A 55659-nucleotide genomic window follows, 5' to 3' on the forward strand; every position below is an offset into this window, starting at 1 on the left:
GCGGATGGTGGAGGCGGGAATGCTGGGCAAGAAATCCGGTCAGGGTTTCTATACCTACTGAAGCCGCGCAGGTCGGGCGCCGGCCTGTCCAGCCGAATGGGGTAATATTCCGGCGTTCAACATAGGAGAGGCGCCCGGCAAGCATGGCAGACTTGAGGCCGTTTTACGAAGAGTCGCAATCCATTTACGACGTTTCCGATGAATTCTTTGCCCTATTTCTAGACCCGACGATGGCGTACACTTGCGCCTACTTCGAGCGCGACGACATGACCCTCGAGGAAGCGTCCAATGCCAAGTTCGACCTGGCGTTGGGCAAGCTCAACCTCGAACCCGGCATGACGCTGCTCGACATCGGCTGTGGCTGGGGCGGCGCGCTGCAGCGGGCGATCGAGAAGTTCGACGTGAACGTGATCGGGATTACCCTGAGCCGCAACCAATTCGAGTACAGCAAGAAGCGGCTGGCGACGATTCCCACCGAACGCACCATCGAGGTGCGTCTGCAAGGGTGGGAAGAGTTCGACGACAAGGTCGACCGGATCGTCAGCATCGGCGCCTTCGAGGCGTTCAAATTGGAACGCTACGGCGCTTTCTTCGAACGGACCTACGACATTCTGCCCGACGACGGCCGGATGTTGCTGCACACGATTCTGGCCTACACGCAGAAGCAGCAGTTCGAGCGGGGAGTCTCGGTCACCATGACCGATCTGCGATTCATGCGCTTCATCGGAACGGATATCTTCCCGGGCGGTCAGTTGCCGGCGCAGGAGGATATTCCGAAATTCGCCGGCGACGCCGGATTCACGCTCGAACGGGTCCAATTGTTGCGTGAGCACTACGCTCGCACCTTGCAGATATGGGCAGAGAACCTCGAGGCGAACAAAGACCAGGCCATCGAGATCCAGTCGCAGGAAATCTACGACAAGTACATGTACTACCTCACCGGATGCGAGAATTTCTTCCGCAAGGGTATCTGCAACGTGGGCCAGTTCACCCTGGTCAAGTGACCGCGCCGGTGGCTCGTCGAGCGGGCGTCACCACAAATTGAGAGATCGTCCGGCGCTGCAGAACTGCCGCTATTCCGGCGAAATGGGCGCAGGCCCGCGATCTTTCTGCTATGTCACACATATGAAGCTATCGGGCACTTCACATGAAACTCCTAACTATCTCCCAATGCGCTACCTGGCCGCGGCAACCGTGCTCGCCGGCCTTGTCGGCCTTGCTGCCGGCACAGTAGGTACAGCTCGGGCCGATACAACGATGAGCGGCCATTACACCTGGACGACGACCTCCCCGCAGGGCAGTACGAGCAGCGGCGATTTCTACTTCACGCCCTGCGGCGACGGATGCGCCTCAGCAGCACTCACAGCGGGTGGGCCGTCCGTTGGGCAGGCCAAGTTGGTCAACGGGCAATGGGTGATGAACGGCACCTGGCCCCAACGCTGCAGCGACGGTAGTACCACCGGACTGCCCTACGTGGACACGTGGGATCCGGTCACCCTGGCAGGCACCGAAACGATAACCTTCACCAGCACGGCGTGCGGTGCAACGGTGGGGTCCCAACAGGTGAGCAAACTGCAGTACACGCAAGCCGGGTCCTGACGCACACCCTGCGGCAGGATGGGGGCGGCTACTTCACCAGCGTGAACTGGTCGACGTCGGTGTAGCCCTGGCGGAACAGCTTGGCGCATCCCGTCAAGTACTTCATGTACCGGTGGTAGACCTTCTCGGACTGGATCGCGATGGCCTTCTCCTGCTCGAGCTCCAGCGCCGCCGCCCAGGTCTCCAAGGTGCGCGCATAGTGCAGCTGCAACGACTGGATGCGCTGCACCTTGAAGCCGGCCGCCTCGCTGTACTCCTGGACCGTGGGAACCGTCGGCAGGTCACCACCGGGGAAGATCTCGGCCAGGATGAACTGGCTGAAATGCACGATTTCGCGAGTCAACGGCAAGCCCTTGGCCCTGGCTTCGCGCATCGTCGGGCGCACGATGGTGTGTAGCAGCATGACGCCGTCGGTGGGCAGCACCTCGTACGCCAGCTTGAAGAAGCGCTTGTAGCGGTGGCGGCCGAAGTGCTCGAACGCGCCGATCGAGACGATGCGGTCGACGGGCTCGTGGAACTTCTCCCAGCCCTCCAGCAGCACCCGTCTGCTCCGGGGACTGTCCAGCTCGTCGAACGTCTGCTGCACATGGGCGGCCTGATTGGCCGACAAGGTCAGGCCGACGACGTTCACGTCGTACTTCTCCACGGCGCGGCGCATCGTGGCGCCCCAACCGCATCCGACGTCGAGCAACGTCATCCCGGGCTCGAGCCCAAGCTTGCCCAGGGCCAGGTCGATCTTGGCGAGCTGCGCCTCTTCCAGCGTCATGTCATCGCGCTCGAAGTAGGCGCAGCTGTAAGTCTGAGTGGGGTCGAGGAAGAGCCGGAAGAACTCGTCGGACAGATCGTAATGCGCCTGCACGTTGCCGAAATGTGGCGTGAGCTGCACGGCCATCCGATTTTCTGCCTTTCACTCGGTGGGCGGTGCCGGACGATCCTGACGGCATCGCAGGCACCACTGCCGACGCACCCCATGCATGCTAGCCGTTGTGACTGGGCGCGGTCGCCGGTCGTTCCGCCGCCCAGCCGGTGATCCGGAGTGCTTACTGCGGATTCGCGTCCCCGTCGAGCTGATTCCAGGCCGGCACGATCGGCGAGGGATGCGGCTCGGCCCGGAATTTCTCCAGCGATCCGCCGGCCTCGACAATGCCGCACAACGCGCTCCAGCTCAGCATGGTCAGGTAGTCGATCAGCTCGTCGCTGCTCATCCGCGGGTCCGACATCCACGAGTGGGTGGCCAGCTGCACTCCGCCGACGATCAGGTACGCCCACGGTTCCACGCCGCCGGTGTCCATTCCGACTTCCCGCATCCGCCGCCGCAGCATCACCGCGATCATGCGGGCGATGATCCGTTCGGAGTCGGCGATCACCTTGCTCTTGCTGCCCGAGCTGTTGGCCATCACGAACCCGTACGGTTCGGGTTCGGCCGCCATCGTTTCGACGTAGACTCGGATGACTTCGCGGGTCAGGTCGTAGCCGTCCAGGTTCGACGACAATGCCGCCGCCATGTTGGGAATCAGGGTGGTCTGCGCGAAGCGCATCATCACGGCCGTCGTCAGGTCATTCTTGTCGACGAAGTAGCGGTAGAGCACCGTCTTGGACACCCCGATCTCGGCGGCGATCTCGTCCATGCTCAGAAAGCGGCTCTGTCGGCGGATCGCCTCGATGGTGCCGTCTACCAATTCATTGCGCCGGTCCACCTTGTGCTGGTGCCAGCGCCGTTTGCGACCGTCGGTCTTGGGGATGCGAGCCGGAATGAGCTGAGCCACTTTCGCCGATTTCCATTCGTCCAGACGCACCGATGATACGGCGTGGGACCGCCCGGCAAGCGGGATGTGCCGACGGGTGTGAGGGCTCCGACCAGTGTGGGTAACACTAACCGGTGGCGGCGATGGCGGATGATGATGTTGTGGTGACACAGGATCGAACGGTGCGATGACGCAGGATCGAACGGTGCGATGACGCACAGGGTTGACGGAGCGGGCGCGCACCCTGGGCGGGGTGCGGACGCGCAGCCGGTCGCGAGCCGCCCGACCGGCACGTCTTTTGCCGAATCGTTCGCCGGGGCCGACCCCGGGGCCGACGCCGAACGCCGCACCGCGCTGCGCCGGATGAAAGCGGTGGCGCTGGGTTTCCTGGTCGGCGCTACCGTCGTCTTTCTCGTCTGCCGCTGGGCCAACATGCACGGGACGGCTCCGGCGTGGGTCGGCTACGTGGGCGCGGCGGCCGAGGCGGGGATGGTGGGTGCCCTGGCGGACTGGTTCGCGGTGACGGCACTGTTCAAGCACCCGCTGGGCATTCCGATCCCGCACACCGCGATCATCAAGCGCAAGAAAGATCAGCTCGGGGAGGGGCTGGGCACCTTCGTGCGGGAGAATTTCCTGTCGCCGGAGGTGGTGGAGACCAAGCTGCGCGACGCGCAGGTGCCGAGCCGGCTGGGCAAGTGGCTCGCCGAACCCGCGCACGCCCAGCGGGTGGCCGCGGAGACGGCGACGGTGCTGCGGGTGCTGGTGGAGTTGCTGCGCGACGAGGACGTCCAGCAGGTGATCGACCGGATGATCGTGCGGCGCATCGCCGAACCGCAGTGGGGTCCGCCGGTGGGCCGGGTGTTGCAGACGCTGCTGGCCGAGAACCGACAGGAAGCGCTGATTCAGCTGCTGGCCGACCGGGCATTCCAGTGGTCGCTGAACGCCGGCGTGGTGATCCAGCGGGTGGTGGAGCGCGACTCGCCGACGTGGTCGCCGCGGTTCGTCGACCATCTCGTGGGCGATCGCATCCACCGTGAGCTGATGGATTTCACCGACAAGGTCCGGCGCAACCCCGACCACGAGCTGCGTCGGTCGGCGACCCGGTTCCTGTTCGAATTCGCCGACGACCTGCAGAACGACCCGGACACCATCGCGCGGGCCGACGCGGTCAAAGAGCAGCTGATGGCGCGCGAAGAGGTGGCCAACGCGGCCAAGACGGCGTGGGCGACGCTCAAACGTCTGGTGCTCGAGGGCGTCGACGACCCGTCCAGCGCGCTGCGCACCCGGGTTGCCGACGCGGTGATCCGGATCGGGGAATCGTTACGCGACGACGCCGATCTTCGCGACAAGGTGGACGGTTGGATGGTTCGTGCGGCCCAACACCTGGTCTCCCAATATGGGGTGGAGATCACAGCGATCATTACCGAGACGATCGAGCGCTGGGACGCCGCGGAAGCCAGCCGCCGCATCGAGCTCCATGTGGGCCGTGACCTGCAATTTATCCGGATCAACGGGACGGTCGTGGGGTCGCTGGCGGGGCTGGTGATCTACACGGTGGCGCAACTGCTGTTCTGAGGGAGGCGTCACAAGCGCTTGCAAAAGCAAGCACACGTTCGTACCCTGGTGGTCGTAAGCAAACACCCGACGCTGGGAGTAGCAACTGATGTCGCCGGAGGAAAAGCTGGGCGCCAAGGTGTCCACAAAAGCCTCTGACGTGGCCTCCGACATCGGCAGCTTCATCCGGTCGCAGCGCGAGCTGGCCCAGGTCTCGATGCGGCAGCTTGCCGAACGGTCCGGTGTCAGCAACCCATACCTGAGCCAGGTGGAGCGGGGACTGCGCAAGCCGTCCGCGGACGTGCTGGCGCAGATCGCGAAGGCGTTGCGGGTGTCCGCGCAGATCCTCTACGTGCGTGCGGGGATGCTCGAGCCCAGCGAGACCAGCCAGGTACGGGACGCCATCGTCACCGACACGGCCATCACCGAGCGTCAAAAGCAGGTTCTGCTGGACACCTACGCATCGTTCGTCCAGGAGAACGAAGCTGACCGTGAGGAGTGTCCCATCGAACCCGGCAGAGAAGCTTGATCCACCCCTAGCGCCGACGCCGGCCTTGTGTCCGCACCGGACACCACCCGGGTCCATCCGCCGGCCGCCGATCTACCCGGCCGCGGCGACGACATCTCAATAGTCCCCTACCGCAAGTCCCTTATCGCACCCCGCCCGCCGACCCGACCAACCAGGAGGTTCCCGCCAGCAGCGTGCCGAGCAGGCCACGTCAATCCGCGGGTCTTGACCGCCCCTCAGCCCTCCTGACCGAAGGAGCCGCCGCTTGCACCAACTTCGCAAATTGCAGGTAGTAATCCCGATATCGAAAACAATGAGAGGAAACATCAATGGCTGACAACACCAACATCGAGGAGCTCAAGGCCCCGCTGCTGGCCGCACTGGGCGCCGCCGACCTGGCCCTGGCCACCGTGAACGACCTGATCGCCAACCTGCGCGACCGTGCCGAGGAGACCCGCACCGACACCCGCAGCCGAGTCGAGGAGACGCGCAGCAGCCTGCGTGAGCGTGCCGAGGAGAGCCGTGCCCGGCTGAGCAAGCTGCAGGAGGACCTGCCCGAGCAGCTGACCGAGCTGCGCGAGCGCTTCACCTCCGAGGAGCTGCGCAAGGCGGCCGAGGGCTACCTCGAGGCCGCCACCACCCGCTACAACGAGCTGGTCGAGCGCGGCGAGGCCGCCTTGGAGCGGCTGCGCAGCCAGTCCGCGTTCGAGGACGCGTCGGCGCGTGCCGAGGGCTACGTGGACCAGGCCGTCGAGCTGACCCAGGAGGCGCTGGGCACCGTGGCGTCGCAGACCCGCGCCGTCGGCGAGCGCGCCGCCAAGCTGGTCGGCATCGAGCTGCCCAAGAAGGCCGAGGAGACCGCCGCGGCGGCGCAGAAGACCGTCGCCAAGAAGGCCGCTCCGGCCAAGAAGGCCGCCCCCGCCAAGAAGGCGCCGGCCGCCAAGAAGGCCCCGGCCAAGAAGGTCACCCAGAAGTAGTCGCGGCTCCCCGCCGCACCAAGTGACGATCGACTCCGGGCCGCCCCGGGACACTCCCGCGGGCGGCTCGGAGTCGACGTTTCTGCGCAGCCCCGCCTAGTCTTAGGGGCGTGCACGTAGTGAACGCCGTCATGGTCGTCTTGCAGATCGCCCTCACCCTGATGGCGGTGTACGCGTTCGTGCATGCCGCGATGCAACGAGCCGACGCCTACACCGCAGCCGAAAAGCTGACCAAGCCGGTCTGGTTGCTGATCCTCGGCGGCGCGGTGGCCCTGACATCGGTCCTGGCCTTCGTGTTCCAGATCATGGGACTGGCGGTGGCCGCGGTGGCGGCCGGCGTCTATCTGGTCGACGTGCGGCCCAAGCTGCTCGAAGTGCAGGGCAAGTCCCGCTAGCGGATGAAGCTTCTGCTGTGCGCGCCGGTAGCGGCGTTGGTTGCGCTGCTGGGCGCGGCGCCCGCGCCCGCCGACCCGGGGACGGCGGACACCGTCGGTGTGTCTCGTCAGCCGCCGTTCGTCGACCACACCGAATGGGTGTACTGGGGCCGGCTGCCCAGTCTGCGCGTGTATCCCACACCGGCGGCGCGCGCCGTATCCCGGGACACGGGAACCCAGGGTGCCGCTGAGGAGGCCTGGGCGGAGGTGCTGGCACGATCTCCCGACGCCCACACCCCCGGTATGTGGGAGCAGTTCCTCTGTCATTGGCGCTTCGCCGAGTGCGCCCGACCCGGCAAGACCAGCTGGAACCTGGAACCGTGGCGGCCCGTGGTGGACGATGCGCAGATGATCGCGGCCTCGTGCAACCCCGGCGGCCCGGAGGAGACGTTCTGATGCCCACGAACCTGACCCGCAGCCGGCTGGCCGCCCTGGTCGACCACACCCTGCTCAAACCCGAAGCCACCCGCGCCGAAGTGGCGGCACTGGTCGCCGAAGGCGCCGAACTCGGCGTCTACGCCGTCTGCGTCTCGCCGTCGATGGTGCCGGCCGCGGCAACCGTCGCCGAGGTGCGCATCGCCGCCGTGGCCGGATTCCCGTCCGGCAAACACCTACCCGAGATCAAGGCGCGAGAAGCGGCTGCCGCGCTGGCCGCCGGCGCCGCCGAGATCGACATGGTCATCGACGTCGGTGCGGCGCTGGCCGGCGACTTCGCAGCCGTGCAGGCCGACATCGCGGCGGTGCGCGAGGCGACCGGCGGCTCCGTGCTGAAGGTGATCGTGGAGTCGGCTGTGCTGCTGGGGCAGGGCGACGAGCACACGCTGACCGCGGTATGCCGTGCCGCCGAAGACGCCGGAGCCGACTTCGTCAAGACTTCGACCGGGTTCCACCCGGCCGGCGGGGCCAGCGTGCGCGCCGTGGAGCTGATGAGCGCCACGGTGGGCGGCCGGCTGGGGGTCAAGGCCAGCGGCGGCATCCGCACCGCGGCCGACGCGATCGCCATGATCGACGCCGGCGCCACCCGGCTGGGCCTGTCCGGCACCCGAGCCGTGCTGGACGGCCTCGACAGCTGAGTGCGTTCAGCTCACAGGTCGGCGAAGCAGGGATCGGTCTGACCGGCCGGGATGGTCGCGTTGCGGGAGGAGAAGTGGCCGACCACGCCGCTGTCGGTGACCTGCACGCTGTCCGCCTGAATGCCCAACGGCAGTTTCTTGTTCAGGCTCGTCGTGTAGTCGTCGAGCGACGATTGGATCAACTCCCGGGGCAGCTTGCCGAACAGCGTGTTGAACGTGACTATCTGCAGCTTGAGGGTGCCGTTGACCACCGACGGTTTGGCGACGATGTCGTTGACCATGCCCTTCAACTCCACGGTGTTGTCCTTGGGGTGGGTGGTCACGCTGGACGTCACGAAGTCACCCACGACCGGGATCGAGTTCTGCACCGTCTGTCTGATGCCGTCGGTGCTCCAGGTGACGGTGGCGTCGATCGCGCCGATGGTGCCTTTGGAGTCGGCGGTGTTGTCGAGCTTGATATCGGAGATGTTGAGCTGCAGCTTCATCCCTTTGGCGTCGCGCAGGTTGTTGCCGGCCGTCTCGATGCTGATGTTGGTGTAGTGATCGGTGATCACCTGCCAGGTCACCAGCGGCGTTACCCCGAACTTCGCGGTGGCCTGGTCCTGGGCGACGCACGCCGTGGCGGCCGCGATCTTGTTGGTCGCCTTGTTGCGGATGTAGAGCTCGACGCCGATCGCGGCGGACACCAGCAAGGCGAGCACGATGACCAGGATCAACACCACGTAGGACGCAGCGAACCCGAAGATGCGCCGCCGCTTGCGCGTCTCGTCCTGGTCCTTCGGCGTGGTCAGCGGCGTCGTCGCAGCGCCGGGCTGTTTGGGCGGCGCTTGGTCGGCGCCCCGCTGGGTGTAGGCGCCGGCCGCGGTCGGTGGCTGCGCGGGCTGCGTCGGCTGCCCGGGCGGCGGCTGACCGGCGCCCGGCTGCTGCGGGCGGCCCGATCCGGGCCGCAACTGCTCGGTGGGACTTTCACCGGGCGCCGGAGGCCGGCCGAGTGGGCTCTGGTTGCCGGGACCGGGACGCCCCCACCGGGGGTCATTCGGTGGGCCTTGCGGGGTGGTCACTCTCGAGATTCTGCCTTATCAATTCGGAGAAAGCTCGAGCGGTTACGCAGCACCGCGATGTTGTCCCGGGCCGCGGCCACCTTGTCGAGGTCGACGTCGGCGATCACCAGCTCGGGCTGTGCGCCCGCGGCCGCCACCACCTCGCCGAACGGGGAGGCCACCAGGCTCCCGCCGACACCGGTGGGGGCCCGGGAGTCGCTGATCTTGCCGCCCGGGTCGGCCTGGCCGGCGGCGGCGACGTAACAGCTGGAATCCACCGCCCGGGCGCGGGCCAGCAGCGTCCACTGCTCGAGTTTGCCCGGGCCCGAACCCCAGGACGCGCACACCGCGATCAGCTGGGCGCCGCGGTCGGCGAGCTCGGTGTACAGCGCAGGGAACCGGACGTCGTAGCACGTCGTCAACCCCACCCCGACGCCGTCGACGGTTACGACCACCGGTTCACGGCCCGGCGCGACGGTGCGCGACTCGGTGAAGCCGAACGCGTCGTAGAGGTGGATCTTGTCGTAGCGGGTGAGTGGCTGGTCGCCGGGGCCGGCCGCGATCAGCGTGTTCGTCACGCGCCCGTCGCCGGCCGGGGCGAACATGCCGGCGATGACGGTGACGCCGGCGTCGGCCGCGATCCGGCGGACACCGTCGGCCCAGGGCCCGTCGACCGGCTCGGCAATCGGACCGAGCGGAACCCCGAAGCGGCACATGGTCGCTTCGGGGAACACCACCAGCTTCGCCCCGGCAGCGGCGGCCCGCTCCGCGTACTCGCGCACCAGCTGCAGGTTTGCCGACGGATCGGTGCCACTGAGGATCTGCGCCAGGGCGATGCGCAGCGGGACGGAGCGCGGCTCAGGCATTTTTCGCCATCCACTGCGAGGTGTAGCGCTGTTCCACGTTGATCAGTTCGGGCAGCTGGGAACCGATGAGGTGCTCCAACTTCCCCCCGATCAGCGGGACACGCACCTGCACGGTCATGTTCGCGGTCAGCCGGGACCCGCCGGACTCGGTGTGCGGAGACAGGACCGCGGTTCCCCAGATGCTCACCGGTGCGTCCAGCAGCCAGCCGCGGATGGAGGCCGTCGCGACGCCGTCGTGAATCGGGCCCCAGCTTTCCTCCCGGCGGATGCACAGGTCGCCGCGATGCAACTGGGTCACCAGGGCCGGAAGGTTCTGCCGATACACGCGCTGCAGGGTGACCACCGCGACGGCGGCGTCGGCACCGGCCTCTGCGCCGACCCGTAATTCCTCGACTGCCGCGAGGTCGGTCGGCACCTCCGCCAGCCGGCCCACCCAATACTGCTCTTCGTGGAAAGCCCGGTGAATGTCCTCCACGCTGCCCTCGTAGACGGCCGACATGTCGAATGAACGCGGCATGACTGGCACGCTACCGTTACGGGCCAGGAATCGGAGCTTATGAAACAAGGACGGGTCGGTTCGTTGTTCGCCGGTGCGCGGGTCACCGAGGCGGTGCCGTTGGCTCCGTTGACCACCTTGCGGGTGGGACCGGTGGCGCGGCGCGTAATCACCTGTGGCAGTACCGATGAGGTGATCGCGGTGATGCGGCAGCTCGACACGCAAAGCCACGCTGATGCCGGTCCGGTGCTGGTTCTCGCCGGCGGCTCCAACGTGGTGATCGGTGGCGGTCTGCCGGATCTGACGGTGGTGCGGCTGGCCAACGACGGAGTCGTCGTCGACGGCAACCTGGTGCGCGCGCAAGCCGGCGCGGTGTGGGACGACGTGGTGCTGCGGTCCATCGAGCAGGGGCTGGGCGGGCTGGAATGCCTGTCCGGCATCCCGGGTTCGGCGGGGGCCACCCCGGTGCAGAACGTCGGCGCCTACGGCGTGGAGGTTTCCGACCGCATCACCCGGGTGCGGCTGCTGGATCGAAGCACCGGCGAGGTGCGCTGGGCGGCGGCCGAGGAGCTGCGGTTCGGGTATCGCAGCAGCGTGCTCAAGCGGGCCGACGGGCTGCAGCTGCCGGCCGTCGTGCTGGAGGTGGAGTTCGCGCTCGACCCGTCGGGGCGCAGCGCCCCGCTGCGCTACGGCGAACTGACCGCCGCGCTGGGGGCCGCCAGCGGCGAGCGGGGCGATCCGCGTGCCGTCCGCGCGGCCGTGCTGGACCTGCGAGCCCGCAAGGGCATGGTGCTCGACGCGGCCGATCACGACACCTGGAGCGTGGGGTCGTTCTTCACCAACCCGGTGGTGTCGCAGCCGCAGTACGAGCGGTTGGCCGCCGTCACCGACGGGCCGGTGCCGCACTATCCGGCACCGGACGGCGTCAAGCTGGCCGCCGGGTGGCTGGTGGAACGGGCCGGATTCGGCAAGGGATACCCCGGCGAAAATGCACCCTGCCGGCTCTCGACGAAACATGCGCTGGCATTGACCAACCGGGGCGCGGCGACCGCGGAGGACGTGATGCTACTGGCCCGCACCGTGCGAGACGGGGTTCGTGATGTGTTCGGTTTCACACTGAAACCCGAACCTGTCCTGGTCGGGTGCGTCCTGTAGCTGCCCGTTTGGTGCCCAAACGGCGCTGCCGCGTGTCTTTGCGGTGCGGGATAGGGTGTTTGGCCCGGTATCTTTGGTTGTCGTGACCCCTCCCAGCGCCCCTCGAAGTCCAGGGCCGATCAATCGGCGCGCGGCTTTGGCGGCACTCGGGCTCGGGGTGTTCGCGCCGAGCGTGCTCGCCGCGTGTGGCGGCAAAAACACCCCGCAGGCCGAGAAGAAGGCGCCGCCGGCGGCGAAGCTGACCTTTCAGCCCGCCGACGCCACCCAGGACGTGGTGCCGATCGCGCCGATCAGCGTCACCGTCGCCGACGGCTGGTTTCAGCGGGTCGCGCTGACGAACTCGGCGGGCAAGCCGGTGGCCGGCACGTTCAACCAGGACCGCACCGTCTTCATGACCACCGAGCCGCTGGGCTACGACTCCACCTACACCTGGACCGGGTCGGCGGTCGGGCACGACGGCAAGGCCATCCCGGTGGCGGGCAAGCTCACCACGGTGACGCCGAAGAAGAAGATCGACGGCGGGTTCCAGCTGGCCGACGGCCAGACCGTCGGCGTCGCAGCACCGATCATCATTCAGTTCGACGCGCCGATCAGCGACAAGGCCGCCGTCGAGCGGGCGTTGACGGTGCGGACCAATCCGCCGGTGGAAGGCAGCTGGGCCTGGCTGCCCGACGAAGCCAAGGGCGCCCGCGTGCACTACCGGCCGCGCGAGTACTACCCGGCCGGCACCACCGTCAGCGTCGACGCCAAGCTCTACGGCCTGCCGTTCGGCGACGGCGCGTACGGCGCGCAGGATTTCTCGCTGAACATCCAGATCGGGCGCCGGCAGGTGGTCAAGGCCGAGGTCTCCTCGCACCGCATCCAGGTCGTCACCGATGCCGGGGTCATCATGGACTTCCCGTGCAGCTACGGCGAGGCCGACAAAGCGCGCAACGTCACCCGCAACGGCATCCACGTGGTCACCGAGAAGTACTCCGACTTCTATATGTCCAATCCGGCGGCGGGCTACAGCAACGTGCACGAGCGGTGGGCGGTGCGGATCTCCAACAACGGCGAGTTCATCCACGCGAACCCGTCCAGCGCCGGCGCGCAGGGCAACAGCAACGTCACCAACGGCTGCATCAACCTGTCCACCTCCGACGCCGCCGAGTACTTCCAGACCGCGATCTACGGCGACCCGGTCGAGGTGACCGGCAGCACGATCCAGTTGTCCTACTCCGACGGCGACATCTGGGACTGGGCCGTGGACTGGGACACCTGGGTGGGCATGTCGGCGCTGCCGCCGCCTGCCGCGCACCCGCCGGGCACCCAGATCCCGGTCACCGCACCGGCCACGCCGCCCAACGCGCCGACGCTGTCGGGCACGCCCACCACCACCACGTCGCCGACGAGCACGTCTTCGACGTCCCCGTCGACTAGTTCTGGGCCTGGTGGTTGAACCTTCGGGTCGCTGAGGCCTGGTCGCGGGGCCGGATGATGATCTGGTCCAGGTTCACGTGCGACGGCCGCGAAGCCACGAATCCGATCACCTCGGCGACGTCGGCGGCCACCAGCGGGGTCATCCCGGCGTAGACGGCATCCGCGCGCTGCTGGTCGCCGTCGAACCGGACCAGCGAGAATTCCGTCTCGACCGCACCGGGCGCGATCTCGGTGAGCCGCACCGGCTTGCCCAGCAGCTCCCCGCGCAGCGTGCGGTGCAGCGCGCCCTGGGCGTGCTTGGCCGCCGTGTAGCCCGCGCCGCCGTCGTAAATCTCAAGGGCCGCAATGGAAGTCACCGTGACTATCAGGCCGTCGCCGGATTCGATCAGCTTGGGCAGCAGTGCGCGGGTGACTCGCAGCGTGCCCAGTACGTTGGTCTCCCACATCCACCGCCAATGCTGCAGGTCGGCTTGGGCAACCGGGGCCAGGCCTTTCGCGCCACCGGCGTTGTTGACCAGCACGTCCACCCGGTCCAGCCGCTCGGCCAGCGCCGCCACATCGTCGTCCGATGTGACGTCAGCCACAATCGGGGTGCCGCCGATCTCGGCGGCCAGCGCATTGAGGCGGTCCGCGCGGCGTGCCACGACAACTACGTGAAACCCTTGGGCGGCAAGCGTTTTCGCGGTAGCCGCGCCGATTCCGGAGCTCGCTCCGGTGACCACCGCGACTCGTCTCGGCGCTTCGGGGGAACTCACCAGGACAACTGTAATAAACGTGCTAAGTTTTCGGTGTGTACTGCAGCGCCTTGTTCGGCACCACGACCGCGTGTCTCCACGCGGGCGCGTGTTGTTGTCGCGCACTTTGCCGCGCCTGAACTGACGCAAGTCGGGGTGCGGCCAGGGACCCGGCCATCCGAACTCCGACAAGGACTATCCAGTGCACTCGACTACTTTCACCCACCATTCGCACAGCCGCAGCGGCCGCGTAGCCGGCCCGAACGCACCATTGCGCAGCTACCGTCAGGTGGTGCCGCCGGCACTGCACCTGTCCGACTCCGCGGCGGCGTCGGTGTTCCGGGCCGTGCGGTTGCGCGGACCGGTCGGCCGCGACGTCATCGCCAACGTCACCTCGCTGAGCATCGCCACGGTGAACCGGCAGGTCATCGCGCTGCTCGACGCCGGCCTGCTGCGTGAGCGCGCCGACCTGGCGGTGTCCGGGGCGATCGGACGTCCGCGGGTGCCGGTGGAGGTCAACCACGAGCCGTTCGTGACGTTGGGCATCCACATCGGCGCACGCACCACCAGCATCGTGGCCACCGACCTGTTCGGCCGCACGCTCGACACGGTGGAGACCCCGACACCGCTCAGCGCCCCGGGCACCGCGCTGACCTCGCTGGCCCACAGCGCCAGCCGCTACCTGCGGCGCTGGCACCGGCGCCGGGCGTTATGGGTCGGGGTCGCGATCGGCGGCACCGTCGACAACGCCAGCGGCTTGGTCGACCACCCCAGGCTGGGCTGGCGGCAGGCGCCCGTCGGACCCGTGCTGGCCGACGCCTTGGGACTGCCGATCTCGGTGGCCTCGCACGTGGACGCCATGGCCGGCGCCGAACTGCTGCTCGGCATGCGACGCTTCGCGCCGAGCTCGTCGACCAGCCTGTACGTGTATGCGCGCGAGACGGTGGGCTACGCGCTGGTGATCGGCGGCCGGGTGCACTGCCCGGCCAGCGGCCCGGGCACCATCGCACCGCTGCCGGTGCAGTCGGAGCTGCTCGGCGGGTCGGGCCAGCTCGAGTCCACCGTCAGTGACGAGGCCGTGCTGGCGGCCGCGCGCCGGCTCCGGATCCTGCCGGGCCTCGCCCCGGCGAACCGCACCGGCGCGTCGACCGCCGCGATGGCCGACCTGCTGCGCGTGGCACGCGCCGGCAACCAACAGGCCAGGGATCTGCTGGCCGAGCGGGCCAGGGTGCTCGGCGGTGCCGTCGCACTGCTGCGCGACATGCTCAACCCCGACGAGGTGGTGGTCGGTGGCCAGGCGTTCACCGAGTATCCCGAGGGCATGGAACACGTGGAGGCCGCGTTCGCGGAGCGCTCGGTGCTGGCACCGCGCGACATCCGGGTCACCGCGTTCGGCAATCGGGTGCAGGAGGCCGGCGCCGGTGTCGTCTCGCTGGACGGCCTCTACGCCGACCCGCTGGGAGCGATGCGCAGGTCAGGGGCCTTGGTGTCGCGACTGGACGACGCCGAGCCCGCGGTCGCGGCCAAGTAGGCACGGTCCGTCCCCCGGCGGCGTGCTGTAAAGATGAAGGGGTGCGGTTCCCGGTAGCTCGCGACGACGATTCCCTGGTGACCCGAGTCGGTCGTGGCGGCGAGGCTCCGCACCGGGTCGCCCTGCTGGCCGTACACACCTCGCCGCTGGCCCAGCCCGGCACCGGTGACGCCGGCGGGATGAACGTCTACGTGCTGCAGACAGCGCTGCACCTGGCCCGCCGCGGCATCGACGTGGAGATTTTCACCCGGGCCACCGCGTCCGCGGACCCGCCCGTGGTCCGGATCGAACCCGGGGTGCTGGTACGCAACGTGGTGGCGGGGCCGTTCGAGGGACTCGACAAATACGACCTGCCCACCCAGCTGTGCGCGTTCGCGGCCGGCGTACTACGCGCCGAGGCCGCCCACGAGCCCGGCCACTACGACATCGTGCACTCGCACTACTGGCTGTCCGGGCAGGTCGGGTGGCTGGCGCGGGACCGCTGGGCGGTGCCGCTGGTGCATACCGCGCACACCCTGGCCGCCGTCAAGAATGCCGCCCTGGCCGACGGGGACACCGCCGAACCGCCGCTGCGCACGGTCGGCGAACAGCAGGTGGTCGACGAGGCCGACCGGCTCATCGTGAACACCGAGGACGAAGCGCGGCAATTGATCTCGTTGCATCGGGCCGATCCGGCGCGGATCGACGTGGTGCACCCCGGCGTCGACCTGGACGTGTTCCGCCCGGGTGACCGGCGGGCCGCGCGGGCGGCGCTCGGGCTCGGCCAGGACGAGCCGGTGGTGGCGTTCGTCGGGCGCATCCAGCCGCTGAAAGCGCCCGATATCGTGTTGCGGGCGGCGGCGCGACTGCCGGGGGTGCGGATCGTGGTGGCCGGCGGGCCGTCGGGCAGCGGCCTGGCCTCACCGGACGGGCTGGCGCGCCTGGCCGGCGAACTCGGCATCGCCCAGCGGGTGACGTTCCTGCCGCCGCAGTCCCGACCCGAGCTGGCCAGGTTGTTTCATGCCGCCGATCTGGTTGCGGTACCCAGTTATTCGGAATCGTTCGGCTTGGTCGCGGTAGAGGCGCAGGCCTGCGGCACACCGGTGGTGGCGGCCGCGGTGGGCGGGTTGCCGGTCGCGGTGCGCGACGGCATCACCGGCACGCTGGTGTCCGGCCACGAAGTCGGTCAGTGGGCCGAGGCCATCGGCGAGCTGCTGCGCGTCGGCGCCGGCCCGCAGGGACGGGCGATGAGCCGTGCGGCGGCCGCGCATGCGGCCACGTTCTCGTGGGAGAACACCACCGACGCGTTGCTGGCCAGCTACCGGCGCGCGATCGGCGATTTCCGGGCCGCGCGTCAGCGGCGGTTACCCGACCTGGTCGCCAAGCGCAGGCCCCGGCGCTGGGCGGCACGTCGGGGGGGGTGGGCGCATGACGGTGCAACAGCTGATCGAGGACGCCCTGCGGGCCAGCGACCTGGAGTACGAGGAACACGAAGGGGCGCACGGCGGCCTGCCCGGCCTGATCGTGGCGTTGCCCGGCGAGCGCCGCCTGAAGACCAACACGATCTTGAGCATCGGCGAGCATTCGGTGCGCGTCGAGGCGTTCGTGTGTCGCCGGCCCGACGAGAACCACGAGGGCGTCTACCGGTTCCTGCTCAAGCGCAATCGCCGGCTGTACGGGGTCGCCTACACGCTGGATAACGTCGGCGACATCTATCTGGTGGGCCGGATGTCGTTGGCGTCGGTGAGCGCCGAGGAGATCGACCGAGTCCTCGGCCAGGTGCTCGAGGCGGTGGATGCCGACTTCAACACGTTGCTGGAGTTGGGTTTTCGGACGTCGATCCAGAAAGAGTGGGAGTGGCGGGTGTCGCGGGGGGAGTCGTTGAAGAACCTGGCGGCGTTCGAGCACCTGATCGACCAGGACGACTGACACCGGCCGCGATCGCGGTGCGGTTACGCTCGGCGCGGCTCAGGGGTGCCGTGAGAGACTGGCCCGCATGGGTGACACGGGCACGCTGGTGCTGCTCCGCCACGGCGAGAGCGAATGGAACGCACTGAACCTTTTCACCGGTTGGGTCGATGTCGGGCTGACGGAGAAGGGCCGCACCGAGGCGGTGCGCGCGGGCGAGTTGCTTGCCGAGCAGAACTTGTTGCCCGATGTGCTCTACACCTCGCTATTGCGGCGTGCCATCTCCACCGCGAACCTGGCTCTGGACGCCGCCGACCGGCTGTGGATCCCGGTGCACCGCAGCTGGCGGCTCAACGAGCGTCACTACGGCGCCCTGCAGGGGCTGGACAAGGCCAAGACCAAGGAACGCTACGGCGAAGAGCAGTTCATGGCGTGGCGGCGTAGCTATGACACCCCGCCGCCGGAGATCGAGCGGGGCAGTGAGTTCAGCCAGGACGCCGACCCCCGCTACGCGAACATCGGTGGTGGGCCGCTGACCGAATGCCTGTCCGACGTGGTGATTCGCTTCCTGCCGTACTTCACCGACGTGATCGTCCCGGACCTGCGGCTCGGGAAGACCGTGCTGATCGCCGCGCACGGCAATTCGCTGCGGGCGCTGGTCAAGTACCTGGACCAGATGTCCGACGAGGACGTCGTGGGACTGAACATCCCGACCGGTATCCCGCTGCGTTACGACCTGGATGACCAGTTGCGCCCGGTGGTGGCCGGTGGCACCTACCTGGACCCGGAGGCGGCGGCCGCCGGTGCCGCCGCGGTGGCCAGTCAGGGCGCGGCGAAAGCCTGATTTCAACCCGGGGCGGGCCCGTCGCTGAACAACGCGTTAACGCCAGCGGAACACCTTCGCCCAGGCTTGTGACTTGTCCGATTTCGGCCTCGTCCCGCTAGGGTGGCGTTCACCCGATTTGTAGGATTCCGCTTGTGACTGTGTTCTCGGCGCTGTTGCTGGCCGGGGTATTGTCCGCGCTGGCGCTGGTCGTAGGAGTTGCGGCCGGGATGCGGCTGTCGCGGCGAGTCGGGCAGCAGCGTCAACAAGCCACCACCGAGTGGACCGGCATCACCGTCGCGCAGATGCTGCAACGAATCGTGGCGCTGATGCCGATGGGCGCGGCGGTGGTCGATACCCACCGCGACGTCGTCTACCTCAACGATCGCGCCAAGGAGCTGGGCCTGGTGCGCGACCGGCAACTCGACGACGACGCCTGGAAGGCCGCCAGGCAGGCGCTCAGCGGTGAGGACGTCGAATTCGACCTGTCGCCCGGCAAGCGTTCGGGCTCGCGGTCCGGACTGTGTGTGCACGGGCACGCCCGGCTGTTGAGCGAGGAGGATCGCCGCTTCGCGGTGGTGTTCGTGCTCGATCAGTCCGACTACGCCCGGATGGAGGCGACCAGGCGGGATTTCGTGGCCAACGTCAGCCACGAACTCAAGACGCCGGTCGGTGCCATGGCATTGCTCGCCGAGGCGTTGCTGGCTTCCGCGGACGACACCGAGACGGTCCGCCGGTTCGCCGAGAAGGTGCTCATCGAGGCCAACCGATTGGGCGACATGGTGGCCGAACTGATCGAGTTGTCGCGCTTGCAGGGTGCCGAGCGGTTGTCCAACGTGACCGATGTCGACATCGATGCCGTTGTGGCAGAAGCGATTTCACGCCACAAGGTGGCGGCCGAGAACGCTCAGATCGAGATCCGCACCGACGCCGCCAGCGGACTGCAGGTGGTGGGGGACCAAACGCTGCTGGTGACCGCGCTGGCGAACCTGGTGTCCAACGCGATCGCTTACTCACCGCGGGGGTCGTCGGTGTCGATCAGCCGGCGCAGGCGAGGCGACAACGTCGAGATCGCCGTCACCGACCGGGGCATCGGGATCGCCCTGGAAGACCAGGAGCGGGTATTCGAGCGGTTCTTCCGCGGCGACAAGGCGCGGTCGCGCGCGACTGGTGGCAGTGGGCTGGGACTGGCCATCGTCAAGCACGTCGCCGCCAACCACGGCGGCAGCATCGGTGTGTGGAGCAAGCCCGGGACCGGGTCGACGTTCACGTTGTCCATCCCGGCGTCCGGTGGCGGCGCGGCGGCGGCCGCGCAGCAGGGCAAAGAGCAGGCTGAGCAGAATCTGAGCCGCGATTTCAGGCCTGGGCGGTCGCAACGAGAGGAAGAGCTGAGTCGATGACACGCGCTGATGCAGAGCGCAGCAGTGAGATTGCAGAGCGCAGCGATGAGGAGGAGTGGCGCAAATGACGCGCGCTGACGACGATGCAGAGCGCAGCGATGAGGAGGAGTGGCGCAAATGACTAGCGTACTGATCGTGGAAGACGAGGAGTCGCTGGCCGACCCGCTGGCCTTCCTGTTGCGTAAAGAGGGCTTCGAGGCCACCGTGGTGACCGACGGCCCCTCCGCGCTCGCCGAGTTCGACCGGGCCGGCGCCGACATCGTGCTGCTGGACCTGATGCTGCCCGGCATGTCGGGCACCGACGTGTGCAAGCAGTTGCGGGCCCGCTCCGGTGTGCCGGTGATCATGGTGACCGCCCGGGACAGCGAGATCGACAAGGTGGTCGGGCTGGAACTCGGCGCCGACGACTATGTGACCAAGCCTTATTCGGCGCGCGAGCTGATCGCCCGAATCCGTGCGGTGCTGCGTCGCGGCGGCGACGACGACTCCGAGATCAGCGACGGTGTGCTGGAGTCGGGGCCGGTGCGGATGGACGTCGAACGACACGTCGTCTCGGTCAACGGCGACACCATTACGTTGCCGCTCAAGGAGTTCGACTTGCTCGAGTACCTGATGCGCAACAGCGGCCGGGTGTTGACCCGCGGCCAGCTGATCGACCGGGTCTGGGGAGCGGACTACGTCGGCGACACCAAGACGCTCGACGTCCACGTCAAACGGCTGCGATCCAAGATCGAGGCCGATCCCGCCAACCCGGTGCACCTGGTGACGGTCCGCGGACTGGGTTACAAGCTCGAGGGCTGACCCGGCGACCGGTACCGGCCGTGCTCGGTGACGATAGCGGTGATCAGCTCGGCCGGGGTGACGTCGAAGGCCGGGTTGAACACGTCGGCGTCCGGCGGGGTGACCGTGGTGCCGCAAAGCGTCCTGAGTTCGTCGGGCGAGCGCTCCTCGATGACAATGTCGGCGCCGGAGGCCAACCCCGCGTCCACGGTGGACGACGGCGCTACCACGATCAGCGGCACGCCGTGATGACGCGCCGCGATGGCCAACCCGTAGGTGCCGATTTTGTTGGCCACGTCGCCGTTGGCCGCGATGCGGTCGGCGCCGACCAGGACGCAGTCGACCAGGCCGCGTGCCATGGCCGCCGCGGCCGCGCCGTCGGCCTGCACCCGGTAGGGCACGCCGGCCTGCGCCAGCTCCCACGCGGTGAGCCGGGCGCCTTGCAGCAGCGGACGGGTCTCGTCGACCAGCACCGACTCGATCAGCCCGCGTTCGTGCAGGTGCCAGACGACGCCGAGCGCACTGCCCCAGGCCACGGTGGCCAGATGACCGGCGTTGCAGTGGCTGAGCAGCCGCAGCGGGCGGCGGCCGCACTCCGCCAGCACGATCTGCGCGGCGTGTGACGATGCGGCGCGGTTCAGGCGTTCGTCCTCGTCGAGGATCTGCAGGGCTTCGGCCAGCACGGCGTCCGCGCCGCGGTCGAGTTTCTGCAGTGCCCGGGCGACTCCCCAGCTGAGGTTGACCGCGGTCGGTCGCGCTTTGGCGACCCGCTCGGCGGCGGCCACCGGGTCGCCGCCCTCGCGGACGGCGAGCACGACGCCCAGCGCTCCGGCCGCGCCGAGTGCGGGCGCGCCGCGCACGGCCAGCCGGCGGATCGCATCGATCAGCTCGTCGACGGTGCGCAGGCGTAGCACCCGATAGTCGGCGGGCAGCGCGGTCTGGTCGATGATCGTCACCGCCCCGCCGGCACTGCCGTCCCAGTCGATGGTCCTGCGCACCAGCCGACCCTAGTCGGCGGCTGCGGCCACCTGCTCGGCCACCGCCAGCGCCATCGCCATGATCGACAGTTGCGGGTTGACCTCCGGGCAGCTGGGCAGGATCGACGCGTCGGCCACCCACACGCCGTCGACGCCGCGCAACCGGCCGGCCTCATCGACCGGGCAGAGCTGATCGTCGGCGCCGGCCGCGGCGGTCCCGGTCGGGTGGAAAGCGGAAAGGTGAAGATTGCGAGGGTCGTTGCGGGACAACACATCCTGCAGCTCCGCCACCGACTTCACCGTTGTCGCACCGGGCATCGGGTTGAGTACCTCGACGGCACCCGCGGCGAACAGCAGTCGACCGATAGCATCCAACGCGACCCGCAGTTTGGCGACGTCGGCCGGCGCGATGTCGTAGCGCACCACCGTCTGGCCGCGGACCGAATGCACCGAGCCGGCGCCCCGGTCGGCCACCATCGCCCCGAACGTCGCGATCTGCGGTGCCCGCTGAAGCCAGTGCAGCAACTCGGCGCCGAAGCCGGGGTAGACGATGGACCCCATGCCCGGCGGGGTGGAGGTCGCCTCGATCAACACTCCGTGGGACTCGTGGAATTCGTGCACGGCCGCGCTCTGCAGCACGCCGCGCCAGGCGTAGACGTCGTCGTCGAAACGTCCGGCCAGCAGTGTCGCGGGATGCAGTGCGAGATTGCGGCCCAGCCGAGGATGCCCACCAATGCCGCTGCGCCGCAACAATATCGGTGTCTCGGTGGCGCCGGCTGCGACCACGACGGTGGCGGCCAGCACGTCGACGGCGGTGCCGTCCGGGCGTCGCGCCCGCACGCCGCGGGCGCGTCCGTTCGCAACAAGGACCCGTTCGGCGCGTGCCTGGGAGACGATCCGCGCCCCGGCCGCGCAGGCCTGCGGCAGCGCGTTGAGGTGCACGCCGAATTTCGCGTTGTGCGGGCAGCCGATCGCGCACTGGCAACAGCCTTCGCAGCCTGGGGCGTTGCGGGGGATGGGTGCGGCTTGCCAGCCCAGCGTGGCGGCGGCATCCAAGAGGAGATTCCCGTTGCGGCCCATGATATTTCGCGGCGTCGATGCCACCTGCAGGGTGTGTTCCACGTCGTCGAGGTGCCCGGTCAGGCGGTCGGGGTCGGCCAGCTCGAGGCCGAACTCGTCGCGCCAGCGCTGCTGCACGGCAACCGGCGGCCGGTAGCAGGTGCCGGAGTTCACGACGGTGGTGCCGCCCACCGCGCGTCCCATCGGCAACACCACCGGCGGTCGGCCCAACGCGATCGTGGACCCGGCGCCGCGGTAAAGGCCGGCGTAGCGGTCGATCGGGTGGGTGCTGCGGAATTCCTCGACGGTCCAGCGCCGGCCCTCTTCCAGGACGACGACGTCGAGTCCGGCGCGGGCCAGCGTGCGGGCCGCCATCGCGCCGCCGGCGCCGGAACCGACCACCACCGCGTCGGCGGTGACGACGGAGGCGCACTCGGTCGACGGTGTCACGTGCAGCGGCGCATCGGGGCGGGCAGCGACGTCATGCTGGGCCCGGGACAACAGCTCGGCGGCGTAGCTGTCGGCGCCGTTGGCCAGCAGCATGACCACCTTGAGGCCTTCCACTGCGGCACCGGCGTCCGGGTTGAGCGCGGCGATTCGGTGCAGCACCTGTGCCCGCCGTTGCGGGCTGAGCCGCGCCAGCGAGCGGCCGGTGGTCAGATAGCTCGCCGCCGACATCGACAGCAGCCCGGCCTGAATTGCCAGGCGTGAAGTGGCCGGCATCGCGGTGAGGTAGCGGTCGACCCGCTCGGCGAGCAGGGCCGCGGCCGGCCCGCCGTGCTCCTGCGGCAGCAGCGCCGTACCGAACGCGGCGACCGCGCGATCCGCCAGGCGATTCACCCGCGGCGCCCCAGCGCCCGTCCGAGCTTGAGGAACATCGGGTAGGTCGCGAAGATCGCCCCGGCCGCGGCGTGCGCTGGCCAGTCCAGCTCATTGGTGTCCAGGCTGAAAGCGCCGCTGTTCCACATGAAGTCGCGGCCGTTGCGGGCGCGGAACGGGCGCCACAGGAAGCCCAACCCGGGCACGTTGTTGTACAGGCCGAACGAACCGGCGAAGAACACGCCGAGGACGGCGGCCTCGGCGAGGTCGCGCCGCTGCGGGGGCAGCCGGCGCTCGAGCAGTATTCCGGAGGCGAACAGCAGCGGCGGGTCCAGGGCGAAGCTCATTACGGAGTCCTTTCGTTGACGGGAGGCGCCTGCGGTCCGCGCAGGCCCACTTCGGCGTGGCCGGTACCCAGTACCGACCAGTGGCGTTCGCCGAGATCGATGTGGACGTCGGCCTGCTCGGTGTTGGTGCACACGCAGGTGCCGCCGTCGGGGTCGGTGTATCGCAGGCTCACGCATCGCTGCGGCGGCTGGTCGACTCGGATCAACACGTCGCGACCGTCGATGCGGCCCTCCAGCTGCCAATGCCGCGGGCCGCCGGTGGTGCGCATCCGCAGTGCCGGGCCACGGCCCAAAAACCCTGCGGGCCAATCCTTTCCGTCGATCCGGAAGCGGACGAACGCCAGCGGCGGAAGCTTGCGCAGCCCGGGCTTGTGTGACTGGGCAGCGACCGCTTCGAGCGCGTTGCCGTCGCCGAGGTCGGCGTGTACCCAGCACCAGCGTTCGGCGTTGCCGTGGCCGTAGATGTGCGCGACGTTGCCGCGCCAGCCTTCGACGGGTCGGGTGGCACCGTCGATGGTGAGCCCGCCGGTGAAGTCGGCCGTCGGAGCCAGTACCACTTGAGCGCCGGGCAGCAGTTCGCGCTCCCACGCGAGGCGTGGAAACGTCCACAGCGGCGCCGCGGCGTCTTCCCAGGACAGGTCCCAGGCCAGCGATCTTGCCGCTCCGGTCAACCAGTGCGGACCTATCGACGCGCCTGCCGCGTCGAACCACGAGGTGCCGGGCGTGGGTGCCACGGGTTCGGGGCCGAACCGCTCGGTGCGCGGTGGCCCCTCGGCGGGAAACCAGGTGACCCAGCCGTGCGCATAGGGACTCCCGACGGTGGGGGCCACCGTCTCGCAGTGCACCCATAACCCCGCCCGCGTCACCGGATCCGACAGCGTGGCGTACCAGACCTCGAGGCGTCCTTTTGCGCCCCGCCAGCGGGGTTGCGCCGCCGAGGCCTGGTCGAGTGGCTCATCCACTGATTGCCTCCGTGAGCTGAAGGGCCGAAACACGCGGAACCGGATTTCGCCGGACGGCAGTCCGGTCGGCCTACTATATTGGTTGAGCCAATGAGCCAGTCAAGTCCGATACCCCCGCCCGATCGCCAGCGTGTCGACGAACAGATCGCTGCGTCGATCGCCGACGCCATCCTCGACGGCGTCTTCCCGCCCGGCTCCACCCTGCCGCCGGAACGCGAACTCGCTGATCAGCTGGGCGTCAACCGCACCTCGCTGCGGCAGGGGCTGGCCCGCCTGCAGCAGATGGGCCTGATCGACGTGCGGCACGGCAGCGGCAGCGTGGTGCGCGACCCCGAAGGTCTCACCCATCCGGCGGTGGTGGAGGCGCTGGTGCGCAAGCTGGGCCCGGAATTCCTGGTCGAGCTGCTGGAAATCCGCGGCGCCCTGGGGCCGCTGATCGGCAGGCTGGCGGCGCAACGCGGCACCCCCGGCGACGCGGACGCGCTGCGCGCCGCGCTGGCCGCGGTCCAGGAGTCCGACACCGCCGCGGCTCGGCAGAGCGCCGACCTGGCCTACTTCCACGTGCTGATCCACAGCACCCGCAACCGCGCCCTGGGATTGCTGTACCGGTGGGTGGAGCAGGCCTTCGGCGGCCGCGAACACGAACTCACCGGCGCCTACGCCGACCCCGAGCCGGTGGTGGCCGACCTGCGCGCGATCACCGAGGCCGTCGCAGCCCGCGACGAGGAGGCCGCCGCACACACCGTCGAGGCGTACCTCAACGCCAGCGCGCTGCGGATGGTGCTGGCCTACACCGGCACCTCCGGCCTGCCGGCTACTGCGCCGCCCGCGTCGCCGGATGCACCGCGATAAGCCCTAATTGGCTGCGGCGCTTACACATTGCGGCCAGCTCGGCGTACGCCTTCTCGCCGAGCAGCTCGGTCAGTTCGTCGGCCAGGCTCTGCCAGACCGGGGTGGCGCCGACGTGTGCGGCCGGGTCGCCGGTGCAATACCAGTGCAGGTCGGCGCCGCCGGAGCCCCAGCCGCGGCGGTCGTACTCGGTGACAACGGTCTTGAGGATCTCCGTGCCGTCGGGCCGCGTCACCCACTCCTGGCTGCGCCGGATGGGCAGCTGCCAGCACACGTCGGGCTTCATCGTCAGTGGCGGCACCCCCAGCTTGAGGGCTTTGCTGTGCAACGCGCAGCCCACGCCGCCGGCGAACCCGGGCCGGTTCAGGAAGATGCACGCGTTCTTGTGCTTGCGGGTGCGGTACTGCGGCTCGCCCTCGTACTCGTCCATCTCCAGGTAACCCTTGCGGCCCAGGCCTTTATCGCGGAACTGCCAGTCGTCGCCGGTCAGTTTCTGCACCGCGTCGTCGAGCCGGGCGCGGTCGTCGTCGTCGGACAGAAACGCGCCGTGCGAGCAGCATCCGTCGTCGGGCCGGTCGGCGACGGTGCCCTGGCAGGCCGGCGTGCCGAACACGCACGTCCAGCGCGACAGCAGCCAGGTGAGGTCGGCGGCGATCAGGTGCTCGGGGTTGTCGGGGTCGAAGAACTCCACCCATTCACGCGCGAAATCGAGTTCGACCTCTGTTCCGGGCAGCGAGTTGGCCACGGGTGCAACGTTAGTCCACAATTCGGCCCGCTAGCGGCCGCAACGCTCAGGTGGGCCGGGACGCCGGCCACCCCGGCCCAAGCGCGGGTCGCGAGACGAGCACTCCGCCAACCCGGCTAGTTTTGTTGCGTGCGATTGGGCGTGCTGGACGTGGGTAGCAACACCGTCCATCTGTTGGTGGTCGATGCACACCGTGGTGGGCATCCGACGCCGATGAGCTCGACCAAGGCCACCCTGCGCCTGGCCGAGGCGACCGACAGCTCGGGCAAGATCACCAAGCGCGGCGCCGACAAGCTGGTGTCCACCATCGACGAGTTCGCCAAGATCGCGGTCAGCTCCGGCTGTTCGGAGCTGATGGCATTCGCTACCTCCGCCGTCCGCGACGCCGAAAACTCCGACGACGTGCTGGCCCGGGTCCGCAAAGAGGCCGGCGTCGAGTTGCAGGTGTTGCGTGGCGTCGACGAGTCGCGGTTGACCTTCCTGGCGGTGCGCCGCTGGTTCGGCTGGAGCGCCGGACGCATCATCAACCTCGATATCGGCGGCGGGTCGCTGGAGCTCTCCAGCGGCGTGGACGAGGAGCCCGACGTCGCGTTGTCGCTGCCGCTGGGTGCCGGCCGGCTGACCCGCGAATGGTTGCCCGACGATCCACCCGGGCGCCGCCGGGTGGCGATGCTGCGGGACTGGCTGGACGCCGAACTGTCCGAAGCCAGTGCGGCCGTCCTCGACGCCGGTGCGCCCGACCTCGCGGTGGCCACGTCGAAGACGTTCCGTTCGCTGGCGCGACTCACCGGCGCGGCGCCCTCAGCGGCCGGCCCGCGGGTGAAACGCACGCTCACCGCGAACGGCCTCAGACAACTCATATCTTTCATCTCTAGGATGACGACCGCTGACCGGGCAGAACTGGAAGGAGTCAGCGCCGAGCGGGCGCCGCAGATCGTGGCGGGTGCTTTGGTGGCGGAGGCGAGCATGAGAGCGCTGTCGATAGAAACGGTGGACATCTGCCCGTGGGCGCTACGGGAGGGGCTCATCTTGCGCAAACTCGACAGTGAGGCCGACGGAACGGCCTTCATGGAAACTTCGACTGTGCGGACGTCGGTGCGGGATGCTGGAGGTCAGTTGGTTGATCGGCACGCGCGGTCGAGAGGCAGCAAAGCATGACTGACACGGAGGACACCAAGCAAATATCGGTGGCCGAGCTGCTGGCCCGGAACGGGTCCATCGGCTCACCGGCGGGTACCCGTCGGCGCCGCCGCCGACGCGGCGACGACTCGGTCAGCGTCGCCGAGCTGACCGGCGAGATCCCGGTCGTGCGTGACGATCGGCAGCCCCAAGAGCCCCCGGTGCCCCCCGCCGCGGCCGCCCGCGTCGCGGAGCCGGTTCCGGCGCCCGTCGAACACCGAGTCGCCGCGCCGACACCCCCCGCCGAGGCTGCCGCCGCCGCCCCGGCCAAGCCGGTGGAACCCGACGCCAAAGCCGCGTACTGGGCCGAACCCGAGCCGCGCTGGCCCAAATCGGAGCCCGCCGCACGCCGCACACCGGGCCCGCAACGCAGTGAATACCCCCGCCCACTGCGACACGCCGGCAACTCCGGCGACGGGCCGCAGTCCGGTGCCGAGCACATGAGCCCGGACCCGGTGGGGCACTACACCGACTCGTCGGTCGATGTGATGGACAGCGAGGTCCGCGATCCCGAAACCGTGGTCGAGGACTCCGCTTACGTGCGCTCGTACCTGCACGGATCGGACGACGAAGAGACCGAGGACGGGACCCTGTTCGGGGGACAGTCCATCGCCGACGAGGTGGCCCGCCGGCGTCGGGAACCCGCCCCGGCGGCCCCGGCGGCCCCGCAGGACGAGTACGAGGACGAAGACCGGGCCGGCGCTGCTGCCTCAGGCCGAATGGCGGCGGTGGGTCGCGGCCTGCTGGTCGTGCTGCAGTCGATCCTGGCCGTGGTGTTCGGAGCGGGGTTGTTCGTCGCATTCGAGGAGCTCTGGCGCTGGGACGCCATCGTGGCGCTGGTGCTCTCGGTGCTGGTCATCCTGGGCCTGGTGGTCGCTGTCCGGGTGGTGCGCAAAACCGAGGACATCGGTAGCACGTTGATCGCGGTCGCCGTGGGTGCGCTGATCACCCTGGGGCCGATGGCCCTGCTGCAGACGAGCTAGGCGCCGGCAGAGGAGACCGTGCGCCCAGCAATCAAAGTCGGCTTGTCGACGGCCTCGGTGTACCCGCTGCGGGCCGAGGCCGCATTCGAGTACGCCGCCCGGCTCGGCTACGACGGGGTCGAGCTGATGGTGTGGAGCGAGGCAGTCAGCCAGGACATCGACGCCGTGGCCAAGCTGTCCCGGCGGTACCGGGTGCCGGTGTTGTCCGTACACGCCCCCTGCCTGTTGATCTCGCAACGGGTCTGGGGCGCCAATCCGATCGCCAAACTGGACCGCAGCGTGCGCGCGGCCGAACAGCTGGGCGCGCAGACGGTGGTGGTGCACCCGCCGTTCCGGTGGCAGCGCCGATACGCCGAGGGGTTCCGCGAGCAGGTGATCGCCCTGGAAGAATCCAGCGACGTGATGGTGGCGGTGGAGAACATGTTCCCCTTCCGCGCCGACCGCTTCTTCGGGTCCGAGCAGACCCGGGAACGGATGCGGCGGCGCGGCGGCGGCCCCGGGCCGGCGATCTCGGCGTTCGCGCCGTCCTATGACCCGCTGGACGGCGAGCACGCGCACTACACGCTGGACCTCTCGCACACCTCGACCGCCGGCACCGATTCGCTGGAGATGGCCCGCCGGATGGGCTCGGGGCTGGTGCATCTGCATCTGTGCGACGGCAGCGGACTGCCCGCCGACGAACATCTGGTGCCCGGCCGCGGCACCCAGCCCACCGCCGAGGTGTGCCAGATGCTGGCCAGCAGCGGATTCGCCGGTCACGTGGTGCTGGAAGTGTCCACCTCCGGCGCCCGATCGGCCACCGAGCGCGAAGCAATGCTGGTCGAGTCGCTCCAGTTCGCCCGAACCCACCTGCTGCGCTGACCATGGCAGCCCTGTTCACCGCCGCGATGGCGTTACGGCAGATCGAGTCCGGTCCGGGCGGGCCGGTGTTTGAGGGCGAGCTGGACGAGAACTGGACCATCGGGCCCAAGGTGCACGGCGGGGTCATGGTCGCCTTGAGCGCCAATGCGGCGCGGACGGCGTTCGGCGGCCCGGGCCAGCAGCCCGTGGCGGTGTCGGTGAACTTCCTGTCCGCGCCCGATCCGGGGCCGATGCGCCTGGAGACCTCGATTCGCAAGCGCGGCCGCCGCATCACGGTGGCCGACGTCGAACTGATGCAGGGCGACCGCACCGCGGTGCACTCCGTGGTCACCCTGGGTGAGCCCGAGCATCACCTGCCCGGTGAAAGCCAGCCGCTGTTGTCGGCCAACCCGGTGCTGGAGTTGATGCCGCCGGAGCCCCCAGCGGACCTGGCGCCGATCGGGCCCGGGCACCGGCTGGCCGGCCTGGTGCATCTCGGGGCGGGCTGCGACATCCGGCCGATACTGTCCTCGATGGAGGCGGTTGCGGGTCGGCCGCCGGTGATTCAGATGTGGGCCCGGCCCCGAGACCTAGCTCCGGACGCATTGTTCGCGCTGATGTGCGGGGATCTGTCGGTCCCGGTGACCTTCGCGGTGGACCGCACCGGCTGGGCGCCCACCGTTCAGCTCACCGCGCTGTTGCGGTCGCTGCCCGCCGACGGATGGCTGCGCATCGTCGCCACCTGCGTCGAGATCGGGCACGACTGGTTCGACGAGGACCACATCGTCGTCGACCGGTTGGGCCGCCTGGTGGTGCAGACGCGCCAGTTGGCCATGGTGCCTGCCCGGTAGCGGAGCCGCGCTGTCTGGAATGCTTTCCGGCATGGCACGTATCGCGATCATCGGCGGCGGGAGCATCGGCGAGGCACTGCTGTCCGGCCTGTTGCGGGCCGGCCGGCAGGTCAAGGACCTGGTGGTGGCCGAGCGGATGCCGGATCGGGCCAAATATCTGTCCTCCGCGTACGGGGTGCTGGTGGTGACCTCGATTAGGGATGCGGTGGAAAACGCGTCGTTCGTCGTCGTCGCGGTCAAGCCGGTGGATGTCGAGGCGGTGGTGGACGAACTCGCCGACGTCGCCGCCGACGCCGACAGCGACAGCGTCGAGCAGGTGTTCGTCACCGTGGCCGCTGGTATCACGCTCACCCTGTTCGAGTCCAAATTGCCGGCCGGGACGCCGGTGGTGCGGGCGATGCCCAATGCCGCGGCGCTGGTCGGTGCGGGCGTCACCGCCCTGGCCAAGGGCCGGTTCGTCACGCCGGAGCAGCTGACCGAGGTGTCCGCGCTGTTCGACGCGGTCGGTGGGGTGCTGACGGTTCCCGAGGAGCAGCTGGACGCCGTCACCGCGCTGTCGGGCTCGGGACCGGCGTACTTTTTCCTGCTGGTCGAGGCCTTGGTGGATGCGGGTGTGGCGGTGGGGTTGAGCCGGCAGGTGGCCACCGATCTTGCCGCGCAGACCATGGCCGGGTCGGCGGCGATGCTGCTGGAGCGGATGGACGAGGGGCGGAAACCGGCCGACGGCGAGCCGATCGGATTGCGCGTCGACGCGTCGGCGGCACAGCTGCGGGCGTCGGTCACCTCGCCCGGCGGTACCACCGCCGCCGCGCTGCGGGCGTTGGAGCAGGGCGGCTTTCGGGCTACCGTCGATGCCGCGGTTCAGGCCGCGAAAAGCCGCTCTGAGCAGCTGAGAATTACATCGGAATAATTCGGGAATTTCAACCGATTGTCTCTCACCAGTACCAGTAACCCCACTAGTCCCGCTATTCTCCTCTTTGTAAGCACGTGTGGGTGCCAGCGGAGGGGAAGCCGCTGGCATTGCGCGGGCCTGACACGATTGGGTTGCGATGACGTCAACGAACGGGCCGTCGGCACGGGACTCTGCTGGTAAAGGCGCACGGGACGGCGGTTCCGACGCCGGGCAGTCCCGGGCGCAATTTCTCACTGTCGCCGAGGTTGCGGCGCTGATGCGGGTGTCCAAGATGACCGTGTACCGGCTAGTGCACAACGGCGAACTGCCCGCGGTTCGGGTGGGGCGGTCCTTCCGGGTCCACGCCAAGGCCGTGCACGACATGCTGGAGACGTCTTACTTCGACGCCGGCTAGGCGGCGGCCGGCCGGCTCTTCCGCCGTCCGGCGGGACTAGACGCGCACCAGGTGACTCTGCAGCTGCGCGCCGGTGATTTGGTGTTGCCTGCCCACGGTTGGGTAAGGTAGCGGGGTCATTTCGAGTCAAGCCAAAAAGCTGGTCCGGGTCAGATAGCGGAGTTCATGGGTTCAGTAATCAAGAAGCGGCGCAAGCGTATGTCGAAGAAGAAGCACCGCAAGCTGCTACGTCGCACCCGGGTGCAGCGCAGAAAACTCGGCAAGTAGGTCCTCGGCCGCCGGCGCCGTCACCGGTCCGTAACGCCGTCGTCTCGCTCCGTGGCTAGGCTGTCGGGGTGGATTCGTCGGATAGCAAGGGTGGCGGTGACGCCGGCAGCGACAAGGTGCATTACCCCAAGGTCGTGCTGGTCACCGGCGCGTGCCGGTTCCTCGGGGGCTACCTGACCGCACGGCTGGTGCAGAACCCGTTGGTGAACCGTGTGATAGCGGTGGACGCGATCGCGCCGAGCAAGGACATGCTGCGCCGGATGGGCCGTGCCGAGTTTGTCCGCGCCGACATCCGTAACCCTTTTATCGCCAAGGTGATCCGAAACGGCGACGTCGACACCGTGGTGCATGCGGCGGCGGCCTCCTATGCGCCGCGCTCCGGTGGCAGTGCGGCGTTGAAGGAACTGAACGTGATGGGCGCGATGCAACTGTTCGCCGCCTGTCAGAAGGCGCCGTCGGTGCGCCGGGTGGTGCTGAAGTCGACCTCGGAGGTGTACGGGTCGAGTCCGCACGATCCGGTGATGTTCACCGAGGACAGCAGCAGCCGTCGGCCGTTCCGCGAGGGCTTCGCCAAGGACAGCCTCGACATCGAGGGGTACGTGCGTGGGCTGGGTCGGCGCCGGCCGGACATCGCGGTGACCATTCTGCGGTTAGCCAACATGATCGGTCCGGCGATGGACACCACGTTATCTCGTTATCTGGCAGGGCCTTTGGTGCCGACGATGTTCGGTCGTGATGCCCGGTTGCAGTTGCTGCACGAGCAGGATGCGCTGGGCGCCCTGGAGCGTGCGGCCATGGCGGGCCGGGCCGGCACGTTCAACATCGGCGCCGACGGAATCATAATGCTGTCTCAAGCGATTCGTCGCGCCGGCCGAATTCCGTTGCCAGTACCCAGTTTTGGCGTGTGGGCTCTCGATTCGCTACGGCGGGCCAACCGCTACACCGAGATCAACCGCGAGCAGTTCGCCTACCTGAGCTACGGCCGCGTGATGGACACCACGAGGATGCGCACCGAACTCGGCTACCAGCCGAAGTGGTCGACCGCGGAGGCCTTCGACGACTACGTCCGCGGCCGCGGCTTGACTCCCATAATCGACCCGCATCGGGTACGCTCCTGGGAGGGTCGTGCCGTAGCTGTGGCGCAGCGCTGGGGTAGCAGGAATCCCATTCCCTGGGTCGGGGTCAGATAGGTTTGGATAGATAACGTGGCGGGTGAGACCAGAGCGAATGTCATTCCACTGCACAGCAATCGGGGGCGCGTAGCGGCGCGTCGCCGTGCTGGTAACCCGCGCTCGGATGCGTCCGGTCAGCACCCCTCATCCTTTGCCGATCCCAGCGGCCGGGCGACGGCCGAGGAGATCGCCTCCGTCGTCCGCGAAATCGACGAGCACCGCCGCGCCGCCGGTGGTTCAGCGACCAGTGAGGCGCCACTCAACGATGTTGCTCAGCGCGTCGCTGCGGTCGCCGGATTCCTGCGGCAGCGACTGACCGGCGACTACAACGTCGACGAATTCGGCTTCGACCCGCACTTCAACGACGCGATCGTGCGGCCGTTGCTGAGGTTCTTCTTCAAGTCCTGGTTCCGGGTCGAGGTCAGCGGTGTCGAGAACATCCCGAGCGAGGGCGCGGCCTTGGTGGTCGCCAACCACGCCGGGGTGTTGCCGTTCGACGGCCTGATGCTGTCGGTCGCCGTGCACGACGAACACCCGGCCGAACGCGACCTGCGCCTGCTGGCCGCCGACATGGTGTTCGACCTGCCGGTGGTCGGTTCGACCGCGCGCAAAGCCGGCCACACCATGGCCTGTACCGCCGACGCGCACCGGCTGCTGGCCTCCGGTGAACTGACCGCGGTGTTTCCCGAGGGCTACAAGGGGCTGGGTAAGCGGTTCGAGGATCGCTACCGGCTGCAGCGGTTCGGCCGCGGCGGCTTCGTGTCGGCGGCGCTGCGCACCAAGGCGCCGATCGTGCCGTGCTCGATCATCGGATCCGAAGAGATCTACCCGATGCTCACCGACGTGAAGCTGCTGGCGCGGCTGTTCGGCCTGCCGTACTTCCCGGTGACGCCGCTGTTCCCGCTGGCCGGCCCCGCGGGGCTGGTGCCGCTGCCGTCGAAGTGGCGCATCGCGTTCGGCGAGCCGATCAACACCGCGGATTACCCGGCCAGCGATGCCGACGACCCGATGGTCACCTTCGAACTGACCGACCAGGTGCGCGAGACCATTCAGCAGACGCTGTACCGGCTGCTGGCGGGGCGTCGCAACATCTTCTTCGGCTAGGTCGGGTTCTCGGCGGCTTCGGTGATGAAGCTGCAGCGTCGGTTGTGGACGTGTGGCGTTTGACTGTGACGCTGTGGCGTTGAGTGTGAAGCTACGGCGTTGAGTGTGAAGCTACGGCGTTCGAGGTGTACACAGGGCGCGATTTCCGGGGATTTTGCGCCAAGGCTTCACACCGGACGCCCAGGCTTCACACCGGACGCCCTGGCTTCACACCGGACGCCGTAGCTTCACACCCTTGGCTGCACCCGCGACGCCCAGGCCGCACACCCGCCCAGGCCGCTACACCCGCAGCGCCCAGACCTCACCGTAACGGCCCTTAGCAACGTAAAAACGCCGCCGCGCTCAACCGCGGCGGCGTTCTTCGAACGTCGGGGTTTACTTGACCAGCGTGAACTGGCAGACGTTGGTGTAGCCGTCCCGGAACAGGTCCGAGCAGCCGGTCAGGTAGCGCTGCCAGATGTCGTACATCTCCTGGCCCTTGAGCTCGATGGCCTTTTCCTTGTGCTCTTCGAGCTTCTCGGCCCAGGCGTTCAAGGTCGGCACGTAGTTCTTGCCGATGAAGTGATGGCGCTCGATCTTGAAGCCGGCCTCGGTGGAGTAGCGGTCGACCTGCTCGACCTGCGGCAACTTACCGCCGGGGTAGATCTCCTTCAAGATGAAACTGATGAAGCGCAGCAGGCTCATCGTGGTCTTCAGGCCCATCTTCTTGCCCTCTTCGGCGGTGGGCACCACGATGGTGTGCAGCAAAAAGCGGCCGTCGTCGGGTAGCAGGCTGTAGTACTTCTTGAAGAAGGTGGCGTAGCGCTCGTATCCGGCGTCACCAGCACCGTCGGCGAAGTGCTCGAACGCGCCGAGCGACACGATCCGGTCCACCGGCTCGTCGAACTCCTCCCAGCCCTGCAAGCGCACCTCTTTGCGGCGGGGGCTGTCCATCTCAGCGAACTTTGCTTCGCAGTGGGCGACCTGGTTCTCGCTCAGCGTCAAACCGATGACGTTGACGTCGTAGTACTCGACGGCGTGCCGCATGGTCGAACCCCAGCCGCTGCCGATGTCGAGCAGCGTCATCCCCGGTTCGAGGTTCAGCTTGTCCAGCGCCAGCTTGCGCTTGGCGAACTGCGCCTCTTCGAGCGTCTTGGTCTGCGGCTGATCGATGTTCGGATTCTCATCGAAGTACGCGCAGCTATAGGTCATCGACGGGTCGAGCCACAGCTTGAAAAACTCGTTGGAACGGTCGTAGTGCGACTGCACGGCCTCTACCGGCGGCTTCAGCTGGGTGCCGCCCGGGTTGCTCTCTGATGTCATAAAAGTGACGCTACCTGCCGATATCAGATGGATGCAATTGCGGCCACGGTCGCCTCGGCATCGGCATCGTGGCGGGCTGCCTCGCCCAGCATGGTGACGATGCTGGTGACTACCGGGTTGCCTTCGCCGTCTGTCACTTCGCTTCGGATTTCGGCCAGCACGGTCCCGTGCGACTGGATCACCGAGTCCAGATAAGTGTCGAAGTGCAGCTTGTCGCCGACCATGATCGGCCGGTGGAACAGGAACTTCTGGTCCCGGTGCATCACCCGGGCGATGTTGATGGGGATGCTGAACTTGGTGAAGATCTCCAACTGCACGCGGCGTCCCGCGATGGCCAGGAACGTCAACGGCGCGACGACCGCGGGGTATCCGGCCTCCGCGGCAGCCGCTTCGTCGTAGTGGAGCGGATTGTCGTCCTGGACGGACTGCGCGAACTCCCGGATCTTCTCCCGTCCGACCAGGAAGTAGTCCTCCTGCCGGTAGTGCTTACCGATGATGCCTTCGGCGCCCTGAGGAACTGTCATGCCCGCCGCTTTCCCCTCGAATCGTTGCTAGCGGCGCAGCTTATCAGCGTGATTGACGTCGGGAGGCCAGCGCCGCCAGCGCGCCGCCCGCGGCTCCCAGCGCCAATGCCGACGGGACGCCGATTCGGGCGGCCTTTCGGGCGGTACGGAAATCGCGGATCTCCCAGCCGCGCTCGCGGGCCAGGCTGCGCAGCCGGGCGTCGGGATTGATCGCCACCGCGGTGCCCACCAGCGACAACATCGGGACGTCGTTGTAGCTGTCGGAGTACGCGGTGCAGCGCTTGAGGTTCAGTCCCTCCCTGATGGCCAGGGAGCGCACCGCGTGCGCCTTACCCGGGCCGTGCAGGATGTCGCCCACCAACCGGCCGGTGAAGACGCCGTCGACGGATTCGGCGACCGAGCCCAGGGCGCCGGTCAGGCCCAGCCGGCGGGCGATCGTCGCCGCCAGCTCGTAGGGTGTCGCGGTGATCAACCACACCTGCTGGCCGGCGTCGAGGTGCATCTGGGTGAGTTCGCGGGTGCCCGGCCAGATCTTGTCCGCGATGATCTCGTCGTAGATCTCCTCGCCGAGGCGTACCAGCTCGTCGACCGACCGTCCTTCGATGAAGGCCAGCGCCTTGCGCCGGCCGGCGGCAACGTCGTCGGAGTTCTCCCTGCCCAGAATCTGAAACTTGGCCTGCGCGTAGATGAACCCGAGCACATCGCGGTAGGTGAAATAGTCGCGTGCGGCCAGCCCGCGGCCGAAGTGCACCGCCGACGAACCCTGCACCAGGGTGTTGTCCACGTCGAAGAACGCCGCGGCGGTCAGGTCCACCGGCGGCGGCGGCCGATCGTCGGCGGAGTCGGCGGCATGCAGGTCGTCGAGGGCGCGTTCGGCGCTGGCGTTGGCCGCTACCGCCTCCAGGTCGATACGACCGGTGCGGTCCACGGGGTCGGAGGAAGTCATCGCCAAACCTCCCAATTCGCTGTCTAGCCCGGTACCCGGTCCCGTGCCTGGCACCAACCCTATCCGGCCTCGCCGCCAACGGGATTCGGTTGTCGGCATCGGGCGGCGCCGGCCGCCGGAGGTGCCACACTGGTGGCCATGACCCCGTCCCCGACTCGCCCCCGAGTGGAGTTGCTGACGCGTGCCGGGTGCGCGATCTGCCTGCGCATTCACGCCCAGTTGACCGAGCTGGCCGACGAACTGGATTTCGACCTGTCCAGCACCGACGTCGACGTCGCCGCGCTGGACGGAAACCCCGGGCTGCGGGCCGAATACGGGGACCGGCTGCCGGTGGTGCTGCTCGACGGCCGTGAGCACAGCTACTGGGAGGTCGACGAACCGCGGTTGCGTGCGGATCTGGCGGCACGGGGAACGTCGCGGACCGTCGGCGATATTTGGTAGCCCACCTCAGAACCGACTACCGTGGACAAAGTTCACTTTCCGACGTTCACTTTCCGACGCTGTAAGGGAGCGGGCCAGGTGATGCTGCCGTGAGCATCCTGCTCTTCGGGGTTTCGCACCGCAGTGCGCCGGTTTCCGTCCTGGAACAACTCAGCATCGACGAGTCCGATCAGGTCAAGATCGTCGACCAGATGCTGCAATCCCCCCTGGTCACCGAGGCCATGCTGCTCTCGACCTGCAACCGCGTCGAGGTGTACGCCGTGGTGGACGCCTTCCACGGCGGGCTTTCGGTGATCGGGCAGGCGCTGGCCGAATTCTCCGGCATGTCGATGGGTGACCTGACCAAGCACGCCTACGTCCGCTACAGCGAGGCCGCCGTCGAGCATCTGTTCGCGGTGGCCAGCGGGCTGGATTCGGCGGTGGTCGGCGAGCAGCAGGTGCTCGGTCAGGTCCGCCGCGCCTACGCCGCCGCCGAGGCCAACAGTGCCGTCGGCCGGGTGCTGCACGAGCTGGCCCAGCGGGCACTGTCGGTGGGCAAGCGGGTGCATTCCGAAACCGCGATCGACGCCGCCGGCGCCTCGGTGGTGTCGGTGGCCCTGGGCATCGCCGAATCCAAGCTGGGCACCCTGCGGGGCAAGACCGCGGTGGTGGTCGGGGCGGGCGCGATGGGTGCGCTCGCCGTCGCCCACCTGACCCGCGCCGGCATCGGTCGGGTCCACGTGCTGAACCGTTCGCCGAACCGGGCGCAGCGGCTGGCCGCGCGGGTGGCCGAGTCGGGGGTGCCGGCCACCGCGTCGAGCCTGGACGGGCTGCCCGCGGCGCTCGCCGACGCCGACCTGGTGGTGAGCAGCACCGGGGCGGTCAGCCCGGTGGTGTCGTTGGCCGACGTGCATCACGCGCTGACCGCCACCCGCCGCGACGAGGCCGTCAACCCCCTGGTCATCTGCGATCTCGGGATGCCCCGCGACGTCGACCCCGCGGTGGCCGGCCTGCCCGGCGTCCTGGTCGTCGACGTCGACCGGGTGCAACACGAGCCGTCCGCGCACGCGGCGGCCGCCGACGTGGACGCCGCCCGCGGCATCGTGGCTGCCGAGGTTGCCGCCTACTTGGTCGGGCAGCGGATGGCCGAGGTCACCCCGACCGTCACCGCGCTGCGCCAACGAGCCGCCGACGTGGTGGAGGCGGAGCTGCTGCGCCTGGACAACCGGCTGCCAGGGCTGGACAGCTCCGAACGCGACGAGGTGGCCCGCACGGTACGGCGGGTGGTCGACAAGCTGCTGCACGCGCCCACGGTGCGCATCAAGCAGCTCGCCAGCGCGCCCGGGGGTGACAGCTACGCCGAGGCGCTACGCGAACTCTTCGAACTGGACCAGACGGCGGTCGACGCTGTCGCTGCCGGCGAATTGCCAGTCATGCCAAGCAGTTTCAGCTTTTCCGAGCAAGATCCCGAGCAATCCGCCCCGCAACGTTCGACCGAGTCCTGATTGGCGCATGTGATCCGGATAGGCACTCGTGGCAGCCTGCTGGCCACCACCCAGGCCGCGACCGTCAGAGACGCGTTGATCGCCAACGGCCATCCCGCGGAACTGGTGACGATCAGCACCGTCGGCGACCAGTCGTCGGCGCCGATCGAAACGCTCGGGGTCGGGGTGTTCACCACCGCGCTGCGCGAGGCCATGCAGGACGGCCGCGTCGATGTGGCCGTGCACTCGCACAAGGATTTGCCGACCGCCGACGACCCCCGGTTCACCATCGCGGCGATACCGCGGCGCAACGACCCACGGGACGCGCTGGTGGCCCGCGACGGGTTGGTGCTCGGGGAGTTGCCCGCGGGTTCGCTGGTGGGCACGTCCTCCCCGCGGCGGGCGGCACAGCTTAGAGCACTGGGTCTCGGTTTGGAAATCCGCCCCCTAAGAGGCAACCTAGATACCAGGTTGAACAGGGTAAGCAGTGGTGATCTTGACGCCGTCGTGGTGGCTCGGGCCGGTCTGGCCCGGATAGGCCGTCTCGACGACGTCACCGAGACGTTGGAGCCGGTGCAGATGTTGCCAGCGCCTGCTCAGGGCGCGCTCGCCGTCGAATGCCGGGCCGGCGACAGCAGCCTGGTCGCGGTGTTGGCGGAGTTGGACGATGCCGACTCCCGCGCGGCGGTCACCGCGGAGCGAGCTCTGCTCGCCGAATTGGAGGCGGGTTGCTCCGCACCGGTGGGCGCGATCGCCGAAGTGGTCGAGTCCATCGACGAGGAGGGGCGGGTCTTCGAGGAGTTGTCGCTGCGCGGCTGCGTGGCGGCGCTGGACGGCTCGGATGTGATCCGTGCGTCGGGCATCGGCAGCACCGATCGGGCCCGGGAGCTGGGACTCTCGGTTGCCGCGGAGTTGTTCGAGCTAGGCGCCAGAGAGCTGATGACCGGAGCGCGGGAAGACCCCGCGCAACGAAACTGAGTGGGATTCGAAAAAGGAAACGTGGGAGCGACAACGATGACGCGAGGGCGTAAGCCAAGGCCGGGCCGCATCACATTCGTGGGGTCTGGTCCGGGCGACCCCGGTCTTTTGACCAGCCGGGCGGCCACGGTGCTGGCCAATGCCGCGCTGGTGTTCACCGACCCCGACGTACCGGAGCCGGTGCTGGCGCTGATCGGCAAGGACCTGCCGCCGGTGTCCGGACCGGCGCCGGCCGAACCGGCCCCGGCCGGCTCGGACGCCACATCCGCCAGCACCGAGGCGCCGCCCGCGGTAGTGGCCAGCGGCCCGGATATCCGCCCCGCGCTGGGCGACCCGACGGAGGTGGCCAAGACGCTGACGCACGAGGCGCGCCTGGGGGTGGACGTGGTGCGATTGGTGGCTGGCGACCCGCTGGCGGTCGATGCGGTGATCACCGAGGTCAACGCCGTCGCACGGACCCACCTGCACGTCGAGATCGTGCCGGGTCTGGCCCCCAGCAGCGCCGTGCCGACCTACGCGGGGCTGCCGTTGGGCTCCTCGCACACGGTGGCCGACGTGCGCGACCCGCAGGTGGATTGGGAGGCTTTGGCCGCTGCCCCGGGCCCGCTGATCCTGCAGGCGACCGCGTCGCATCTGGCCGACGCCGCGCGCACCCTGATCGACCACGAACTGGCCGACAGCACGCCGTGTGTAGTGACCGCGCAGGGCACTACCTGTCAGCAGCGCTCGGTGGAGACCACGCTGCTGGGCTTGACCGATCCGGCCGTGCTGGGCGGTGGCGCCGACCCGGCCGGTCCGCTGACCGGTCCGCTGGTGGTGACCATCGGCAAGACCGTGGCCAGCCGGGCCAAGCTGAACTGGTGGGAGAGCCGCGCGCTGTACGGCTGGACGGTGCTGGTTCCGCGCACTAAGGACCAGGCCGGCGAGATGAGCGAGCGGCTGACGTCCTACGGCGCGCTGCCCATCGAGGTACCGACCATCGCCGTAGAGCCGCCGCGCAGCCCGGCCCAGATGGAACGCGCCGTCAAGGGTTTGGTCGACGGCCGGTTCCAGTGGGTGGTGTTCACCTCCACCAACGCGGTGCGCGCGGTGTGGGAGAAGTTCGGCGAATTCGGTCTGGACGCGCGCGCGTTCTCCGGCGTCAAGATCGCCTGCGTCGGCGAGTCGACGGCGGACCGGGTCCGCGCCTTCGGCATCAGCCCTGAGCTGGTGCCGTCCGGCGAGCAGTCCTCGATGGGACTGCTGGACGAATTCCCGCCGTACGACAGCATTTTCGACCCGGTGAACCGGGTGCTGCTGCCGCGCGCCGACATCGCGACCGAGACGCTGGCCGAAGGTCTGCGCGAGCGTGGCTGGGAGATCGAGGACGTCACCGCCTACCGGACGGTGCGTGCCGCGCCGCCGCCGGCGTCCACCCGCGAAATGATCAAGACCGGCGGCTTCGACGCGGTGTGCTTCACCTCCAGCTCGACCGTGCGCAACCTGGTCGGCATCGCCGGCAAGCCGCACGCGCGCACCATCATCGCCTGCATCGGACCCAAGACGGCCGAGACCGCGGCCGAGTTCGGGCTTCGGGTGGATGTGCAGCCGGAGACTGCCGCGGTGGGTCCGCTGGTCGACGCGCTGGCCGAACATGCCGCGCGGTTGCGGGCCGAGGGTGCGCTGCCGCCGCCGCGTAAGAAGAGCCGCCGGCGATGACTCGTCGTGCGCTGACTCTGCGTACCGGGCGCGAAAGTGCGAGTAACCGCCGCCCGCAACGCAGAGTCAACGCACGCGGGACGCACCGCTGATGGCTTACCCCCGGCAGCGCCCGCGCCGGCTCCGCTCCACCCCGGCGCTTCGCCGCCTGGTAGCGCAAACCTCTTTGGAGCCAAGGCATTTGGTGTTGCCGATGTTCGTCGCCGACGGTATCGACGAGCCGCGGCCGATCGCGTCGATGCCCGCGGTGGTGCAGCACACCCGCGACTCGCTGCGCAGCGCTGCCGCTGCGGCCGTCGCCGCCGGAGTGGGCGGGCTGATGCTGTTCGGCGTGCCCCGCGAACAAGACAAGGACGCGCGCGGTTCGGCCGGCCTCGACCCCGACGGCATCCTCAACGTCGCCCTGCGGGATCTGACCAAGGATCTCGGCGACGCCACCGTGCTGATGGCCGACACCTGCCTCGACGAGTTCACCGACCACGGCCATTGCGGCGTCCTGGACGAGCGCGGCCGCGTCGACAACGACGCAACCCTGGCCCAATACGTGAAACTTGCTGTGGCACAAGCGCAATCAGGTGCGCATGTGGTGGGGCCCAGCGGCATGATGGACGGTCAGGTGGCGGCGATCCGGGACGGCCTGGACGCGGCCGGCTACACCGACGTCGTGGTGCTGGCCTATGCCGCGAAATTCGCCTCGGCGTTCTACGGGCCGTTCCGCGAGGCGGTGGCCTCCAGCCTGGCCGGTGATCGGCGGACTTATCAGCAAGAGCCGGGCAACGGCCGCGAGGCGCTGCGCGAAATCGAACTGGACCTCGCCGAAGGCGCCGACATGGTGATGGTCAAACCCGCGATGAGCTACCTCGACGTGGTAGCGGCCGCAGCAAGCGTGTCGCCCGTTCCGGTGGCGGCGTATCAGGTATCCGGGGAGTACGCGATGATTTGTGCGGCGGCGGCCAATAATTGGATCGACGAACGCGCCGCGGCGTTGGAGTCGCTGACCAGCATCCGGCGCGCCGGGGCCGACATCGTGCTCACGTACTGGGCCGCCGAGGCGGCGAGGTGGCTGGCGTGACGGAGGCTGACATGAACGCAGCGCAGGAGCCCGACGAGCCCACGGTGCCCAGCCAGAAGCCGCCGTTGTTCTACGAACCGGGCGCCACCTGGTACTGGGTGCTGGCAGGGCCGTTGTCGGCGTTGTCGCTGATCTACATCCAGTGGAGCAACCACGTCGCGATCTCGTATCTGGTTCCGGTGATCTTCCTGGTGTTGGTGTCGGCGTTCGTGGCGCTGCAGGTCAAGGCGGCGCGCATCCACACTTCGGTCGAGCTGACCGAGGATGCGCTGCGGCAGGGCACCGAGACCATCCTGGTGCGCGAGATCGTCAAGGTGTTTCCCGAACCCGAGAACTCGGTGGTCTCCGGGAAACCGCTGGCCAGGTGGCAGTCGGCGCGCGCACTCGGTGAGCTGGTCGGGGTGCCGCGCGGTCGCCGGGGCATCGGTATCAAGCTCACCGGTGGCCGCACCGCGCAGGCCTGGGCGCGCCGGCACCGTCACCTGCGGGACGCGCTGACTCCGCTCGTCGAGGAACGGATGGGCCCCTACGTTTCCGAGCTCGCCGACGAGGTCGACGTCACCGACGACGAGTCGCAGCTGTGAGCGGGCGGGTTTTCATCGAGCTGGTGCTGGCGGGTGCCGCGTTGGTGGCGACCGGGGTCAGTTGGGGGCATACGCGTTCCATGGTCGTGGTCGCCCCGGTCGCTGACGGGCAGCCGTCGACCTTGTCGATGGTCTACGACCCGCAGCAGCTGGTGCTGACGATGTTGTTGGCGACGGTCGCCGGGATCTTCGCCGTCGTCGGGCTGGCCCGGTGGCGGCGGACCCGACGGGTGCCGAGCTGACGCGATTCGCGGACTAAGCGGATTTCTTCAGCAGGGACAGCATCGACTGACGCCGCCAGGTGATGGCGTCGGCCAGGTTGCGCAGCGCCTGGTGGACCGAGCGGGAGACCGGGAACGGTGACTCACCGGAATCGTCGCCGAGCAGGGCGTCGCAGCTGGGGTTGGTGACGACCGTCCATTCCACTCCGGCGGCCCGGCACTCCTCGTCGAGGGCGCATAGCAGCCCGATCCCGGCCGCAGCGAAATGGGTGAGGTCGGTCAGGTCGAGCACCACGGGGTTGGTGCCGTCGACGAACCGCCGAATGTGCCTGCTGACCTGGTCGACGTTGACGGTGTCGACCTCGCCGCGGATGGTGACCACGGTCGCGAGGTGCCGACAGTGCGCCCGGACGAAGGCGCCGCTGCAGTCGACGGTTCCGTTCCCGCGAACCGGCGATGTGATTGCGGTGGTCATTCGGCACCCCATTCCCGTGGCGTTCGACGTTCGGACAAACGACGAGCAAAACCTGTCTCTAAGGTGCCCGCTAAACCTAAAGGTACTGGTAGCCGGGTCTAATTCTTTGGTAAGAAGCTGTGATCTGTGGTTTCGGCACCAAGCCGACGTGTGGGCTCCGCCGCTCGTCGGTGGCGCGGGCGCCGCTTGTTAGGCTGCTCTGGCTGCCGGTCAGCCGAGTTGGTAGTCGAACAGGCAGCGGAGTCCAGCGGAAAGAATCTCGTGCAAAGCGGAGAACTCAGGGGTCAGATTAAGGGCGAGATCAAAGCCCTCACGGGTCTCCGCATCGTCGCCTCGCTGTGGGTGGTGTTCTTTCACTTCCGGCCGATGGTGGCCGACCTGTCGCCCGACCTGCGGGAGAACCTGGCGCCGGTGCTGAACTGCGGCGCGCAGGGCGTCGACCTGTTCTTCATCCTCAGCGGCTTCGTGCTGACCTGGAACTACCTGGACCGGATGGGGCAGTCGTGGTCGCTGCGCGCCACCCTGCACTTCCTGTGGCTGCGACTGGCCAGGGTGTGGCCGGTGTATCTGGTGACGTTGCACCTGGCCGCCGCCTGGTTCATTCTCACGCTGCACGTGGGCCATACGCCGATGCCCGACGTGAGCCGGCTCACCGCTATCAGCTACGTGCGCCAGGTGCTGCTGATTCAGCTCTGGTATCAGCCGTACTTCGACCTGTCCAGCTGGGACGGGCCGGCCTGGTCGATCAGCGCGGAATGGTTGGCGTACCTACTGTTCGGTGTGCTGGTGCTGGTGATCTTCCGGATCCAGCACGCCACCCGGGCCCGCGGCCTGATGCTGATGGCCTTCGCGGCGTCGCTGCCGCCGGTGCTGCTGCTGCTGGCCAGCGGGGTGTTCTACACCCCGTGGAGTTGGCTGCCGCGGATCGTGACGCAGTTCGCCGCGGGCGCCATCGCGTGCGCCGCGGTGCGCCGGCTGCGCCTGGGTGAGCGTGGTCGGCGCATCGCCGGATACCTTTCGCTGCTGCTGGTCGCCGCGATCGTCGGCACCCTGTACCTGCTGCGGGATTTCCCGATCACCGGCGTGTACGACAGCGGCGGCGTGGTTGACCTGTTGTTCGTTCCGCTGGTGATCACGCTGGCGGTCGGCCTCGGCAGCTTGCCGTGGCTGCTGTCGACCCGGTGGCTGGTGTATGGCGGCGAGATCTCGTTTTGCTTGTACATGGTGCACGAGTTGGTGCACACCAGCTGGACGTGGGCGGTGGTGAACTTCGCGCTGCGGCCCTGGGAACAGGACAGTCCGTGGCGCTGGAACATCTTCGGGCTGCTGGCCATCTCGGTGCTGCTGTCGATCCTGCTGTACCACTGCGTCGAGGAGCCGGCGCGCCGGTGGATGCGCAGGATGGTCGACGCGCCGCCCACCCCGGCGGGCCACGACCCGCAGCAGACACCGGAGACCGACGCCCAACCCATCGATGTTGCGCGGAAAGAGGTTTCGCCCCCCGTGGCGGCCACCTGAGTTGTCCCCCGATCGCCGCGAGTTGACGAGTGTCCGCGGCGATATCCGCTTACCATTTATTCCAGTCGCTCGAGGCGTGCGGGAGGAGATCGTGGTGGGTCGGCTGGCGGCGCTGATCGTTGGTCTGCTGGTTGCGGTTGCTGTCGTGACGCCGGCTCCGTCGCCGTCGGCCAGCGAGTCGCCCTACCGCACAACGAGTTTCGATTTCCGGGTGAACCACGTCGCGGTCATCGGCGACTCGTACACCACCGGCACCGACGAGGGCGGGCTGGGGCCCAATGCGTGGACGGCCCGCGCCTGGCAGCAGCTGGCCCAGCGCGGCACCCGCGTCCACGCCGACGTGGCCGCCGAGGGCAGGGCCGGCTACGCCGCGGTCGGCGACCACGGCCACGTGTTCTTCGACCTGACCGCCAACGCGGTCAAGCCCGAGGACGTGCTGGTGATGTTCTTCGGCTCACGAAACGACCAGGGGGTCGATCCCGGGCTGCTCACCGACCGGGTGCGGGACACGCTGGACCGGGCGCGCGGCCTGGCGCCGTCCGCGCGACTGCTGGTGATCGGACCACCCTGGCCGTCGGCGGATGTGCCGCAGGAGATATCGCGGATTCGGGACATCCTGCATGCGGCGGCGCGGGCGGTGGACGCCGAGTTCGTCGACCCGTTGGACCGCCGCTGGTTCGTCGATCGGCCGGACCTGATCGGCGCCGACGGCGTGCACCCCACCGACACCGGGCACGCCTATATGGCCCGTAAGATCGCGCCGCTGGTCCGTACCCAGTTGTCGCGGTGATCGCCGTATTCGTCGTTTCCGCGAGTGCCACCCCGCGGTGGATTTCGGTGTCGAAAATTGCAGTGCCGTTGCATTCGCCGGGCACGGATCTGGGTGCGGCTTGAGTTCTGTGCTGATTTAGCGATTTGCGGCTCGGTACTGTCGAGATAGTCGCGGCTCGATGCGGGGCCTTTGCGGATTCGGGTGTGGGTGACCGATCTGGTCAACGTGGATCTGGATGCGATGGCGCGATTGCAGCCGCAGGTTCAGGCGTTGGTGGGGCAGATGACCGAGGATCTTCGCGGCGGTGTTCCGGCCGATGGCGGCGGTCCGGGAGATGTTCCGTCGTTGGCGGCGGCGCATGCGATGTCTGAGACGGCCTGGGCGGTGCAACTTCTTGTAGGACAACGATTTTCGCAGGTCGCTGGGTTGTGCGAGGAGGCCCGTAAGCGCTTTTGATCGCGGAATCGCAGTTGACGATGGCGTGGAACAAATTACCCACGTTGTTGCCTCCCAGGTAGGTGCGCGTTGTCACCGACCAAGACGCAGGTGTTGCACACCTACCCGCAGCAGGTGCTCGACCTGATCGACTCGTGGAAGAAGATTTTCGCCAAGCTGGAGACGCGGGCAGAGACCTACCGGGGGTATGTCGACAATCCGGGTGGGTCAACATGGGAGGGCAAACCGCCCAAGCGGCCAGGGGCCGCGCCAGGGCTGATCAGCAGGCGGTTGCCGGTGCCCGCGACACAGTGGACGCGCAAGCCAAGTCGATCGCGGACACCGTAAGTACGAGTTTGTGGCCGCCGTTGACCAACGCCCAGCAGATCATCGGCAACGCTGAGAAGGTTGCGGGGGTTACGGTCACCGGGGCGCCGCGCATCCATGATGATGTGACAGGCCTTGACCTGAATGCCCTGGATCTAGGGGAAATCGTCAAGACACCGGGTGGTCAGCTGCTAGCGGTGTTCGGTGACTCCTTCACCGACGGTCCAGGGCGTGGTGTTCATTACCCCTCGGTGGCCGTCGAGGTGACGATCGACCCCAACACCGGGCAGATCAGCTACGGCAAAGTGAAATTCACGCTTCCGGCGGGCACCATTGTGCTGAACGGAAAGACGTACATGATGGTCGCGGCTACATCGGCAGGATGTAATGGCAACAATCTGCCCGGGATACCTGCCGCGACGCCTGTGCCAACGCCCGATAGTGGTGGCCACATCAACGGAATCTCGACAGCGCCGGGTTACGGCAGTATGGCGTACCAGCCGGCGATAGGCTTCCGGCCGCAAAGTTGCTGCCGCCGTTTCATTCGATCACCGTCGACGGTGTGACCTGCGGGGTGGACGACGCCAAAACGACCGCTTGCAGGGACACTCAGGGCCAAGGATTTGTCTTGTCGCCCAACGGATCCGGGTGGCTCCCGCACGTCTAAACCGAGCTAACATTTCGACGTCGCGTCGCCGGCGAATCAACGCGGCCGCGCAAATGTTGCGCTGACGTCGGTTGATTCGTTGCGCAGATCCCCTAGGACACTCGCGATGCCGTTTTTCCGCCGGATGGTCACCGAGACGATTTTCCGCCCGCCCCAAGCGGATTGACAAGAACTGCTGCGTTCAGATCTGCTACCCGACAGCCAAACCGGTTGCCGTCGAGAATCTTTCGCGTCTCAGTCTTCTGCGTGCCGCTCGTAGTCCCATCGCTCGAGGCGGGCTTGAAGTTGCACGAGGCCGAGTCCGGCGACAGGTGTGGCTGCGGTAAGCAGAACCAACAGCAGCGGACTCATCTGAAAACCTCCAAAACTCTTTTATTAGTACCACGTTCGCCGCCGCCGAGTGGTTCATTAGGCAACAAAGTCGCCACGAAATTGACTCGATTTCAGCCGTTCGGCAGGGCCCGGTCGGCCAGCGCGCCGATGACCGGTGCCAGCAACTGCGCATACTCGGTCGTGATGTGATTGTCGTCGCGGAACACCAGGGTGTTGCCGACGATCATCGGGCAGCGCTCCGCGGTGCAGAACAGGTCGGTCAGGTCGGCGTACTGCCCGCCGGCCTCGGTGGTGGCCCGCTGCTCGGCGGCGACGCCGTCCCCGTTGACCGCGACCGACCGCGCCGGCGCGCACGCCCCGGCGTCGTCCAGGTGAGCCGACAGGCACGTCGGCGCGGCGGCCTGCGGGTCGGCCACCGGGCCCAGCACCAGCACGCTGGAGCCCATGCCGCGCAGCGTGGTCACCACCAGGGCCAGGCTGTCGATCCAGGCCCGGTCGTAGGAGGCGAAGCTGAAGTCTGCGTGGTAGCGCCGGCTCATCCCGAGCACCACCAGTTTCGGCCGCTCGGCCGCCACCCGTCCCATCACCTCGCCGCGCCACTGTTCACACTCGGTGTACTTGCGGCCCAGGTAGGGGCTGACGATCGGCAGGTCCAGGAACGGGCAGGTGACCTTCGCCATCGTCTCGAGCCGCCAATGCCGCTGCTCGGCGACCTGGCGCAGCGCCGGGTCCCACATGGCGGCGTGGGAGTCGCCGATCAGGGTCACCCGGGTGGGGGAGCCGGTGTCGGCGGTCGCGCATTCACTCTGGCCGAGGTCCCGCCAGGAACGCATGCAGCCGTTGACGAACACCGGCGCCTTGTCGCCGGGCGCCGCCGACAGCGACGGGTTCAGGTTCGACGGCACCGGACCGAGGCCGGCCGACGCGGCGAGTAGGTCGCGGGCCTGCGCGAACGCCTGCCGGACTGCGGCTTCCTGCGGACTGAGCTGCGGATCCGGGGCCGGTGGCAACGCCACGATCCTGGCCTGCGGCGCGGCGGCACCGTGGCCCACCGGCGCGGGCACGGCCGTCAGCAACACGGCGCACGCGCAGGCGGCGACGGCACTCGCGGCACCGGCCACCGCCAGGCTGGCTTTGGCGGAGCCGCGCAGCGCGGCGGCGAAGCGGCCCGGGTTCTCCACCGCGTGCATGGTGATCACCGCCAGTCCCGCCGACACCGTCGTGGCCGCCAGTCGCCCGGGCAGGCCGCCCGGGTCACCCAGCAGCGGCGGCAACAGCAGCAGCACCGGCCAGTGCCACAGGTACCACGAGTACGACACCCGCCCGATCGCCCGCATCACCGGGGGGCACAGCAGCCGTCCCACCCCCAGGCCACCGGTGACCGAGCCGGCGCCGATCACCAGCGCGGTGCCCAGCACCGGCAACAGCGCCGAGGTGCCGGGATAGGGCGTATGCGGTCCCAGCTGGGTGCAGGTCAGGAGGATCAGTGCCAGCCCACCCCATCCGGCTACCGCCGCGGGCAGCAGCGGCAACCGCTTCCACTGGTGGATCGTGAGTGCCACCAGCCCGCCCGCGGCCAGCTCCCACGCCCGGGTGGGCAGCGAGAAGAACGCCCACGGCGGCGATATCCGGGTCCACACCACCGCAGCCGCCAACGACGCCACCCCGACGGCGGCCAGCAGCGCCGCGTACGGCGTCGCGCCGGACATCGCGGTGCGCCGGAACCGGCCGAGAAGCCAGGCCGTCCCGATGATCAGCGCCGGCCACACCAGATAGAACTGTTCCTCGACACCCAGCGACCAGTAGTGCTGGAACGGCGACGGCGCGGCCGAACCCATGTAGTCGGTGCCCTGCACGGCGAAGCGATAGTTACCGACGTAGAGCATGCTGGCGATGCCGTCGATGAAGACCCGGCGGGCCTGCAACGGCGGCAGCACGATCGCGGCGAAGATCGCGGTGATGACCCCGACGGTGGCCGCGGCCGGCAGCAGGCGGCGGGCGCGGGCGGCGTAGAAACTGCCCAGCGCAACGGTTTCGGTGGCCGCGACCTCGCGCCACAACAGCCCGGTGATGAGGAAGCCGGAGATCACGAAGAAAACGTCGACGCCGATGTAGCCGCCGGCGATGCCGGGAACGCCCGCGTGGTAGAGGACGACGGCGATCACCGCGATGGCGCGCAGGCCCTCGATGTCGGGACGGAACGGGGCGCGGGCTATGCGCCGTCCCAGGGGCTGGGTCGCGCGGGTGGTGTCCGCCTCGGTCATCGGCTCGCGGTCATGTGCTGGTCGTCACGGATCAGGTCGCCATCCAGGCCAGCTCGGCGGGCAGTTGCGCGCGCCAGTAGTCGACGTCGTGGCCACCGGGGGAGAAGCTGCCGGCCGGCTTCTTCTTCAGCTGGCCGGCGAACTGGCTCGAGGCGAACAAGAAGCGGTCCCCGATGCCGCAGTCGATCCGGATGGGGATCGAATTGAGCACCGGCAGCCCGAACACGGTGTTGCGGTTCCAGTCGTCGAGGCTGTCGAACGCGCCCGGCGCGCTGCCGAGGTAGGACATGTACAGCGCCGGGCTGACCGCGCAGATCCCCGCCGTGCGGGCCGGGCCGAGCCGGGCGCCCAGCAGCAGGGCGCCGTACCCGCCCATGGACCAGCCCAGGAAGCCGACTTTGGAGGTGTCCATGCCCATCGAGGTCAGCATCGGCAGCAATTCCTCGAGCACCATGGTGCCGGAGTCCTCGCCGTTGGCCCGGCGATGCCAGTAGCAGTCCGAGCCGCCGTCGACGCCGACTACGGCGAACGGCGGTTTACCCTCGGCGACCAGCTGCGCCAGCGCGTCCTCGACACCGCACTCCAGCATCATGTTGGCGTCGCGGTCCTTGCCGTGCAAAGCGATCACCGGCCGCAGCATCTTGGTCTGGCCGGGCGGCATCGCGATCACCCAGTTCGTCCTGATGCCGCCGCGGGCGGCCGACACGAACGAGCCGGTGAGCTTGGTGGGCAGCGTCTTGCCCGCGGTCGGGGGGTCGAACGGGGCCGGCGCGGCCGGGGCCCGGGGCGAATCGACCAGCGCGCCGAGCGCAAATGCACCGGCGGCACCAGCGCCCATGCGCAGCACCGAGCGGCGGGTCAGGTCGGCCACGATCGTCAATACTGCCGCGCCGCAACGTTTTGACACCCGTGCCACGCCGTATTGGAAGGTACTCGTGACGGCGGCGTGATGATCGGGCCTGCTCGCCGTCACGGAGGGCGTCGTGCGGGGACCCGACTGCCCGGATTCGCACAGGTGTCCCACTCGCGATCGGTGGCGAGATGTGCTGTCGTTAGCCATGCCCAGCGCACCGCAACTGCGCCAAGGACTGTCGCAGCGGCACCTGAACATGATCGCAATCGGCGGGGTGATCGGTGCCGGCTTGTTCGTCGGGTCGGGCGTGGTGATCCACAAGACCGGCCCGGCGGCGTTTCTGACCTACGCGATCTGCGGTTTGCTCATAATCCTGGTGATGCGGATGCTCGGCGAGATGGCGGCGGCGAACCCGTCGACCGGATCGTTCGCCGATTACGCCGCAACGGCTCTCGGCGGCTGGGCGGGTTTCTCGGTGGGCTGGCTGTACTGGTACTTCTGGGTCATCGTGGTCGGCTTCGAGGCGGTCGCCGGCGGCAAGGTGCTCAACTACTGGTTCCCGGCGCCGCTGTGGCTGTCGTCGTTGTGCCTGATGTTGCTGATGACGACGACAAACCTGTTCTCGGTGTCCTCGTTCGGGGAGTTCGAATTCTGGTTCGCCGGAATCAAAGTCGCGACCATCGTGCTCTTCTTGGGTCTGGGCACAGCGTTCGCGTTCGGCTGGCTGCCCGGCCGGCGCGGGGGATTTGCCAACCTGACGGCGCACGGCGGCTTCTTTCCGCACGGCGTCGGGGCCGTCTTCGCCGCGATCGTGGTGGTGATCTTCTCCATGGTGGGCGCCGAGGTGGTCACCATCGCCGCCGCCGAAAGCCGGGACCCCGAACGCGCGGTGGCGCGGGCGACGAACTCGGTGGTGGCGCGGATCGCGGTGTTCTTCGTCGGGTCCGTGTTCTTGCTGGTGGTGGTATTGCCCTGGAATTCAACCGAACTGGGCGCTTCGCCCTATGTCGCCGCGCTCAAGCAGATGGGCATACCGGGCGCTGATCAGGTGATGAACGCGGTGGTGCTCACCGCCGTGCTGTCCTGCTTGAACTCGGGCCTGTACACCGCCTCGCGGATGCTGTTCGTGCTCGCCGACCGGGGCCAGGCGCCGGCGCAACTGGTGCGCATCAGCGGGCGCGGGGTGCCGCACGTCGCGATCATCGGGTCGTCGGTGGTGGGTTTCGGCTGCGTGTTGATGGCATGGCTGGCGCCCGACACGGTGTTCCTGTTTCTGCTGAACTCCTCGGGCGCCATCATCTTGTTCGTCTACCTGCTGATCGCGCTGTCGCAGCTCGTGTTGCGGCGCCACACGCCGGGCGAGAGGTTGCGGGTGAGGATGTGGTTCTTCCCGGGGTTGTCGCTGTTGACCGCTGCGGGAATCGTTGCGGTGCTGGTGCAGATGGCGTTCGACCGCGACGCGCGGTCCCAGTTGTGGCTGAGCCTGTTGTCCTGGTTGGTGGTGCTCGGGGCGTACCGCTGCCTGCCTCGCAGTCGCAAAAGCAGCCAGCCCGAGCCGAATTAGGGCAGGCTCGTGCGTCTGAGTGCGGCTAATTCCAACCCCGCTCGATCGTTTTGACCAGCGCGGTCAGCGTCGCGTTCACCGGCGCTTCGACGCCCACCCGCGCACCCTGGCGTGGCACCGCGCCGTTGATGACGTCGATCTCGCTGACCCGGTGTGCCTCGTGGTCCAGCAACGCCGAGGGCTTCGCGTCGGGCATTCCCGCACCGAAATTGCGAACGTGCGCAACGGGATCCGCGACGTCGACGGCGATGCCCGACGCGCGGGCCACCGTCCACGCCTCGGTCGCGGCGGCCCGGCTGACCGGCCCCATCTCCGGGTCGTCCAGCACCTGCCCGACGGTCATGCCGGTCAGCGCGCACGGCGCGCTGTAGGCGACGTTGCAGATCAGCTTCTCCCACTGCATCGCGGCGATGTCGGTAACCGCGGCGGCGTCGAAACCGGCCTCGGCCCACACCCGGGCAACCGACGCGACCCGTTCGTAGGGTAGCGCAGAGTAGGCGCCAAAACGCATGGCGCGCATGGCATTGTGGTGCACATGCCCGGGCGCCAGCCGGGCCGCGCCGAAGCCGCTGGCGATCCCGACGGCCACCCGGTGCGCGCCGACGACCCCGGCGACGACGTCGGCCGAGCCCAGCCCGTTCTGGATGGTCAACACCGGCGTATCGTCGCCCAACATCGAAAGTGCCTGCTGCGCACCGGCTTCCACGTCGGCGGCTTTGACCGCCAACACCACCAGGTCCATTACTTCGGCGGGCGACGCGGTGCCGGCCCGCACCCGCACCGTCTCGTCGTAGCCGGGGCCGCTGACCCGCAGCCCGTGCTGCGCAATGGTGTCGATTCCGGCCTGGTAGCGGTCCACCACCGTCACCTCGTTACCGGCCAGCGCCAACCTCGCGGCATACACCGAACCCATTGCGCCACAGCCGATTATCCCGATCTTCATGAGTCTCCTAACCCGTCAACTCGGCGATGATCTCAGCCAGGCCGGGCTTCTGTTCCAGGCCGAAGCCCGGCGCGTCCGTCGGGGTGATCCGGCCGTCGCGCAGCTCGCAGCCCGGCGAGTAGCCGCCGAACGGCTGGAACACGCCCGGGTATGACTCGCAGCCGCCCAGGCCCAACCCGGCCGCGATGTGCAGGTTGATCAGGTGCCCGCCGTGCGGGAACGCGAACCGGCGATCGAAACCGTGCCCCTCGAGCACCTCCAGCATGCGGGCGTACTCGCCGAGCCCGTAGCTCAACCCGGCGTCCATCTGGAAGACGTCGCGCCCCGGGCGCATACCGCCGTAGCGCACCAGGTTGAGCACGTCGGGCACCGAGAACAAGTTCTCCCCGGTGGCCACCGAGCCGTCGTAACAGTCGGTCACGGCGTGATTCAGCTCGAAATCCAGCGGATCGCCGGGCTCCTCGAACCAGCGCAAGCCGTAGGGTGCCAGCGCGGCCGCCCACTGCGTCGCCGCTGCGCGGGAAAACCGGCCGTTGGCGTCCACGGCCACCCGCGCGGCCTCGCCGACCACGTCGACGACGGTCTCGACCCGGGCCAGATCCTCGGCCAGCGGCGCCCCGCCGATTTTCATCTTGACCGCGTCATAACCCAGGTCCAGGTAGCCGCGCATCTCCGCGCGCAGCCCGTCCCGGCCGCAGCGGCCGGTATCGGGGTGGTAGTAGCCGCCCGCGGCGTAGACGGGTACCGAGGCCGCCGGCTCGGTACCGAAGTGGCGCGCGATGGTGGCGTAGGCAGGCTCGTCGTCCAGTTTGGCGAGCAGGTCCCAGCAGGCCAGCTCCAGCGCCGCTGCCGCGGCGGCCCGGTCACCGTGGCCGCCGGGTTTCTCATTGCGCAGGGCGCACGCCAGCACCGCGGTTGGGCTGAGCCTGCCCGCGTCATCGAGCAGCGAACCCGGTTCCGCGGCCAGCACCCGCGGAATCATCCGGTCCCGCAGGATCCCGCTCTGCGCGAACCGGCCGATCGAGTCGAAAGCGACGCCCACCACCTGCCGGCCATCCCGGACGGCGACGAGTGCGACCAGCGAAACGGTGTGGCCGGAGAAGTCGACGACCGCGTTGGCCGCGCTGCCCTGCAGCCCGACCGCCCGCTCGCGGATGGCAGTGAGTTGCATCACCCGCCGATGGTCAGCAGGACCGCCTGCTCGAACGGGATCCTGCCGAACGCACGCCGCGCATTGGTGACGACCTGCGCCGCCTCGGCGCGGGAGACCACCCGCGGGTCGGTGACGCGGAAATTCCGGCCTTTGCGGGTCATCCGCCCGCCGCCCGCGGCGACGAGATTCTTCAGCCAGTCCCGGTCCGGGCCGTAGCTCAACAGGATTGCGATGCCGGGCTTCCCGTCGACGAACGTGTCGAAAGCGTTGACCGGTGTCCGATAGGGCTTGCCGGAACGTCGTCCGACGTGCTCGACGATCGCGTATCCGGGCGCCCGGCCGGCCCACAGCCGCTGGACCGGATTGGTGACGTGCCGGTTGAACCGGGCGAGCCATTGTGGGAGTTGCATACGCCAACTCTTACACCCTGTAGTTGAAGCGACCGCAGCGGCTGGGACACTGGTCGGCATGGGTAGTACCGACCAAACGACCGCACGGGTGGCGGCGTCCGCGAAGCTGTTCGCGGACGCCTGCGCTGTCATCCCCGGCGGCGTGAACTCCCCGGTGCGGGCGTTCAGCGCGGTGGGCGGCACCCCACGGTTCATCACCGGGGCCCACGGCTGCCGGCTCACCGACGCCGACGGCAACAGCTACGTCGACCTGGTCTGCTCGTGGGGCCCGATGATCCTGGGCCACGCGCATCCCGCCGTCGTCGACGCGGTGGTCAAGGCCGCCGCCGACGGGCTGTCCTTCGGGGCTCCCACGCCCGCTGAGACCGAGTTGGCCAGCGAGATCGTCGGCCGGGTGGCACCGGTGCAACGGCTGCGCTTCGTCAACTCCGGTACCGAGGCCACCATGAGCGCGATCCGGCTGGCCCGCGGATTCACCGGACGGCCCAAGATCGTCAAGTTCGCCGGCTGCTACCACGGGCACGCCGACGCGTTGCTGGCCGACGCCGGTTCGGGCGTGGCCACGCTGGGCCTGCCGTCGTCTCCGGGAGTCACCGGCGCGGCCGCGGCCGACACAATCGTGTTGCCGTACAACGACATCGATGCGGTCAGAGCGCTCTTCGCCGAGCACGGCGAGCAGATCGCCGCGGTGATCACCGAGGCCAGCCCCGGCAACATGGGCGTCGTGCCGCCGGCGCCCGGCTTCAACGCCGCACTGCGCGCGGTCACCGCCGAACACGGGGCGCTGCTGATCCTCGACGAGGTGATGACGGGCTTCCGGGTCAGCCGAAGTGGTTGGTACGGAGTCGATCCCGTCGATGCCGACCTGTTCACTTTCGGCAAGGTGATGAGCGGCGGGCTGCCGGCCGCGGCGTTCGGCGGCCGGGTCGAGGTGATGGAACGGCTGGCGCCGCTGGGGCCGGTGTATCAAGCCGGCACCCTGTCGGGCAACCCGGTAGCCATGGCCGCCGGGCTGGCCACGTTGCGGGCCGCCGACGGCGCGGTGTACACCGCGCTGGACGCCAACGCCGACCGGCTGGCCACGTTGTTCACCGAAGCTCTCACCGAAGCCGGTGTGCCACACCAGATTCCGCGAGCAGGAAACATGTTGAGCGTATTCTTCACCGACACGCCGGTGACGAATTTCGCCGCCGCGCGCGCCAGCCAGACCTGGCGCTACCCTCCGTTCTTCCAC

60 protein-coding genes and 1 pseudogene (2 of these 61 only partly in view) are annotated in these 55659 nt (G+C 68.6%); 41 read left to right on the forward strand and 20 right to left on the reverse strand.

Annotated features, from left to right (window positions below; genetic code table 11):
• The 3 genes from MKCMC460_RS05255 to MKCMC460_RS05265 form a co-directional block, all read left to right on the forward strand.
• Nucleotides 1-61, forward strand: the final stretch of a protein-coding gene (locus MKCMC460_RS05255) for a 3-hydroxybutyryl-CoA dehydrogenase (protein ID WP_236980753.1). Its footprint begins 803 nt before the window's first position; the window shows 61 of its 864 coding nt (coding positions 804-864); the start codon falls outside the window, past its left edge; the stop codon is at nt 59-61.
• Nucleotides 62-143: 82 nt separating this feature from the next.
• Entirely contained in the window at nt 144-1004 is an 861-nt protein-coding gene (locus MKCMC460_RS05260; protein WP_238305377.1) for a cyclopropane mycolic acid synthase family methyltransferase, read from the forward strand.
• A 166-nt stretch (nt 1005-1170) separates the two neighbouring features.
• Nucleotides 1171-1599 carry a hypothetical protein gene (locus MKCMC460_RS05265; RefSeq protein WP_236980756.1) on the forward strand — a complete coding sequence of 143 codons (429 nt, stop codon included), beginning with the start codon at nt 1171-1173 and terminating at the stop codon, nt 1597-1599.
• A gap of 28 nt (nt 1600-1627) precedes the next feature.
• Here MKCMC460_RS05265 and MKCMC460_RS05270 read toward each other — a convergent pair whose 3' ends face one another.
• Together MKCMC460_RS05270 and MKCMC460_RS05275 are read right to left on the reverse strand one after the other, a co-directional pair.
• Entirely contained in the window at nt 1628-2491 is an 864-nt protein-coding gene (locus tag MKCMC460_RS05270) for a cyclopropane mycolic acid synthase family methyltransferase (protein ID WP_236980758.1), read from the reverse strand.
• 148 nt (nt 2492-2639) lie between these two features.
• The gene (locus tag MKCMC460_RS05275) at nt 2640-3365 is read right to left on the reverse strand and encodes a TetR/AcrR family transcriptional regulator (protein ID WP_238305958.1); all 726 of its coding nucleotides are present in this window, start codon (nt 3363-3365) and stop codon (nt 2640-2642) included.
• A gap of 189 nt (nt 3366-3554) precedes the next feature.
• Here MKCMC460_RS05275 and MKCMC460_RS05280 point away from each other — a divergent pair, with 189 nt between their 5' ends.
• From MKCMC460_RS05280 to deoC, 6 genes are all read left to right on the forward strand, one after another.
• The gene (locus MKCMC460_RS05280; protein WP_236980760.1) at nt 3555-4919 is read left to right on the forward strand and encodes a DUF445 domain-containing protein; all 1365 of its coding nucleotides are present in this window, start codon (nt 3555-3557) and stop codon (nt 4917-4919) included.
• Nucleotides 4920-5007: 88 nt separating this feature from the next.
• Nucleotides 5008-5427, forward strand: a complete 420-nt coding sequence (locus MKCMC460_RS05285) for a helix-turn-helix domain-containing protein (protein ID WP_236980762.1) — start codon at nt 5008-5010, stop codon at nt 5425-5427.
• A gap of 308 nt (nt 5428-5735) precedes the next feature.
• Nucleotides 5736-6383 carry a heparin-binding hemagglutinin gene (locus MKCMC460_RS05290; RefSeq protein ID WP_236980764.1) on the forward strand — a complete coding sequence of 216 codons (648 nt, stop codon included), beginning with the start codon at nt 5736-5738 and terminating at the stop codon, nt 6381-6383.
• A 119-nt stretch (nt 6384-6502) separates the two neighbouring features.
• Complete coding sequence (locus tag MKCMC460_RS05295; protein WP_255731242.1) at nt 6503-6778, forward strand: DUF2516 family protein; 276 nt, start codon at nt 6503-6505, stop codon at nt 6776-6778.
• A 3-nt stretch (nt 6779-6781) separates the two neighbouring features.
• Nucleotides 6782-7213 (forward strand): DUF2599 domain-containing protein, encoded by a 432-nt coding sequence (locus MKCMC460_RS05300; RefSeq protein WP_238305378.1) that lies wholly within the window; start codon nt 6782-6784, stop codon nt 7211-7213.
• Nucleotides 7213-7890 (forward strand): deoxyribose-phosphate aldolase, encoded by a 678-nt coding sequence (deoC, locus tag MKCMC460_RS05305; protein WP_236980768.1) that lies wholly within the window; start codon nt 7213-7215, stop codon nt 7888-7890. Before MKCMC460_RS05300 ends, deoC begins: the two co-directional genes overlap by 1 nt.
• A gap of 11 nt (nt 7891-7901) precedes the next feature.
• Here deoC and MKCMC460_RS05310 read toward each other — a convergent pair whose 3' ends face one another.
• The 3 genes from MKCMC460_RS05310 to MKCMC460_RS05320 are packed head-to-tail and all read right to left on the reverse strand — an operon-like array spanning nt 7902 to nt 10313.
• Nucleotides 7902-8951, reverse strand: a complete 1050-nt coding sequence (locus MKCMC460_RS05310; RefSeq protein WP_236980770.1) for a DUF2993 domain-containing protein — start codon at nt 8949-8951, stop codon at nt 7902-7904.
• Nucleotides 8948-9772, reverse strand: coding sequence for a carbon-nitrogen hydrolase family protein (locus MKCMC460_RS05315; RefSeq protein ID WP_236983769.1), 825 nt, complete (start codon nt 9770-9772; stop codon nt 8948-8950). Before MKCMC460_RS05315 ends, MKCMC460_RS05310 begins: the two co-directional genes overlap by 4 nt.
• Nucleotides 9773-9788: 16 nt before the next feature.
• Nucleotides 9789-10313, reverse strand: a complete 525-nt coding sequence (locus tag MKCMC460_RS05320; protein WP_236980772.1) for a DUF2505 domain-containing protein — start codon at nt 10311-10313, stop codon at nt 9789-9791.
• 39 nt (nt 10314-10352) lie between these two features.
• Between MKCMC460_RS05320 and MKCMC460_RS05325 the strand changes: the two genes are divergently transcribed.
• Both MKCMC460_RS05325 and MKCMC460_RS05330 read left to right on the forward strand, forming a co-directional pair.
• Nucleotides 10353-11447, forward strand: a complete 1095-nt coding sequence (locus tag MKCMC460_RS05325; RefSeq protein WP_238305379.1) for a UDP-N-acetylmuramate dehydrogenase — start codon at nt 10353-10355, stop codon at nt 11445-11447.
• Between the two features lie 43 nt (nt 11448-11490).
• Nucleotides 11491-12885: an Ig-like domain-containing protein gene (locus MKCMC460_RS05330; RefSeq protein ID WP_236980774.1), complete on the forward strand. Its 1395-nt coding sequence runs from the start codon at nt 11491-11493 to the stop codon at nt 12883-12885.
• On the opposite strand, the gene MKCMC460_RS05335 is transcribed toward MKCMC460_RS05330, so the two are convergent.
• Nucleotides 12863-13621 (reverse strand): SDR family NAD(P)-dependent oxidoreductase, encoded by a 759-nt coding sequence (locus tag MKCMC460_RS05335; RefSeq protein ID WP_238305380.1) that lies wholly within the window; start codon nt 13619-13621, stop codon nt 12863-12865. The genes MKCMC460_RS05330 and MKCMC460_RS05335 overlap by 23 nt on opposite strands.
• A gap of 181 nt (nt 13622-13802) precedes the next feature.
• Here MKCMC460_RS05335 and MKCMC460_RS05340 point away from each other — a divergent pair, with 181 nt between their 5' ends.
• The 6 genes and pseudogenes from MKCMC460_RS05340 to regX all read left to right on the forward strand — a co-directional run bounded on the left by MKCMC460_RS05340 (nt 13803) and on the right by regX (nt 20042).
• Nucleotides 13803-15131: an ROK family protein gene (locus MKCMC460_RS05340; protein ID WP_370653076.1), complete on the forward strand. Its 1329-nt coding sequence runs from the start codon at nt 13803-13805 to the stop codon at nt 15129-15131.
• 74 nt (nt 15132-15205) lie between these two features.
• Nucleotides 15206-16528 (forward strand): annotated as a pseudogene (gene mshA / locus MKCMC460_RS05345) (D-inositol-3-phosphate glycosyltransferase); the annotation flags it as partial.
• A gap of 10 nt (nt 16529-16538) precedes the next feature.
• Nucleotides 16539-17039: a YbjN domain-containing protein gene (locus tag MKCMC460_RS05350; protein ID WP_236980778.1), complete on the forward strand. Its 501-nt coding sequence runs from the start codon at nt 16539-16541 to the stop codon at nt 17037-17039.
• Nucleotides 17040-17106: 67 nt separating this feature from the next.
• Complete coding sequence (locus MKCMC460_RS05355; RefSeq protein WP_236980780.1) at nt 17107-17862, forward strand: phosphoglyceromutase; 756 nt, start codon at nt 17107-17109, stop codon at nt 17860-17862.
• Between the two features lie 134 nt (nt 17863-17996).
• Nucleotides 17997-19241 (forward strand): cell wall metabolism sensor histidine kinase WalK, encoded by a 1245-nt coding sequence (locus tag MKCMC460_RS05360; RefSeq protein ID WP_236980783.1) that lies wholly within the window; start codon nt 17997-17999, stop codon nt 19239-19241.
• Nucleotides 19242-19358: 117 nt separating this feature from the next.
• Nucleotides 19359-20042: a two-component sensory transduction protein RegX gene (gene regX, locus MKCMC460_RS05365; RefSeq protein WP_236980799.1), complete on the forward strand. Its 684-nt coding sequence runs from the start codon at nt 19359-19361 to the stop codon at nt 20040-20042.
• Here regX and mtnA read toward each other — a convergent pair.
• From mtnA to MKCMC460_RS05385, 4 genes are read right to left on the reverse strand one after another with little or no spacing between them, the layout of a single operon-like run.
• Nucleotides 20024-21019, reverse strand: coding sequence for an S-methyl-5-thioribose-1-phosphate isomerase (mtnA, locus tag MKCMC460_RS05370; RefSeq protein ID WP_236980801.1), 996 nt, complete (start codon nt 21017-21019; stop codon nt 20024-20026). The two genes, regX and mtnA, sit on opposite strands and share 19 nt — an antisense overlap.
• Nucleotides 21020-21028: 9 nt before the next feature.
• On the reverse strand, nt 21029-22897 hold the full coding sequence (locus tag MKCMC460_RS05375; RefSeq protein ID WP_236980809.1) for a GMC family oxidoreductase: 1869 nt from the start codon (nt 22895-22897) through the stop codon (nt 21029-21031).
• Entirely contained in the window at nt 22894-23223 is a 330-nt protein-coding gene (locus MKCMC460_RS05380; RefSeq protein ID WP_236980811.1) for a hypothetical protein, read from the reverse strand. Before MKCMC460_RS05380 ends, MKCMC460_RS05375 begins: the two co-directional genes overlap by 4 nt.
• Entirely contained in the window at nt 23223-24185 is a 963-nt protein-coding gene (locus MKCMC460_RS05385; protein ID WP_236980813.1) for a hypothetical protein, read from the reverse strand. Before MKCMC460_RS05385 ends, MKCMC460_RS05380 begins: the two co-directional genes overlap by 1 nt.
• 90 nt (nt 24186-24275) lie before the next feature.
• Between MKCMC460_RS05385 and MKCMC460_RS05390 the strand changes: the two genes are divergently transcribed.
• Nucleotides 24276-25037 carry a FadR/GntR family transcriptional regulator gene (locus MKCMC460_RS05390; RefSeq protein WP_236980815.1) on the forward strand — a complete coding sequence of 254 codons (762 nt, stop codon included), beginning with the start codon at nt 24276-24278 and terminating at the stop codon, nt 25035-25037.
• Here MKCMC460_RS05390 and MKCMC460_RS05395 read toward each other — a convergent pair.
• Entirely contained in the window at nt 25000-25779 is a 780-nt protein-coding gene (locus MKCMC460_RS05395; RefSeq protein WP_236980818.1) for a hypothetical protein, read from the reverse strand. The two genes, MKCMC460_RS05390 and MKCMC460_RS05395, sit on opposite strands and share 38 nt — an antisense overlap.
• A gap of 129 nt (nt 25780-25908) precedes the next feature.
• Here MKCMC460_RS05395 and MKCMC460_RS05400 point away from each other — a divergent pair, with 129 nt between their 5' ends.
• From MKCMC460_RS05400 to MKCMC460_RS05440, 9 genes are all read left to right on the forward strand, one after another.
• Nucleotides 25909-26937, forward strand: coding sequence for a Ppx/GppA phosphatase family protein (locus MKCMC460_RS05400; protein ID WP_236980820.1), 1029 nt, complete (start codon nt 25909-25911; stop codon nt 26935-26937).
• Nucleotides 26934-27941, forward strand: a complete 1008-nt coding sequence (locus MKCMC460_RS05405) for a hypothetical protein (protein ID WP_238305381.1) — start codon at nt 26934-26936, stop codon at nt 27939-27941. Before MKCMC460_RS05400 ends, MKCMC460_RS05405 begins: the two co-directional genes overlap by 4 nt.
• 18 nt (nt 27942-27959) lie before the next feature.
• Nucleotides 27960-28802, forward strand: coding sequence for a sugar phosphate isomerase/epimerase (locus tag MKCMC460_RS05410; RefSeq protein ID WP_236980824.1), 843 nt, complete (start codon nt 27960-27962; stop codon nt 28800-28802).
• A 2-nt stretch (nt 28803-28804) separates the two neighbouring features.
• Complete coding sequence (locus MKCMC460_RS05415; RefSeq protein ID WP_236980826.1) at nt 28805-29632, forward strand: thioesterase family protein; 828 nt, start codon at nt 28805-28807, stop codon at nt 29630-29632.
• 31 nt (nt 29633-29663) lie between these two features.
• Nucleotides 29664-30542 carry a pyrroline-5-carboxylate reductase gene (proC, locus tag MKCMC460_RS05420; RefSeq protein WP_236980835.1) on the forward strand — a complete coding sequence of 293 codons (879 nt, stop codon included), beginning with the start codon at nt 29664-29666 and terminating at the stop codon, nt 30540-30542.
• A 139-nt stretch (nt 30543-30681) separates the two neighbouring features.
• Nucleotides 30682-30939, forward strand: coding sequence for a cell division/environmental response transcriptional regulator (locus tag MKCMC460_RS05425; protein ID WP_236980837.1), 258 nt, complete (start codon nt 30682-30684; stop codon nt 30937-30939).
• A 165-nt stretch (nt 30940-31104) separates the two neighbouring features.
• A complete protein-coding gene (locus MKCMC460_RS05430; protein ID WP_003402602.1) occupies nt 31105-31206 on the forward strand; it encodes a 30S ribosomal protein bS22 in 102 nt (33 codons plus the stop codon).
• A gap of 68 nt (nt 31207-31274) precedes the next feature.
• Nucleotides 31275-32396, forward strand: coding sequence for an SDR family oxidoreductase (locus MKCMC460_RS05435; protein ID WP_236980839.1), 1122 nt, complete (start codon nt 31275-31277; stop codon nt 32394-32396).
• Between the two features lie 6 nt (nt 32397-32402).
• Entirely contained in the window at nt 32403-33482 is a 1080-nt protein-coding gene (locus MKCMC460_RS05440; RefSeq protein ID WP_236983773.1) for a lysophospholipid acyltransferase family protein, read from the forward strand.
• Nucleotides 33483-33857: 375 nt separating this feature from the next.
• Here MKCMC460_RS05440 and MKCMC460_RS05445 read toward each other — a convergent pair whose 3' ends face one another.
• Genes MKCMC460_RS05445 through MKCMC460_RS05455 form a run of 3 tightly spaced genes read right to left on the reverse strand, consistent with a single transcriptional unit; the run spans nt 33858 to nt 36254 of the window.
• Nucleotides 33858-34784, reverse strand: coding sequence for a cyclopropane mycolic acid synthase family methyltransferase (locus MKCMC460_RS05445; RefSeq protein ID WP_236980842.1), 927 nt, complete (start codon nt 34782-34784; stop codon nt 33858-33860).
• A 23-nt stretch (nt 34785-34807) separates the two neighbouring features.
• Nucleotides 34808-35308 carry a MaoC family dehydratase N-terminal domain-containing protein gene (locus tag MKCMC460_RS05450; RefSeq protein ID WP_236980844.1) on the reverse strand — a complete coding sequence of 167 codons (501 nt, stop codon included), beginning with the start codon at nt 35306-35308 and terminating at the stop codon, nt 34808-34810.
• Between the two features lie 43 nt (nt 35309-35351).
• The gene (locus MKCMC460_RS05455; RefSeq protein WP_236980846.1) at nt 35352-36254 is read right to left on the reverse strand and encodes an HAD family phosphatase; all 903 of its coding nucleotides are present in this window, start codon (nt 36252-36254) and stop codon (nt 35352-35354) included.
• Between the two features lie 138 nt (nt 36255-36392).
• On the opposite strand from MKCMC460_RS05455, the gene MKCMC460_RS05460 reads away from it, so the two are divergent.
• From MKCMC460_RS05460 to MKCMC460_RS05490, 7 genes are all read left to right on the forward strand, one after another.
• A complete protein-coding gene (locus MKCMC460_RS05460; protein WP_236980848.1) occupies nt 36393-36695 on the forward strand; it encodes a glutaredoxin family protein in 303 nt (100 codons plus the stop codon).
• An 89-nt stretch (nt 36696-36784) separates the two neighbouring features.
• Nucleotides 36785-38179 carry a glutamyl-tRNA reductase gene (locus MKCMC460_RS05465; protein ID WP_236980850.1) on the forward strand — a complete coding sequence of 465 codons (1395 nt, stop codon included), beginning with the start codon at nt 36785-36787 and terminating at the stop codon, nt 38177-38179.
• 9 nt (nt 38180-38188) lie between these two features.
• Entirely contained in the window at nt 38189-39136 is a 948-nt protein-coding gene (gene hemC / locus MKCMC460_RS05470; RefSeq protein ID WP_236983775.1) for a hydroxymethylbilane synthase, read from the forward strand.
• 36 nt (nt 39137-39172) lie between these two features.
• On the forward strand, nt 39173-40834 hold the full coding sequence (locus MKCMC460_RS05475) for a bifunctional uroporphyrinogen-III C-methyltransferase/uroporphyrinogen-III synthase (protein WP_238305382.1): 1662 nt from the start codon (nt 39173-39175) through the stop codon (nt 40832-40834).
• Nucleotides 40835-40925: 91 nt separating this feature from the next.
• Nucleotides 40926-41906, forward strand: coding sequence for a porphobilinogen synthase (gene hemB, locus MKCMC460_RS05480; protein WP_236980852.1), 981 nt, complete (start codon nt 40926-40928; stop codon nt 41904-41906).
• Between the two features lie 11 nt (nt 41907-41917).
• On the forward strand, nt 41918-42490 hold the full coding sequence (locus MKCMC460_RS05485) for a DUF3093 domain-containing protein (RefSeq protein ID WP_236983777.1): 573 nt from the start codon (nt 41918-41920) through the stop codon (nt 42488-42490).
• Nucleotides 42487-42732 carry a hypothetical protein gene (locus MKCMC460_RS05490; protein WP_236980854.1) on the forward strand — a complete coding sequence of 82 codons (246 nt, stop codon included), beginning with the start codon at nt 42487-42489 and terminating at the stop codon, nt 42730-42732. Before MKCMC460_RS05485 ends, MKCMC460_RS05490 begins: the two co-directional genes overlap by 4 nt.
• Nucleotides 42733-42745: 13 nt before the next feature.
• Here MKCMC460_RS05490 and MKCMC460_RS05495 read toward each other — a convergent pair whose 3' ends face one another.
• Nucleotides 42746-43186 (reverse strand): STAS domain-containing protein, encoded by a 441-nt coding sequence (locus MKCMC460_RS05495; RefSeq protein WP_236980856.1) that lies wholly within the window; start codon nt 43184-43186, stop codon nt 42746-42748.
• A gap of 261 nt (nt 43187-43447) precedes the next feature.
• Here MKCMC460_RS05495 and MKCMC460_RS05500 point away from each other — a divergent pair, with 261 nt between their 5' ends.
• The 5 genes from MKCMC460_RS05500 (at nt 43448) to MKCMC460_RS05520 (ending at nt 46804) form a co-directional block, all read left to right on the forward strand.
• The gene (locus tag MKCMC460_RS05500; protein ID WP_309297857.1) at nt 43448-44704 is read left to right on the forward strand and encodes an acyltransferase; all 1257 of its coding nucleotides are present in this window, start codon (nt 43448-43450) and stop codon (nt 44702-44704) included.
• A gap of 94 nt (nt 44705-44798) precedes the next feature.
• Complete coding sequence (locus MKCMC460_RS05505; RefSeq protein WP_370653143.1) at nt 44799-45494, forward strand: GDSL lipase; 696 nt, start codon at nt 44799-44801, stop codon at nt 45492-45494.
• Nucleotides 45495-45683: 189 nt separating this feature from the next.
• On the forward strand, nt 45684-45932 hold the full coding sequence (locus MKCMC460_RS05510; protein WP_236980858.1) for a hypothetical protein: 249 nt from the start codon (nt 45684-45686) through the stop codon (nt 45930-45932).
• Between the two features lie 69 nt (nt 45933-46001).
• Nucleotides 46002-46259: a hypothetical protein gene (locus tag MKCMC460_RS05515; protein ID WP_236980860.1), complete on the forward strand. Its 258-nt coding sequence runs from the start codon at nt 46002-46004 to the stop codon at nt 46257-46259.
• Between the two features lie 20 nt (nt 46260-46279).
• Complete coding sequence (locus tag MKCMC460_RS05520) at nt 46280-46804, forward strand: hypothetical protein (protein ID WP_236980862.1); 525 nt, start codon at nt 46280-46282, stop codon at nt 46802-46804.
• A 544-nt stretch (nt 46805-47348) separates the two neighbouring features.
• Here MKCMC460_RS05520 and MKCMC460_RS05525 read toward each other — a convergent pair.
• The gene (locus MKCMC460_RS05525) at nt 47349-49466 is read right to left on the reverse strand and encodes an acyltransferase family protein (RefSeq protein ID WP_236983781.1); all 2118 of its coding nucleotides are present in this window, start codon (nt 49464-49466) and stop codon (nt 47349-47351) included.
• A 67-nt stretch (nt 49467-49533) separates the two neighbouring features.
• On the reverse strand, nt 49534-50382 hold the full coding sequence (locus MKCMC460_RS05530) for an esterase family protein (RefSeq protein ID WP_289624943.1): 849 nt from the start codon (nt 50380-50382) through the stop codon (nt 49534-49536).
• A gap of 178 nt (nt 50383-50560) precedes the next feature.
• Here MKCMC460_RS05530 and MKCMC460_RS05535 point away from each other — a divergent pair, with 178 nt between their 5' ends.
• Complete coding sequence (locus MKCMC460_RS05535; RefSeq protein WP_236983785.1) at nt 50561-51919, forward strand: amino acid permease; 1359 nt, start codon at nt 50561-50563, stop codon at nt 51917-51919.
• Between the two features lie 25 nt (nt 51920-51944).
• Here MKCMC460_RS05535 and MKCMC460_RS05540 read toward each other — a convergent pair whose 3' ends face one another.
• The 3 genes from MKCMC460_RS05540 to MKCMC460_RS05550 are packed head-to-tail and all read right to left on the reverse strand — an operon-like array spanning nt 51945 to nt 54425.
• On the reverse strand, nt 51945-52862 hold the full coding sequence (locus MKCMC460_RS05540; RefSeq protein WP_236980864.1) for a ketopantoate reductase family protein: 918 nt from the start codon (nt 52860-52862) through the stop codon (nt 51945-51947).
• Between the two features lie 7 nt (nt 52863-52869).
• Entirely contained in the window at nt 52870-54033 is a 1164-nt protein-coding gene (locus tag MKCMC460_RS05545; RefSeq protein ID WP_236983787.1) for an enolase C-terminal domain-like protein, read from the reverse strand.
• Nucleotides 54033-54425 carry a nitroreductase family deazaflavin-dependent oxidoreductase gene (locus MKCMC460_RS05550; RefSeq protein WP_236980872.1) on the reverse strand — a complete coding sequence of 131 codons (393 nt, stop codon included), beginning with the start codon at nt 54423-54425 and terminating at the stop codon, nt 54033-54035. The genes MKCMC460_RS05545 and MKCMC460_RS05550 overlap by 1 nt, the downstream gene beginning before the upstream one ends.
• Nucleotides 54426-54483: 58 nt before the next feature.
• Here MKCMC460_RS05550 and hemL point away from each other — a divergent pair, with 58 nt between their 5' ends.
• Nucleotides 54484-55659, forward strand: partial view of a glutamate-1-semialdehyde 2,1-aminomutase gene (gene hemL, locus MKCMC460_RS05555; protein ID WP_236980875.1) — the 5' portion only. Its footprint extends 153 nt past the window's final position; the window shows 1176 of its 1329 coding nt (coding positions 1-1176); the start codon lies at nt 54484-54486; its stop codon lies beyond the right edge, outside the window.

The sequence above is a fragment of the Mycobacterium sp. 20KCMC460 genome, from assembly GCF_022179425.1.
Classification (GTDB): Bacteria; Actinomycetota; Actinomycetes; order Mycobacteriales; family Mycobacteriaceae; genus Mycobacterium; species Mycobacterium kiyosense.

Bases quoted from the DNA above. Each gene is read 5' to 3' on its own strand.
- MKCMC460_RS05280 (WP_236980760.1), top strand. From the start codon at position 3,555: ATGACGCACAGGGTTGACGGAGCGGGCGCGCACCCTGGGCGGGGTGCG.
- MKCMC460_RS05265 (WP_236980756.1), top strand. From the start codon at position 1,171: ATGCGCTACCTGGCCGCGGCAACCGTGCTCGCCGGCCTTGTCGGCCTT.
- MKCMC460_RS05300 (WP_238305378.1), top strand. From the start codon at position 6,782: ATGAAGCTTCTGCTGTGCGCGCCGGTAGCGGCGTTGGTTGCGCTGCTG.
- MKCMC460_RS05535 (WP_236983785.1), top strand. From the start codon at position 50,561: ATGCCCAGCGCACCGCAACTGCGCCAAGGACTGTCGCAGCGGCACCTG.
- hemB (WP_236980852.1), top strand. From the start codon at position 40,926: ATGGCTTACCCCCGGCAGCGCCCGCGCCGGCTCCGCTCCACCCCGGCG.
- MKCMC460_RS05405 (WP_238305381.1), top strand. From the start codon at position 26,934: ATGACTGACACGGAGGACACCAAGCAAATATCGGTGGCCGAGCTGCTG.
- MKCMC460_RS05285 (WP_236980762.1), top strand. From the start codon at position 5,008: ATGTCGCCGGAGGAAAAGCTGGGCGCCAAGGTGTCCACAAAAGCCTCT.
- regX (WP_236980799.1), top strand. From the start codon at position 19,359: ATGACTAGCGTACTGATCGTGGAAGACGAGGAGTCGCTGGCCGACCCG.
- MKCMC460_RS05380 (WP_236980811.1), bottom strand. From the start codon at position 23,223: ATGAGCTTCGCCCTGGACCCGCCGCTGCTGTTCGCCTCCGGAATACTG.
- MKCMC460_RS05355 (WP_236980780.1), top strand. From the start codon at position 17,107: ATGGGTGACACGGGCACGCTGGTGCTGCTCCGCCACGGCGAGAGCGAA.
- MKCMC460_RS05450 (WP_236980844.1), bottom strand. From the start codon at position 35,308: ATGACAGTTCCTCAGGGCGCCGAAGGCATCATCGGTAAGCACTACCGG.
- MKCMC460_RS05545 (WP_236983787.1), bottom strand. From the start codon at position 54,033: ATGCAACTCACTGCCATCCGCGAGCGGGCGGTCGGGCTGCAGGGCAGC.
- MKCMC460_RS05325 (WP_238305379.1), top strand. From the start codon at position 10,353: ATGAAACAAGGACGGGTCGGTTCGTTGTTCGCCGGTGCGCGGGTCACC.
- MKCMC460_RS05350 (WP_236980778.1), top strand. From the start codon at position 16,539: ATGACGGTGCAACAGCTGATCGAGGACGCCCTGCGGGCCAGCGACCTG.
- MKCMC460_RS05430 (WP_003402602.1), top strand. From the start codon at position 31,105: ATGGGTTCAGTAATCAAGAAGCGGCGCAAGCGTATGTCGAAGAAGAAG.
- MKCMC460_RS05550 (WP_236980872.1), bottom strand. From the start codon at position 54,425: ATGCAACTCCCACAATGGCTCGCCCGGTTCAACCGGCACGTCACCAAT.
- MKCMC460_RS05415 (WP_236980826.1), top strand. From the start codon at position 28,805: ATGGCAGCCCTGTTCACCGCCGCGATGGCGTTACGGCAGATCGAGTCC.
- MKCMC460_RS05540 (WP_236980864.1), bottom strand. From the start codon at position 52,862: ATGAAGATCGGGATAATCGGCTGTGGCGCAATGGGTTCGGTGTATGCC.
- MKCMC460_RS05260 (WP_238305377.1), top strand. From the start codon at position 144: ATGGCAGACTTGAGGCCGTTTTACGAAGAGTCGCAATCCATTTACGAC.
- MKCMC460_RS05455 (WP_236980846.1), bottom strand. From the start codon at position 36,254: ATGACTTCCTCCGACCCCGTGGACCGCACCGGTCGTATCGACCTGGAG.
- MKCMC460_RS05475 (WP_238305382.1), top strand. From the start codon at position 39,173: ATGACGCGAGGGCGTAAGCCAAGGCCGGGCCGCATCACATTCGTGGGG.
- MKCMC460_RS05290 (WP_236980764.1), top strand. From the start codon at position 5,736: ATGGCTGACAACACCAACATCGAGGAGCTCAAGGCCCCGCTGCTGGCC.
- MKCMC460_RS05270 (WP_236980758.1), bottom strand. From the start codon at position 2,491: ATGGCCGTGCAGCTCACGCCACATTTCGGCAACGTGCAGGCGCATTAC.
- deoC (WP_236980768.1), top strand. From the start codon at position 7,213: ATGCCCACGAACCTGACCCGCAGCCGGCTGGCCGCCCTGGTCGACCAC.
- MKCMC460_RS05425 (WP_236980837.1), top strand. From the start codon at position 30,682: ATGACGTCAACGAACGGGCCGTCGGCACGGGACTCTGCTGGTAAAGGC.
- MKCMC460_RS05485 (WP_236983777.1), top strand. From the start codon at position 41,918: ATGAACGCAGCGCAGGAGCCCGACGAGCCCACGGTGCCCAGCCAGAAG.
- MKCMC460_RS05445 (WP_236980842.1), bottom strand. From the start codon at position 34,784: ATGACATCAGAGAGCAACCCGGGCGGCACCCAGCTGAAGCCGCCGGTA.
- MKCMC460_RS05390 (WP_236980815.1), top strand. From the start codon at position 24,276: ATGAGCCAGTCAAGTCCGATACCCCCGCCCGATCGCCAGCGTGTCGAC.
- MKCMC460_RS05460 (WP_236980848.1), top strand. From the start codon at position 36,393: ATGACCCCGTCCCCGACTCGCCCCCGAGTGGAGTTGCTGACGCGTGCC.
- MKCMC460_RS05320 (WP_236980772.1), bottom strand. From the start codon at position 10,313: ATGCCGCGTTCATTCGACATGTCGGCCGTCTACGAGGGCAGCGTGGAG.
- proC (WP_236980835.1), top strand. From the start codon at position 29,664: ATGGCACGTATCGCGATCATCGGCGGCGGGAGCATCGGCGAGGCACTG.
- MKCMC460_RS05495 (WP_236980856.1), bottom strand. From the start codon at position 43,186: ATGACCACCGCAATCACATCGCCGGTTCGCGGGAACGGAACCGTCGAC.